Here is a 57,671-nt window from a genome sequence, read left to right on the forward strand (position 1 = left end):
AGAAGGTGCTCGAAGAGATCGAGGAAATCACCAACCCCAAGGTCAAGGCCGGCAAGAAGGCGCTGAGCCAGGACCAGACCCAGCTCAAGGCCAGCATGCTGGCCGTGCTGGACGTGGTGCGCGACGAATCCAGCAAGGACGCGCCGGTGCGCCTGGTCTTCGAGCCCAAGACCGGCAAGACGCCGCAGCAGGAGCTGATCACCGCACTGCTGGCCCACACCAGCCTGGAGACCTCGGCGCCCATCAACCTGACCATGGTGGGCCTGGACGGCCGGCCGGTGCAGAAGTCGCTGCGCCAGATGCTGGAGGAGTGGATCTCCTTCCGCCAGACCACCATCACCCGCCGCTCCCAGCACCGCCTGGGCAAGGTGCTGGACCGCATCCACATCCTCGAAGGGCGGCAGCTGGTGCTGCTCAACATCGACGAGGTGATCGCGATCATCCGCCAGGCCGAGGACCCCAAGGCGGCGCTGATCGCGCGCTTTGCATTGAGCGACCGCCAGGCCGAGGACATCCTGGAAATCCGCCTGCGCCAGCTGGCGCGGCTCGAAGCCCTCAAGATCGAGCAGGATCTCAAGGACCTGCGCGACAGCCAGGGCAAGCTCGAAGACATCCTGAACAACCCCGGCTCGCTGCGCCGCCTGATGGTCAAGGAGATCGAGGCCGACGCCAAGACCTTCGCCGATGCGCGCCGCACGCTGATCCAGGCCGAGAAGAAGGCCGTGGCCGAGGTCAAGGTGGTGGACGAGCCCGTGACCGTGGTGGTCTCGCAAAAGGGCTGGGTGCGTGCGCGCACCGGCCATGGCCATGAGGCCGCAAGCTTCGCCTTCAAGGCCGGCGACGGGCTGTACCGCACCTTCGAGTGCCGCACGGTCGACACCCTGCTGGCCTTTGGCAGCAATGGCCGCGTGTACTCGGTGCCGGTGTCGGTGCTGCCCGGTGCGCGCGGCGACGGCCAGCCCGTGACCACGCTGATCGAGCTCGAATCGGGCACGCAGCTGCTGCACTACTTCGCCGGGCCGGCCAGTGCCAGCCTGCTGCTGTCCAACTCGGGCGGCTATGGCTTCATCGCCTCGGTCGAGAACATGGTCTCGCGCCAGAAGGGCGGCAAGGCCTTCCTGTCGCTGGGCGAGGGCGAGACCGTCTGTCCGCCTTCGCACGCCGCCGGCAGCAGCGGCGGCCAGCCGTTGGCACCGGCCACACACGTGGCCTGCGCCTCGGTGGGCGGGCGCATCCTGACCTTCGAGATCACCGAACTCAAGACCATGGCCAATGGCGGGCGCGGCCTGATGCTGATCGACCTGGAGCCCAAGGACACGCTGGCCGGCGCCGCGGCCTACACGCGCAGCATCCGCATCGACGGCATCGGCCGCGGCGGCAAGGAGCGGGAGGAAACGCTGGAGATCCGCTCGCTCAACAACGCCCGGGCGGCGCGCGGGCGCAAGGGCAAGGCGGCGGACCTGGGCTTCAAGCCTTCGGCGGTGACGCGGGTGGAATAGTCCGGTATCGCCCGATACGGCCACATTTCCCTCCAAACCGCCTTTCGAGGCGGTTTTTTTGTTTTTGGCGCGGGACTACGCGGGTTGCTACGGATTGGATAAACGGCAAAAAAGAGAGCACCATGTGTAAACCCATGGTGGCATTTCACGCGGATGTCATGGTTTTCTGGCGCATCGGCCGGCCCACGCATCCTGTCAATCGGCACCAGGAATCACCAACCCGCCAGGAGACCCTGATGTTCCAGCGCATTCGGATTGCCCAGAAACTCTGGCTTGCTGTCATCTTCATCGTGGTCATGTTGGCCGGCGTGGTGGGCTTTTCGGCCTACCGCTCGGCCAAGGTGCAGGCCGAGGCCGACGCGGTGTCGCGCGAAATGCAGACCCGCGTGAACACCGCCATCCGCTGGGCGGGCCTGACCGAGACCAATGCCGCCCGTACGCAGGCCCTGATCGTGAGCAGCGATGCGGCGGTCGAGGCCGAATTCAAGGACGTGATCGCCGCCACCTCGGCCCAGATCACCGAGGTGCAGAAATCGCTCGAAGGCATGGCGCTGTCCGATGTGGACAAGGCCCAGATGGCCAAGATCGCCGACGCGCGCAAGACCATGATCGAGCTGCGCGGCAAGGCGCGTCAGCTCAAGGCCGATGGCAAGGCCGACGAGGCCGTGGCCCTGGTCAAGCAGACCTACAACCCGGCAGTGGCGGCCTACCTCACGACCCTGCGTGACTTCGTGGAGCTGCAGCAAAAGACCGCGCAAACCCGCCTGGCCGAGATGGGCGAATCGCGCATGCTCACCGTGAAGATCGCCGCCGTGGCGGTGGCGGTGCTGCTGGCGGCCATCATCGCCGGCGCCTACTACCTGATCGGCCACATCCAGCGCCCCTTGGCGCAGGCCAACGATCTTGCGGCCAAGATCGCCGCAGGGGATCTCAGCGAGCAGGGCTCTGTCACCCGTGGCGACGAGTTCGGCGACCTGCTGCGCTCGCAGTATGCGATGAGCGATTCGCTCGGGCGCATGGTGCACCAGGTGCGCCAGAGCACCGACAGCATCGCCATCGCCAGCGCCGAGATCGCCACCGGCAACCACGACCTCTCGGCCCGCACCGAGCAGACCTCGAGCAACCTGCAGCAGACGGCGGCCGCCATGGAGCAGTTCACCAGCACCATTGCCCAGAGCGCCAGCAGTGCCCGCCAGGCCAGCACGCTGGCGGCCAGCGCGACGGGCGTGGCCGAGCGCGGCGGCTCGGTGGTGACCCAGGTGGTGTCCACCATGGAAGACATCAACCACAGCAGCAAGAAGATCTCGGACATCATCGGCACCATCGATGGCATCGCCTTCCAGACCAACATCCTGGCCCTCAACGCGGCGGTGGAAGCCGCGCGTGCCGGCGAGCAGGGCCGCGGCTTTGCCGTGGTGGCCAGCGAGGTGCGCAGCCTGGCCCAGCGCAGCGCCGAGGCCGCCAAGGAGATCAAGGCGCTGATCAGCGCCTCGGTGGAAAAGGTCGAGGCCGGCAGCCGCCTGGTGGCCGACGCAGGCAGTACCATGACCGACATCGTGCGCTCGGTGCAGAGCGTGACCGACATGATCGGCGAGATCACTTCGGCCTCGTCCGAGCAGAGCGCCGGCATCTCCCAGGTCAACCAGGCCGTGGGCAACCTCGACCAGATGACCCAGCAGAACGCCGCGCTGGTGGAAGAGAGTGCCGCCGCCGCGCAAAGCCTGCGCGAGCAGGCCGAACACCTGGCGCAGGTGGTCTCGGTGTTCAAGGTCAATGGCGCCGCCTATGGCGGCGTGGCGCCACCGATGCGCGCGGCGCACACGCCCGCAGCCAGGCCGGCAGCGGCGGCCACCAAGACCGCCGCGCCCCGCATCACGCAGGCCGCCAGCAAGCCGGCCGCGAAACCTGCTGCGCCCGCCAAGGCTGCACCAATGCGTTCCCCGGCCCTGGCCCAGGGTGCCGAGGAGGACTGGGAGTCGTTCTGACGGTCAGGCGGCCGTTGAAACTGGCGCGCCGCAAGCCAGCGCTCCCGCGCAAGGGCCGCCCTGCCGCGAAGGCGGCGTAACCAGCGCTTGCGCTGAGCGTCCCCCTTCAGGGAGATGACGCGAAGCGGCTCAGGGGGTTACGCGAGTTCTGCGATGAGCTCGATTTCCACGCAGGCACCCATGGGGATCTGCGCCACGCCGAAGGCGCTGCGCGCATGCACGCCCTTGTCGCCGAACACCTGGCCGAACAGCTCGCTGGCGCCATTGGTCACCAGGTGCTGCTCGGTGAAGTCGCCGGTCGAGTTCACCAGGCTCATGACCTTGACGATGCGCTTGACGCGGTTCAGGTCGCCGCCGGTGGCCGCATGCAGCGTGCCCAGCAGGTCCACGGCCACGGCGCGCGCAGCGCTCTTGCCTTCTTCGGTGCTGATGTTGTGGCCGAACTGGGCCGCCCAGGGCTTGCCATCCTTGCGCGCGATGTGGCCGGAGAGGAACACCAGGTTGCCGGTCTGCACGTAGGGAACATAGGCGGCGGCGGGCACCGACACGGGGGGCAGGGTGATGTTCAGTTCGGAAAGCTTGTCGTAAACGCTCATGGTCGTTGTCCTCGGGTTGGGTGGTGAAGGGAGAAACTGGCTCCGGTCGGGCCAAAGCCGATGTGCCCATGAGTGTTACACACCCGCGCGCCCGGGCAGACCTTGAAGGCCTGATGCACCCGCGGTTTAGCATGCGGGGATGCCCGAGCCACTTGCCGCAGCCACCCTAGCCAGCTCCGCTGATGCTGCTCCAGCGGCGGGCCTGCGCGGCCGCCATGCCGCTCCCCTGTGGCGCGTGCCGGCGCTGCTGGTCGGCAGCCTCTGCGGCGCGGCCCTGCAACTGCAGCAGGCGGCGCTCTGGCATTGGCATGGTTATGCAGTGGTGCTGGCGTGCGCCGTGGTGGCCTGGGGGCTTTCGGGTCTGGCGCTGCATTCGGCGGCCTTGCCGGGCCGCTGGGCCTGCCGCCTGCTCGCGGCCTGCGCCGGTGCCGGGCTGCTGTTTGCCACCACCGGCCTGCGCGCCACGGTCTACCTGCAGGGCGCACTGGACCCGGCGCTGGAGGGGCAGAACATCCGCGTCATCGGCACCATTGCCGCCATGCCCCAGGTCAACGAGGCGGGCGTGCGCCTGCGCCTGCAGGTCGAGTCGGCCTGGTTGCCCGCCGCAGAACCGGGCCAGCCGAGCCAGGCCGTGCAGTTGCCCGAACGCATGGATGTTTCCTGGTACGGCGGCTTCTTCTTCGGCGCCACCAGCGCGACCACCACCGTGCGGCCGCTGGAGCCGCAGCGCCGGCCCCCGGCCCTGCATGCGGGCGAGCGCTGGGAAATGACCATCCGCCCGCGCGCGCCGCATGGCCTGAGCAACCCGCATGGCTTCGACTACGAACTCTGGACCTGGGAGCAGGGCGTGCAGGCCACCGGCACCGTGCGCACGGGCCCCAAGGACCAGGCACCGGTGCGCCTGGCCAGCACCTTGCGGTACCCGGTGGAGCAGGCACGCCAGTCGGTGCGCGATGCCATCCTGGCGCGCCTGGCCCCGGGCCTGGACCCCGACGACCCGGGCCGCGCGCGCATGGCCGGCGTGGTGGCGGCCCTGGTCACAGGCGACCAGCGCGCCATCGACCGCGCCGACTGGGATGTGTTCCGTGCCACGGGCGTGGCGCACCTGATGAGCATCTCAGGCCTGCACATCACCCTGTTCGCCTGGCTTGCCGCGCTGGCGGTGGGTGCCTTGTGGCGCCGCTCGCCGCGCCTTTGCCTGGCCGTGCCGGCGCCCACGGCGGCGCTGGTGGCCGGGGTGCTGCTGGCGGCGGCCTATGCCCTGTTCAGCGGCTGGGGCGTGCCCGCGCAACGCACGGTGACCATGCTGGCCACCGTGGCCCTGCTGCAGCTCTCGGGCCGGCGCTGGCCCTGGCCCCAGGTCTGGCTGCTGGCCTGCGCCGCCGTGGTCTGGGTGGACCCCTGGGCCCTGTACCAGGCGGGCTTCTGGCTCAGCTTCGTGGCGGTGGCGGTGCTGTTTGCCACCGATACGCGGGCCGTTGGCAGTGCGCCACCCCGGGGCCGGGCACGCGTGCTGGCGCTGCTGCGCGAGCAGTGGGTGGTCACGCTGGCGCTCACGCCGCTCTCCCTGCTGCTGTTCGGCCAGGTGTCGCTGGTGGGCTTTGTGGCCAATCTGGTGGCCATTCCCTGGGTCACGCTGGTGGTCACGCCGCTGGCGCTGGGTGGCGTGCTCTGTGTGCCGCTGTGGAACCTGGCGCTGTGGAGCCTGCAGCCGTTGGCCGCCCTGTTGCAGTGGCTGGCCACCTGGCCCATGGCCGTGCTCTACCTGCCCGTGGCGCCGCTGTGGGCCGGGGCCGCCGCCCTGGCCGGCGGGCTGCTGCTGGCGATGCGCCTGCCGTGGCGGCTGCGCCTGCTGGCCCTGCCGCTGGTGCTGCCGGTGCTGTGGTGGCAGCCTGGGCGGCCCGCGCCGGGGCAGTTCGAGCTGCTGGCCGCCGACATCGGCCAGGGCAATGCGGTGCTGGTGCGCACAGCCACCCACACCCTGCTGTACGACGCGGGCCCGCGCTTCAGCCTGGAAAGCGATGCCGGCCACCGTGTGCTCGTGCCGCTGCTGCGCGCCCTGGGCGAGCGGGTGGACGTGCTCATGCTCAGCCACCGCGATGCCGACCACACCGGTGGCGCCGCGGCCGTGCTGGCCCAGCAGCCGGGCGCGCGGCTCACCGGCTCCATCGAGGCCGGGCACGAGCTGCAGGCCCTGCGCCCGGCCACGCCCTGCCTGGCGGGCCAGCGCTGGGAATGGGATGGCGTGGCCTTCGAGGTGCTGCACCCGGCGCCCGGCGCCGGGGCGGTGGTGCGTGCCAACCATGCCAGCTGCGTGCTGCGCATCGTGGCGGCGGGGGAGCGGCCCGCGGTGGCGTTGCTGGCTGGCGATATCGAGACCGCGCAGGAGCAGGCCCTGGTAGCCGGTAAGGCACCGCTCAAGGCCGATGTGCTGCTGGTGCCCCACCATGGCAGCAAGACCTCTTCCACCGCCGGTTTCCTGGATGCCGTGGCGCCACGCACTGCTTTGGTGCAGGCCGGCTACCGCAACCGCTTCGGCCATCCGGCGCCCGATGTGCTCGCGCGCTACCAGGCGCGCGGCATCGCCGTGGTGGAGTCGGCGCGCTGCGGCGCGGCCACATGGTCCTCCGCGCAGCCCGAAGAGGTGGCCTGCGAACGCGATGCCAGCCGACGGTATTGGAGGCACGACATGGTGCCAGCTTTGCCACGCTGACGCAGCCAGCGGCCGATGGCGTACTGGCGCAGTCGGCTGATTTGCGGAAACTGGGCGCACAACTTGCTATCCTGCAAGCAGGAGGCCAGTTCATGCAGAAATTTGATGAGATGTACGCCATGCTGCCTTTCGATGGCAGCGACGTGCGAGAACACTACAAGCGCTACGCGCAATGGCTGTCCAGGCAGCCGGTGGACGTGATGCAGGCCCGCCGGGCCGAGGCGGAGATGATCTTCCGCCGCGTGGGCATCACCTTTGCCGTCTACGGCGCCAAGGACGAGGACGGCGCCGGCAACGAGCGGCTCATTCCCTTCGACCTGATACCGCGCATCATCCCCTCGCACGAGTGGGCCAGCATGCAGCAGGGCCTGGTGCAGCGGGTCACGGCGCTCAACCGCTTCATCCACGATGTCTACCACGGGCAGGACATCATCCGCGCCGGCATCGTTCCGTCCGACCTGGTGCTCAACAATGCCCAGTACCGGCCCGAGATGGCGGGCGTGCAGGTGCCGCAGAACATCTATGCGCACATTGCCGGCATCGACATCGTGCGCGCCCCCAACGCCCAGGGCGAAGGCGAGTACTACGTGCTCGAAGACAACCTGCGGGTGCCCAGCGGCGTGAGCTACATGCTCGAAAACCGCAAGATGATGATGCGGCTCTTTCCCGACCTGTTCAGCCTGCACAAGGTGGCGCCCGTGGCCCACTACCCGGACATGCTGCTCGAGACCCTGCGCGCCAGCGCCCCCGCCACGGCCGATGAGCCCACGGTGGTGGTGCTCACGCCCGGCATGCACAACAGCGCCTACTTCGAGCACGCCTTCCTGGCGCAGCAGATGGGCGTGGAGCTGGTCGAGGGCCAGGACCTGGTGGTCAAGGACCGCTTCGTTTACATGCGCACCACGCGCGGCCTGCAGCGCGTGGACGTGATCTACCGCCGCGTGGACGACGATTTTCTCGACCCGCAGGTGTTCCGCCGCACCTCCACACTGGGCTGCGCCGGCCTGATGGAGGCCTACCGCGCGGGCAACGTGGGCATCTGCAACGCCGTGGGCACGGGCGTGGCCGACGACAAGTCGGTCTACCCCTACGTGCCCGAGATGATCCGCTTCTACCTCGGCCAGGAGCCCATCCTGAAGAACGTGCCCACTTGGATGTGCCGCAAGCAGGACGACCTGCAGTACGTGCTGGACCACCTGTCCGAACTGGTGGTCAAGGAAGTGCACGGCGCGGGCGGCTACGGCATGCTCATCGGCCCGGCCGCCACCAAGGCCGAGATCGAGGACTTCCGCGGAGCGCTGCTGGCCAACCCGGCCGGCTACATCGCACAGCCCACGCTCAGCCTGTCGAGCTGCCCGACCTATGTGGACGCCGGCATCGCGCCGCGCCACATCGACCTGCGCCCCTTCGTTCTCAGCGGGCGCGACGTGCAGATGGTCGCCGGCGGCCTCACGCGCGTGGCCCTGCAGGAAGGCTCGCTGGTCGTCAATTCATCACAAGGCGGTGGCACCAAGGACACCTGGGTGCTCGGAGAAGGAGGGACCGCGTAATGCTCAGCCGCACAGCCGATCACCTGTTCTGGATGTCCAGGTACACCGAACGCGCGGAGAACACCGCACGCATGCTCAACGTGAGCTACGAGACCTCGTTGCTGCCCCAGTCCGCCGCCGTGGCGCAGGAGGGTTGGGAGGGCCTGCTGTCCATCAGCGAGCTGATCCCGGCCTACACCGCCAAGCACGGCGAAGTGACGCCCGAGCGCGTGCTGCACTTCATGGTGCGCGATGGCGAGAATCCCTCGTCCATCGTCTCCTGCCTGCGCGCTGCGCGCGAGAACGCGCGTGCCGTGCGCGGTGCCCTGACCACCGAGATCTGGGAAACGCAGAACCAGACCTGGCTGGAGCTGCAGCGCCTGCTCAAGGGCGACGCCTTCGAGCGCGACCCGGGCCAGTTCTTCGAGTGGGTCAAGTACCGCTCGCACCTGTCGCGTGGCGTCACGCTGGGCACCATGCTGCAGGACGAGGCCTTCCACTTCCTGCGCATGGGCACCTTCCTCGAACGCTCGGACAACACCGCGCGCCTCTTGGATGTGAAGTTCCACGCCGTGAAGAAAGACTTCTTCGGTCGCGCCAGCGAGCGCAACCAGGAGAACGACTTCTACCACTGGAGCGCCATCCTGCGCAGCGTCTCGGCCTTCGAGGTCTACCGCAAGGTCTACCGCGACGTGATCACCCCGGGCCGCGTGGCGGACCTGTTGATCCTGCGCCGCGACATGCCGCGCTCGCTGCATGCCAGCATGCGCGAGGTGGTGGACAACCTGGCCGTGCTCGCCAACGACCATTCGTCGGAAACCCAGCGCCGCGCCGGCCGCCTGCTGGCCGACCTGCAGTACGGCCGCATCGACGAGATCCTGTCGACCGGGCTGCACGCCTTCCTCACGCAGTTCCTGGACCGCGTGAACGACCTGGGTGGCGGCATCAGCCGCAACTTCCTGGTCGCGACGGGGGATTGAGGCAGCCCTGCCGGGTGGTTTCAGCCGCCCGGTTCCACAGGCGGCCCACCCCAGTGGGCCGCCACCACCGACTGCACCTGCGCCACGGCCGAGTCGCGCAGGGCGTCGGTGCGCCAGCCCAGTTCCACCGCATAGCGCGGCATGGCCACGGGGCAGGGCAGCACCACCAGTCCGGCCAGGCGCGCCATGGCATGCGCGGCATGCGCAGGCACCGTGGCGATGGCCTGCGTTCCCTTGAGCAGGTAGGGCAGGGCGGCGAAGTGCGTGGTCGAGGCCACCACGCGGCGCTTGTGGCCCAGGGCGGCCAGCACCTCGTCCACCACGCCGATGAAGCCGCCCGATGAAATGAGGACGTGGTCGCGCGCCACGTAGTGCTGCACCGTGAGCCTGGAGGGCGCCTTGCGCCGGCCCGCTGGCGCATCCGCCACGCAGGCATAGCCACCTTCGCCGAGTACCCGGTGGCTGAGCCAGCGCGTGGCAAAGCCGCCGGCCGTGATGGCCAGGTCGATCTCGCGCGCCATCAGCATCTCGGCCACGATCTGGCTGTGCGTCTGCCGGAACGCCAGGCGCAGCCCCGGCGCGTGCTGTGCCATCAACTGCACCAGCCACGGGCCCATGGCGATCTCGAAATCGTCCGACAGGCCCAGCACCACCGAGCGGCCCTGGTAGCGCGCCGCGATCGAGGTGCCCAGGGCCAGGGTTTCGCGGCATTTGTTCAGTGCCTCACCGATCACCGGCCGCAGCTCCTGCGCGCGCAGCGTGGGCGCCAGGCCGCGGCCGGTGCGCGTGAACAAGGGGTCGCCATAGACCTTGCGCAGCCGCCCCAGCGCCGCGCTCACGGCCGACTGGGTGAGCGACAGGCGCAGCGCGGCGCGCGTGGCACCCCCTTCTTCGTACAAGGCTTCAAAGACGCGCAGCCCGTTCAGGTCGAACCCGATATCAATGTCATTCATATCTTTCAGCAATGGAGCGGCGTTGATTCATCTTATCGGTGCGTCAACACTGGCGCATCTGCAATCAACGGAGTTCATCCATGGCAATTTCCACCGTCGCCGCCCTGCAAATCGGCTCCTCGCCCGAAGGCACGGCCCAGACCCTGGCCAACGTGCTCGCATTCGAAGGCGAAATCCAGGATTCGGGCGCGCGCCTGGTCGTCATGCCCGAGGCGCTGCTGGGCGGCTACCCCAAGGGCGAGATCTTCGGCACCCGCCTGGGCTACCGCCTGCCCGAGGGGCGCGAGGCCTTTGCGCGCTACCATGCCAGCGCCATCGACGTGCCCGGCCCCGAGACCGAGGCACTGGCAGGCCTTGCGCAGCGCACGGGCGCCATGCTGGTGCTGGGCGTGATCGAGCGCGCGGGCAGCACCCTGTATTGCACGGCGCTGTACTTCGATCCCGACAAGGGCCTGGTTGGCAAGCACCGCAAGCTCATGCCCACGGGCACCGAGCGCCTGATCTGGGGCCAGGGCGACGGCTCCACCCTGCCGGTGGTCGATTCGGCCGTTGGCCGCGTCGGCGGCGTGATCTGCTGGGAGAACCACATGCCCCTGCTGCGCACCGCCATGTATGCCCAGGGCGTGCAGATCTGGTGTGCGCCCACTGTGGACGAGCGCGACATCTGGCAATGCTCCATGCGCCACATCGCGCACGAGGGGCGCTGCTTCGTCATCAGCGCCTGCCAGGTGCAGCCCTCGCCGCGCGCCCTGGGCATCGAGGCACCGGGCTGGGATGCCGACCGCCCGCTGATCCGCGGCAACAGCGTGATCGTGGGGCCGCTGGGCGACGTGCTGGCCGGCCCGCTGCAGAACAGCACCGGCCTGCTCACCGCGCAGATCGACGTGGAGGAGCTGGTGCGTGCGCGCTACGACTTCGACGTGGTGGGCCACTATGCGCGGCCCGACATCTTCACCCTGCAGGTGGACCGGCGTGCGCGCCAGACGGTGGCTTTCAGCGACTAGGACGAATCCTGCTCCACCGCCTGCCGCACCAGCGCCAGTGCCCGGGGCAGCTCTTCCAGCGGCACCGAGCCCAGCGCCACGCGCAGGGCCTGGGGCACATGCGTGGTGGTGGCAAAGCCTTCCGCGGTGGAGACCGTGACGCCGCGCTGCAGCAAGGTGGCTGCAATGCGGTCGGCCCGTTGGTCATCGCCCAGCGGCAGCCAGACGAAGTAGGAGTGCGGGTGGCGCACCAGCGGCAATTCCCCGAGCACCTCGGTGACCAGGGCCTGGCGCTGCGCGGTGTCGGCGCGTTTTTCGGCTTCCAGCCGGGCCACGGTGCCGTCTTCGATCCAGGCGCAGGCGATGGCGGTGAGCATGCCGGCCGTGTTCCAGGAGGTTGCGCGGATGGCGCGCTCCAGGGGCGTGATCATCTCCGGCGCGGCCGCGACAAAGCCGAAGCGCAGGCCCGTGGCCACGTTCTTGGACAGGCTGGAGACATACACCGTGCGCTCGGGCGCCAGCGCGGCGATGGGTACCAAGGCATCGCCGGCCAGGTAGGCGTACGGGGCATCCTCGATCACCAGCAGATCGTGCTGGCGCGCGATCATGGCCAGGCGCCCGCGCGAGCGCGCCGGCATCACGCAGCCCAGCGGGTTGTGCAGCGTGGGCATGGTGTAGATGGCGCGAACCGGCCGGGCATGGCACAGGCGCTGCAGCGCGTCGAGGTCCGTGCCCTCGGGGCCCATGGGCACGGGCGCCAGGTCCAGTCGCAGGCGCTCGGCCAGCACGCGAAAGCCCGGGTAGGTGAGGGCGTCCACGGCCACGATGTCGCCGGGCTGGAGCAGGCCCAGCGCGGCCACCGCCATGCCGTGCTGGGCGCCATTGACGATGAGGACCTGTTCGCCCGGCACCTTCAGCAGCCGCGACTGCAGGTGCCGCGCCACGATGGCGCGCTCGTGCAGGCGCCCGCCGTAGGGCTGGTAGTGCAGCAGCGATTCCAGGTCGCCCGAGGCCGCAAGCTGGCGCAGGGCCTCGCGCAATTGCTCGGCCTGCCCGGGCACGCTGGGGTTGTTGAACGACAGGTCGATGGCGCTGGCCTGCGGCGCGGTGAGGTCCGCGCCCGGCCGCGGGTACGACGGGTCGCGCACGAAGGTGCCGCGCCCGGTTTCGCCCACCACCAGGCCGATGGCCTCCAGCTCGGCATACACACGGCTGGCCGTGCCCAGTGCCAGACCGTACTTCGCCGCCAGTGCGCGGTGCGTGGGCAGGCGGGTGGCGGGCCGCAGCCGGCCGGTGCGGATGTCGGCGGCCAGCGCATCGACCACGTGTTTGTACCGGACCAGGCCCATCGCAATCCCCGTGTATCTATGACAATTCTTTGATTGTACTAAGTGGCCTGCTTACGATGGCGCATCTTTCACCCCGTGAGCACACCATGCGCATTGCCCTGCTGGCCTTTGACGGCTTCAATGAACTCGACTCCCTGATCGCCCTGGGCATCCTCAACCGGGTCAAGCGCCCGGGCTGGGAGGTGGCCCTGGTTGGCCCCACTCCGCGCGTGCGCTCCATGAACGGCATCGTGGTCGAGCCGCACCAGGCGTCGCTGGATTGGGCGCGGGATGCCGATGCGGTGCTGGTGGGCAGTGGCATCAAGACCCGCGAGGTGGTGGAAGACGCCGCGCTGATGGCGCAGCTGCAGTTCGACCCTGCGCGGCAGTTGCTGGGTGCCCAGTGCTCGGGGGCCCTGGTCCTGGCCAAACTGGGGCTCTTGGACAACGTGCCCGCCTGCACGGACCTGACCACCAAGCCCTGGGTGCAGGCCGCCGGTGTCACCGTGCTGGACCAGCCGCTGTTTGCCCATGGCAATGTGGCCACGGCCGGGGGCTGCCTGTCCTCGTCCTACCTGGCCGGCTGGGTGATTGCCCGCCTGGCGGGGGTGGAGGAGGCGGCCACCGCCCTGCATTACTTCGCCCCGGTGGGCGAAAAGGACGACTATGTGGCCCGCGCCATGGGCCATATCGAACGCTACCTGCCTGTAGCCGAACCCGCCTGAGGCGGTTTCACTCCTGCGCGTTGCGTTTCTGGTCGCGCAGCATGAACAGGTACAGGCTCTCGACCTTCTCGCGTGCCCAGGGCGTCTTGCGCAGGAACTTGAGGCTCGATGCCACGCTCGGGTCGCTCTGGAAGCAGCGCACGGGAATGCGCTGGCCCAGTTCGTCCCAGCCGAAGTAGTCTGCCAGGGCCACCACCATGGTCTCCAGGGTCACGCCGTGCAGCGGGTTGCGCGGCTGGACCGGTTTGGCGGGCGCGGCTTCGGGTGGAGAGCCAGATTCGGGCTCGGGGGTATCGGGGGCGTCGCTCATCCCTCAAGCATACCTTGGGGCATGGCGCGAAACGGCCCAAAGGCAGTCAGATCGTCCGTTGCAGGTGCGAGTTGCGTTGCACCAGCTCGGCCGTCCAGTCCACGAAGGCGCGCACCTTGGCGCTCAGGTGGCGGTTGGGCGGGTAGACCACGTAGATGGGCAGCAGGGGCTGCGTCCATTCGGGCAGGATGCGCACCAGCGTGCCGCTCTCCAGGTGCCGCGTGGCCTGGAAGCTTGTGATCTGCGCGATTCCCAGGCCCGAGGTGGCGGCCGTCACATAGGCGTTGCTCTCGTTCACACTCACCTGGTAGGGGCCGGTGATGTCGATGGACTCCTCGCCCTTGCGGAACTCCAGCGGGTAGTGGCGCCCGCTCTGTGGCGAGAAGTAGACGACGATGGAGTGCTTTTCCTCGATCTCCAGCGGGGTGGCCGGCGTGCCGTGCTTCGCCAGGTACTCGGGCGAGGCCACGGTGATGAATTCGAGGTTGCCGATGCGCCGCGCCACCAGCGACTGGTCGGTCAACTCGCCCCCGCGGATCACGCAATCCACGTTGTCGCTGATCAGGTCCACCATGCGGTCGCTCACGCCCAGGTCCACCTGGATGTCGGGGAAGCGGGCGTGGAATTCCGCCAGGTTGGGCAGGATGAGCAGTTGTGCCATCGAGGTGCCCACGTCTACGCGCAGGCGTCCGCGCGGGTTGGAGCGGGCATTGGTCATGCTCGCCTCGATATCGTCCAGGTCGGTCAAGAGGCGGATGGTTCGCTCGTAGTAGGCAGCGCCGTCGGCCGTCACGGTCACGCGGCGCGTGGTGCGGTTGAGCAGCTTCACGCGCAGGCGCTCCTCCAGCGCCTGCACGTGCTTGGTGACCGTGGCCTTGGGCAGCGAAAGCGAATCCGCCGCCCTGGTGAACGTGCCGGCCTCCACCACCCGCACGAATATGCGCATGGCCTGTATCTGGTCCATGGGCTCTCCTTGTACTTTGTACTTGCACCCACCAGTGGGTGCAGGGTAATTCTCACACGCGGCCTGCGCGGGATTGTTGAGCTTTTGGAAACAGTGCAGTGGTGTTTGGCCTGTTTATCCGAAAGTCGCAAGGTACTACATTTCATCCATCGTCAATCCAATGGGTCCATGCCATGCAGCCCGATCGCTCGCCTTCCACATCGTCGCCTAGCCGTGCCGGAGCCTCCTCCAAGGCCCCTGGCGCCGCAGTGGGCGCCCCCCAGCGCACCGATGCCACCATTGAGGTGGCCAAGGGCGAAGAGGTGGCGGTACGCGTCTACGGCCGCAAGCTGCCCGGCAAGCCTTCGCCGCTGGTGGTGCATTTCCACGGTGGCGCCTTCACCACGGGCGACCTCGATACCGGCTGCACCGTGGCCGACCTGCTGGAGCGGGCCGGCGCCGTGGTGGTGTCGGTGGCCTACCCGTTGACCCCGTTTCCCCAGCCCGTGAACACCGGCTACGGTGTGCTGCAATGGGCCTTCCGCAACCGCGTCAAGCTCGGCGGGCAGGGCGCGCAGATCTACTTGGCGGGCGAGGAGGCCGGCGGCAACCTGGCGGCCGCAGTCTCGGTGATGGCACGCGACCAGTCGCATCCGCCGCTGGCCGGGCAGATTTTGCTGTCGCCCATGCTCGACCCCTGCGTGGGCACGGCCTCGGTGCGCGAAGCCACGGGCGATGCCACCGGCTGCAAATGGACCGAAGGCTGGCGCAATTTCCTGCGCTGCCCGCGCGATGCCGAACACCCCTATGCCGTGCCCGCCACTGCACACCGCCTGGCGGGCCTGCCCTCCACCCTGGTGATGGTGGGCGATACCGACCCCATGCACGACGAGGCGCTGGCCTATGCCGCGCGCCTCGAATCCGCCGGCCTGCTGGTGCGGCGCCATGTGTTCCCCAAAGCCGGAGAGATGCCCGAAGCCCTGGAGGCCGGGCAGCGCGAATGCCCCTGCGCCGAAGGCGCGCTGGTGCAGATCCGGCAGTTTTTCGAGGACACCCGATGTCCGGCCCCCACCTGAGACCCCAGGGTTTGTAGGACGTGGTTGACCTCAACGTAAGTTGAGGTTCGATACTCCCGCCACCCCACTTACCGAGCCAGGCGCTCACCCTGCAAATTTCCGGCCATTGGCGCCGGAGGGGGAATGCTTTGCCCATGACTGGCCAGGAGCCGGTGCGAGTGCCGCCCGAGAGCGGTACGGACCGGCTGTTGCCCGCGTTTTTTTGACGATCTGTTTTTGCCCATTTCAACGACACGGAGGACTAGCCTATGAACACCATCCATCTGCAGGCCGCTGCACCCGGGAGCACTGCCACTGCCGACACCACCGCCGCCTTGCGCAGCCGGTGTTGACCTTGCCACCGTGTCAGTGCCCAGACTTCGTCCGCTTCCATTCCATCCGATATTGAAAACCGCTGCGGGACCTGTTCCACGAGAACGGCCCCGCCACAGAAAGTGACCATGAACTTCCATCTTCCTTTCCCCAAGCGCCCCCTGGGCCTCGCCACCCTGGCCACGGCCGCCGCTGCCGTCGCGGCCTCCGCCGTGCTGGTGTTCCAGTCGCCCTCGGCCCAGGCCACCGCCGGTGCGGCGCAGCCCCAGGCCGTGCCCGTTTCCGTGGCCGCCGTGCTGCAGCAGGACATTTCCCTGTGGGACGAGTTCTCGGGCCGGCTCGAAGCCGTGCAGCGCGTGGACATCCGCGCCCGCGTCTCCGGTGCCGTGCAGTCGGTGCATTTCCGCGAAGGCTCGCTGGTCAAGCAAGGCGACCTGCTGATCACCGTGGACCCAGCGCCCTATGCCGCCGAAGTGGACCGCGCCGAGGCGCAGGTCGCCGCCGCGCAGGCCCGCGTGTCCTACACCCGCAGTGAGCTGGAGCGCGCCACGCGCCTGCTGCAGGAAAGCGCCATCGCCCAGCGCGAGCACGACGAACGCCAGAACGCCCAGCGCGAGGCCGATGCCAACCTGCGTGCCGCCCAGGCCGCGCTGCAGACTGCGCGCCTGAACCTCGGCTACACCCAGGTGCGTGCCCCCGTGGCCGGCCGCGTGGGCCGCATCGAGGTCACCCAGGGCAACCTGGTGGCTTCGGGCCCCGGCGCTCCGGTGCTGACCACGCTGGTCTCGGTAAGCCCGATCTACGCCAGCTTCGATACCGACGAGCAGGTGGTGGTGAAGGCCTTGCAGGACCTCAAGTCCGGCACCAGCGCCCGCACCCTGATCGAGCGCATCCCCGTGCAGATGGGCACCGGCACCTCGGGCGGCACGCCGCACGTGGGCAAGCTGCAGCTCATCGACAACCAGGTCGATGCGAAAAGCGGCACGGTGCGCGTGCGCGCCGTGTTCGACAACGAAGGTGGCGACCTCATCCCCGGCCAGTTCGCGCGCGTCCGCATGGGCCAGGCGCGCAGCTCGCAGGCCATCCTGATCAACGAGCGCGCCGTGGGCACGGACCAGAACAAGAAGTTCGTGCTGGTGGTGGGCGAAGGCAACAAGGCCGAGTACCGCGAGGTCACGCTGGGCGCGCCCATCGAAGGCCTGCGCGTGGTCACCTCGGGCCTGAAGGCCGGCGAGACCATCATCGTCAACGGCCTGCAGCGCGTGCGCCCCGGCGCCGTGGTTGCACCGCAGTCCGTCCCCATGACCGCCAAGGCCGAGATCCCTGCCGCCGAGCGCAAGGAAGCCCGCGCCGCCAAGTCGCCTGCCGCGTAAGGGCAGTGAGCGCCCGCTGAAAGAACACCAGCCATGAATCTATCCCGCTTCTTCATCGACCGCCCCATCTTCGCCGGGGTGCTGTCGGTGCTCATCTTCCTCGGGGGGCTGATCGCATTGCGCAGCCTGCCGATCTCCGAATACCCCGAAGTGGCCCCGCCATCCGTGGTGGTGCGCGCCCAGTACCCGGGCGCCAACCCCAAGGTCATCGCCGAAACCGTCGCCACGCCGCTGGAGGAATCCATCAACGGCGTGGAAGGCATGCTCTACATGGGCAGCCAGGCCACGACCGACGGCGTGATGACGCTGACCGTGACCTTCGCCCTGGGCACCGACCCGGACAAGGCGCAGCAACTGGTGCAGAACCGCGTCTCGCAGGCCGAGCCACGCCTGCCCGAGGAAGTGCGCCGCCTGGGCGTCACCACGGTCAAGAGCGCGCCCGACCTGACCATGGTCGTGCACATGGTCTCGCCCAATGGCCGCTACGACATCGACTACCTGCGCAACTACGCCGTGCTCAACGTCAAGGACCGCCTCGCGCGCATCCAGGGCGTGGGCCAGGTGCAGATCTTCGGCGGTGGCGACTATTCCATGCGCGTCTGGCTCGATCCGCAGAAGGTCGCGCAGCGCGGCCTCTCGGCCAGCGACGTGGTGGCCGCCATCCGCGGCCAGAACGTGCAGGCCGCCGCCGGCGTGGTGGGCGCATCGCCCGGCCTGCCCGGCGTGGACCTGCAGCTGTCCATCAACGCCCAGGGCCGCCTGCAGACCGAGGACGACTTCGGCGACATCATCGTCAAGACCGGCACCGACGGCGCGGTGACGCGCCTGCGCGACATCGCCCGCCTGGAGCTGGGCGCGGCCGACTACTCGCTGCGCTCGCTGCTCAACAACGACCCGGCCGTGGGCATGGGCGTGTTCCAGGCGCCGGGCTCCAACGCCCTGGACATCTCGGCCAACGTGCGCAAGACCATGGAAGAACTGCAGAAGAACATGCCCGAGGGCGTGGAATTCCGCATCGCCTACGACCCGACGCAGTTCGTGCGGGCCTCCATCAAGTCGGTGATCCAGACCCTGCTCGAAGCCATCGCCCTGGTGGTGATCGTGGTGATCCTGTTCCTGCAGACCTGGCGCGCCTCCATCATCCCGCTGCTGGCGGTGCCGGTGTCGGTGGTGGGGACGTTTGCCGTGCTGCACCTGCTGGGCTTTTCGATCAACGCGCTGAGCCTGTTCGGCCTGGTGCTGGCCATCGGCATCGTGGTGGACGACGCCATCGTGGTGGTGGAGAACGTGGAGCGCAACATCGAGGCCGGCCTGACCCCGCGCGAGGCCACCTACCGCGCCATGCGCGAAGTCTCCGGCCCCATCATCGCCATCGCGCTGGTGCTGGTGGCCGTGTTCGTGCCACTGGCCTTCATCAGCGGGCTCACGGGCCAGTTCTACCGCCAGTTCGCGGTCACCATCGCCATCTCCACGGTGATCTCGGCCATCAACTCGCTGACCCTGTCGCCCGCGCTCAGCGCACTGCTGCTCAAGGGCCACCATGAGCCCAAGGACGCGCTCACGCGCGGCATGGACAAGGTGCTGGGCGGCGTGTTCCGAGGATTCAACCGCCTGTTCCACCGCGGCTCCGAGGCCTACAGCGGCGGCGTCAAGCGCGTCATCGGCCGCAAGGCGGTGATGCTGGCGATCTACCTGGCCCTGGTGGGCGCGACCTTCGGCCTGTTCAAGATCATTCCCGGCGGCTTCGTGCCGGCGCAGGACAAGCAGTACCTGATCGGCTTCGCGCAGCTGCCCGACGGTGCCACGCTGGACCGCACCGAGGACGTGATCCGCCGCATGGGCGACATCATGAAGAAGAACCCCAACGTGGAAGACGCCATCGCCTTCCCCGGCCTGTCGATCAACGGCTTCACCAACAGCTCCAACTCGGGCATCGTCTTCGCCACGCTCAAGCCCTTTGCCGAGCGCACCCGTGCCGACCAGAGCGGCGGCGCCGTGGCGGGCCAGCTGAACCAGTCCTTCGGCGAGATCCAGGAAGCCTTCATCGCCATGTTCCCGCCGCCACCGGTGGCGGGCCTGGGCACCACGGGTGGCTTCAAGCTGCAGATCGAAGACCGCGCATCGCTGGGCTACGAGGCCATGGACGGCGCCGTGAAGGCCTTCATGGCCAAGGCCTACCAGACGCCCGAGCTGGCCGGTCTGTTCACGAGCTGGCAGGTCAACGTGCCGCAGCTGTACGCGAACATCGACCGCACCAAGGCGCGCCAGCTCGGTGTGCCGGTGACGGATATCTTCGAGACGCTGCAGATCTACCTGGGCAGCCTGTACGCCAACGACTTCAACCAGTTCGGCCGCACCTACAGCGTGCGTGTGCAGGCCGATGCCGCCTACCGCGCCCGCAGCGATGACGTGGGCCTGCTCAAGGTGCGCTCCACTTCGGGTGAGATGGTGCCGCTGTCGGCGCTGATGAAGCTCGAGCCGAGCTTCGGCCCCGAGCGTGCCATGCGCTACAACGGCTTCCTGGCCGCTGACGTGAACGGCCAGCCCGGCCCCGGCTTCTCGTCGGGCCAGGCGCAGGACGCCATCGAGCGCATCGCCGCCGAGACGCTGCCCAAGGGCATCAGCTTCGAGTGGACCGAGCTGACCTACCAGGAAATCCTGGCCGGCAACTCCGCCGTGCTGGTGTTCCCCATCGCCATCCTGCTGGTGTTCCTGGTGCTGGCCGCGCAGTACGAAAGCCTGACCCTGCCGATCGCCATCATCCTGATCGTGCCCATGGGCCTGCTGGCGGCGATGACGGGCGTCTGGCTCAGCAAGGGCGACAACAACGTCTTCACGCAGATCGGGCTCATCGTGCTGGTGGGGCTGTCGGCGAAGAACGCCATCCTGATCGTGGAGTTCGCCCGCGAGCTGGAGTTTGCCGGCCGCACCCCCGTGCAGGCCGCCATCGAGGCCAGCCGCCTGCGGCTGCGCCCCATCCTGATGACCTCGCTGGCCTTCGTGATGGGTGTGCTGCCCCTGGTGCTGTCCACCGGTGCCGGCGCCGAGATGCGCAGCGCCATGGGCGTGGCGGTGTTCGCCGGGATGATCGGGGTGACGGCCTTCGGCCTGTTCCTCACGCCGGTGTTCTACGTCGTGCTGCGCCGCCTGGCCGGCAACCGCCCCCTGGCCAACCACGGCAGCCACACGGCGCCGCTGACCGATGCCCCCGGCCCTGGCGCCGTGGCCCACCCCATCCTGGCTGCTCCGCGCGGCCATGACGAATGAATGAGCGCAAAGGAGTCTTTGCCATGAATGCGACTACGATGTTTTCAGACCCTTCCCTGACCGCGCGGCGCGCGGCGCGCCTGGCGCCGCTGGTGGCCGCCCTGGTGCTGGCCGGCTGCATGGGCACGCCCATCGCGCCGCAGCCCGAGCATGCCGGCGTGGCCGTGCCCGCCAGCTTCAGCGTGGCCGACGGCGCCCCCGCATGGACCACCGCCGCCCCCGCCGAGGCACAGCCGCGCGGCGAGTGGTGGCTGGGCTTCCAGGACCCGGTGCTCAGCGGCCTGGTCGAGCGTGCCGCCAGCGGCAATACCACGGTGCAGGAGGCAGCGGCCCGCCTGGCCGAGGCGCGCTCGCTGCTGCGCTCGGCCGATGCCGCGCGTGCACCCCAGGTCGGCGCCTCGGCCGGCGCCACGCGCCAGGCCGGCGCTGGCACCACGGGCAGCACCGAGGCCTCCACGCTGACCAGCGTGGGCCTCAACATCTCCTACGAGCTCGACCTGTTCGGCCGCCTGTCCAAGGCCAGCGATGCCGCCCGCCTCGATGCCCAGGCGCGCGAGGCGCTGCTGCAGAGCACGCGCCTGCTGGTCCAGGCCGACGTGGCGCAGACCTACCTGCAGCTGCGCTCGGTGCAGGCCGAGCAGGTGCTGGTGCGCGAAAGCCTGGCTGCCTACCGCGACACGCTGCGCCTGACGCAGCGGCGCTTCCAGGCCGGCGATGTGGCCGAGCTCGACGTGGCGCGCGTGCAGACCGAGGTCGCGGCCACCGAATCCGAGGCCCTGGCCCTGGAGCGCCAGCAGGCCCTGCTGTCCAATGCCCTGGCGGTGCTGGTGGGCGACGTGGCCACCGGCTTTGCCGTGGCACCGGGCACCGGCGATGCCGCGCTGCCCGTGATCCCGGCCGGCGTGCCCGGCACGGTGCTGGCGCGCCGGCCCGACGTGTCGGCCGCCCAGGCCTCGGTGCTGGCAGCCCAGGCGCGCGTGGGCGTGGCCGAGGCGGCCTGGTTCCCGGCCATCACCCTCACAGGCAATGCCGGCCAGGCCTCGCCCGAACTGGGCGACCTGTTCAAGTGGTCGGCCCGCTCCTGGGGCATCGGCGCGCTGCTGTCGCTGCCGATCTTCGACGGCGGCCAGCGCAAGGCCCAGGAAGAGGGTGCCCGCGCCCGGCTGGAGGCCGCCATGGCGGCGCACCGCGGCCAGGTGCTCACGGCCTTCCGCGAGGTCGAGGACCAGTTGAGCGCGCTGCGCCTGCTGGCCGGCCAGGCCGAGGCCCAGGGCCGCGCCGTGCAGTCGGCCGTGCGCGCCACCCAGCTGTCGGATTCGCGCTACCGCAACGGCCTGGTGAGCCAGCTCGAACTGCTGGACGCACGCCGCAGCGAGCTGCGCAACCGCCGCCAGGCACTGCAGGTGCGCACCTCCCAGTACACCGCCACCGTAGGCCTGATCCGCGCGCTGGGCGGCGGCTGGGGTGACGGCAAGGTCGCCCTGGCGCAGGTGCCCGCACGCTGAGCGAGGGCGGCTCGGCAGGGGTTTTGCCGCCCCTGCAAGCCAGCCTGTTGCAAGGGGCCTATAGTGCCGGGTGTCGCCATTCGACCGGTGGGTCGGTGAAATGGCTGCCATCCCATTCTTCCCCTTGCATGCAGGAGACTTCGCAATGAGCTACCCCGATACCCGCCTCTTCATCGCCGGCCAGTGGCAGGACGCCGCCGATGGCAAGACCATCGCCGTGCACAACCCCGCCACGGGCAAGGAAATCGGCCGCGTGGCCCATGCCGGCAAGGCCGACCTGGACCGTGCCCTTGAAGCCGCGCAGAAGGGCTTCGAGGCCTGGCGCGACATCCCGGCCGTGGACCGCGCCAAGACCATGCGCCGCGCCGCCGCGCTGATGCGCGAGCGCGCTGATGCCATCGCCGCCATCATGGTGCAGGAGCAGGGCAAGCCCCTGCCCGAAGCCAAGGTGGAGACCATGGCCTCGGCCGACATCATCGAATGGTTCGCCGACGAATCCCTGCGCGTCTACGGCCGCATCGTGCCCTCGCGCAACCTCAAGGCCCAGCAACTGGTCATCAAGGACCCCGTGGGCCCCGTGGCGGCCTTCACGCCCTGGAACTTCCCCATCAACCAGGTGGTGCGCAAGCTCGCAGCCGCGCTGTCGGCCGGCTGTTCCATCCTGGTCAAGGCACCCGAGGAAACCCCGGCCAGCCCGGCCGAGCTGATCCGCGCGTTCGCGGATGCCGGCGTACCTGAAGGCACCGTGGGCCTGGTCTATGGCGACCCCGCCGAGATCTCCAACTACCTGATTCCGCACCCCATCATCCGCAAGGTCACCTTCACCGGCTCCACGCCCGTGGGCAAGCAACTGGCCGCCCTGGCCGGCAAGCACATGAAGCGCGTGACCATGGAACTGGGCGGCCATGCCCCGGTGATCGTCGCCGAGGACGCCGACGTGGCCCTGGCCATCAAGGCCGCCGGTGGCGCCAAGTTCCGCAATGCCGGCCAGGTCTGCATCTCGCCCACCCGCTTCCTGGTGCACGAGAGCATCCGCGCCGAGTTCGTGGCTGCGCTCACGGGCCATGCCCAGGGCCTGAAGGTCGGCGACGGCCTGGTGCAGGGCACGCAGATGGGCCCGCTGGCCAACCCGCGCCGCATCACCGCCATGGCCGACCTGCTGGCCGACGCCGTGCAGCAGGGCGCGCAACTGGCCGCTGGTGGCGAGCGCATCGGCAGCGAAGGCAACTTCTTCCAGCCCACCGTGCTCAACGACGTGCCGCTGTCGGCCCGCATCTTCAACGAAGAGCCCTTCGGCCCCGTGGCCGCCGTGCGCGGTTTCGAGAAGATCGAGGACGCCATTGCCGAAGCCAACCGCCTGCCCTTTGGCCTGGCCGGTTATGCCTTCACGCGTTCGCTCAAGAACGCGCACCTGCTGTCCCAGCGCCTGGAAGTGGGCATGCTGTGGATCAACCAGGCTGCCGCTCCGGCCGCTGAGTTGCCCTTCGGCGGCCTCAAGGATTCGGGCTACGGCTCCGAAGGCGGCAGTGAAGCCGTCGAGGCGCATCTGAACACGCGCCTGGTCTCGATCATGAACGTGTGATGGACGCATGGCCCGCGATGCAGGCCCCGGCGGGCCTCGCGGGCCATGTTCCACCGGTATGGCTTGACATGGCTTTATCAAATATATAGCATGATATATATCAAAGGAAATTCATGTTGCACGATACCGTTAAGGAACTCGGATTCCTCACCCTGGGCACGCGCTTTCGGCGCATCGGGGAGTCGCTGCAGGCGCAGACCCAGGCGCTCATGGCCCAGCATGGCATCGACCTGCCGGCCGCCCATTTCCCGCTGCTCGCCGCGCTGGACCGGCATGGCCCGCTGGGCGTGGGTGAGCTGAGCGCGGCAGTCGGGGTCAGCCAGCCCGTGGTCACCCGCTCGCTGCACGGGCTGGAGGCCAGCGGCCTGGTGGAATCCCGTTCGCTTGAGTCCGACCGGCGTATCCGCAAGGTGCAGCTCAGCGCTGCAGGGCAGGCCCTGGTCGAGCGTGCCCGGCGGGAAGTCTGGCCGGTGATCGAAGCCTCGGTGGCCCAGATCTGCGCACCGCTGCAGGGACCGCTGCTCGACCAGCTCGCGGCCCTGGAGCAGGGCCTCGCACACACCTCGCTGCTGCAGCGCGCAGCAGCCACCCTCGCGGCACAGCCCGCACGCTCCTCCGAAAAGGCACCCCGATGAACGACAACAACCCCCTTGACCGCCCCGTCTGGGCTGCGCTGCTGCATGCGCCGCAACTCGCCGAAGGCGGAGAGCTCGCCAGGCGGTACCGGCGCGATGTGAACCTGTTCGCCTCGGCCCGCGACGATGAGGGTGCCAGCCTGGCGGCACTGGCCGATCTGGTGGCGCCGGGAGAGTCCATCTTCATGGCGCAGGTGGCACCGGTACAGGTGCCGCCCGGCCTGCAGCTCGTGCGCAGCGCCCAGGGCGTGCAGATGCTGGCCATGGGGCCCGTGGCGCCTGTGGACGGTGCCGAGGCGGTGGTGGAGCTCGGCGATGCGGATGCACCCGAGATGCTGGCCCTGGCCCGGCTCACGGAGCCCGGCCCTTTTCTCGAACGCACCCACACCATGGGCCGCTTCCTCGGGGTGCGCATCGATGGGCGCCTGGCCGCCATGGCCGGCGAGCGCATGCGCTTTGCAGGGGGTACGGAGGTGAGCGGGGTCTGCACCCACCCGGACTTTCGCGGCCGGGGCCTGGCGCGCCGGCTGTCGTCGGTGGTGGCGCATGCCATCCAGCAGCGCGGCGACCAGGCCTTCCTGCATGCCTGGGCCAGCAACCATGCGGCCATCGCGCTCTATGAAACCCTGGGCTTCGAGACCCGCACCGAAATCCAGGTGGCCGTGCTGGCGCGGCCTTCGTAAGAAAGAAAAAGCCCCGGCACGCTGGTGCGTGCCGGGGCTTGGATCATGGCGCCAGGCGCCATGGGAGCACTCAGTGTTTCTCGGGTGCTGGGGGCAGTGGAGGCGAAACCGCGCCCTCGGCCTGCACAAAGCTCAGCGTGGTCACGTAGCTGGCTTCGCCGTACTTCTCGCCCTGGGCTTCGCCGGGGGTCTTGTCGGTGTGGTGCACTTCGGCCACGTACTGGCCCTTCCAGGGGGTCAGGAACTCCACGGTGCCGTCATCAGCGGACTGGGCTTCACGGCTCCAGCCGGCGGGCGAGACCAGTTGCACCTTGGCCTTGGGCAGCGGCTTGCCGTTGAACACGACCTTGAGCTGGCCGGGCTTGCCCGTGGGCACCAGGTCCAGCGCCTGGCCGGGCGCCACGGGCTGGGCGAGGCTGGCGACCCAGCGCGCCGAGGGCTGCCAGTACATGGCGGGCAGGTTGCGCTTGCTGCGGTCGATCAGCGGGTAGGTGGCGGCGGCGAACAGCGTGTCGGCGTTGCCGGTCACGGTGTAGGCGAAGGCGTCCTTGGTGAGCTTGCCTTCGACCTTCTGGCTGGCGGTGCCGGCGCGCTGCTCGAGCACGGGCACACCCTTGAACTTGTCCAGCGCACCGGGCGAGGTCTCGCGCAGGTTGTCGTTGAACTCGCCGAAGTGCAGGCGGGCCTGGCCGCCGGCGTTTTCGAGCCACACCTGGTGGGCGTTGGCGGTGGTGGCGGCTGCGGCCACCAGGGCGAAAGCGGCAGCGGTGCGAAGGGTCAGGGTCATGGTGAGATGCCTTTGGAGTGAGAGAGAAAGTAAACGAGAACGAGTGCGATTATCGTTGCAGTTCACAAGTCCACTTGTGCGGACAGGGAGACGGTGCGCGGGCGCCCCAGGTAGGTGCCGTTGAGCCAGTACTGTTTGTCGGTGAGATTGGCCACCGACAGGCGCCAGACCACGGGCTTGCCCGACACCTTGGCAACATGGCGCAACCCGGCATCGAGCAGCGTGTAGGCGGGCAGTTGCTGGGTGTTGAGGGCATCGCGCTGCTGCCTGCCGGTGTAGAGCACACCGCCCGTGAGCGCCAGACCGGGCACGGCGGCGATGTCGTACTCGGCGTAGAGCTTGGCCTGGACTTCGGCGACGTTGGCCGGGGTCTTGCCCTGCAGCGCCGGGGTGGCCGTCTGCCTGGTCACCTGGGCGTCCAGCAGCGTGACGCCGCCCCACAGCGTGAGCCCGGGCAGGGCACGGCCGCTGGCGGTGAATTCAAGCCCCTTGTGCACCTGGCGACCGTCCTGCACGTACACCGGTGCGGCGGGGTGGGTGGTGGTGTCGGTGTACTGCAGGCCCTTGTCGATCTGGAACAGCGCGCCGGTCAACAGCATGTTGCCGAGTTCGGCCTTGACGCCCACCTCGGCCTGCTTGGACAGCAGTGGCGGCAGGACGGCGCCCGCATTGACCACGGCACGTCCGCCCGCGGTCAGCGGCGCGGTGCCGCCTTTTTCCAGGCTCTCCATGTAGTTGGCATAGAGGGTGATGTGCTCTGCCGGCTTGAACAGCACGGCCAGCGAGGGCGTGGTGCGGCTGTCGCCGTAGCGGGCCGTGGTGGCGCCGGCGGCGTTGTAGCTGGTGTCCGTGATGCTGGCGTGGGTGAGGCCGACCAGGGCCGACCACTGCGCGTTGAACTCCACATGGTCGCCCAGCACCCAGTTGCCGTAGCGCGAGCGCTGGGCGATGTACTTGGGGCCCGCGATGGTGAAGGCCGGGGCGGTGAGCGCCGTGGGCGCGGCGATGTCCATGGGGGCGGAGGTCAGCGTGGCCCAGCCGCCGGCCGAGCTCAGGAACGGGGTGCGCTCGTCATGGTCGCCGTACCAGCCCGCGGTGATCTTGTGGCGCAGGCTGCCGGTCTGCAGCTTGCCGTCCACCAGCGCAAAGCCGCCCAGCGCCTTGACGTCGGGGTAGTCCCAGGCGCTGGCCTGCACGCGGTAGCGGCCGGGGGCTCCGGTGACGAAGAGGTTGTTGGCCGCGATGAGGTCGATGTCGCTCTTGCGCTGCGTGAGGCCGGTGCGCACGGTCAGCGCCTCGCTGGCGCGCCAGGTCACGCGTGCGCCCCACTGGGTCTGCGTGGTGTCGGTGCGCGTGAAGGGCTGGCCGTAGCTGCGGTGCAGGTCGGGTGCTGCGGGAAATGCGGCCCCCGGGTCCACGTCCCAGAAGGGTTCGCTGCCCTTCATGTGGTAGATGCTGCGGGAGGCATCGAACTGCAGCTGCAGGCGGTCACTGAGGTTCCAGTCCAGTGCGCCGCTGACCAGTCCACGCCGCAGGGACTGGCCGTCGAGCCGCAGGTCGCCGTCCTGCGCCACCGCGTTGAGGCGGTAGGCCAGGCGGCCGTCCGCGTCCAGCGCCCCGCCGAAGTCGCCGTGCACCCGCAGGTTGCTGCCCTCGGTGATGCCTGCGGTCACGCGCGCCAGCGGCTGGTAGACGGGGCGCTTGAGCACGTAGTTGATGGTGCCGCCCACATTTCCGCTGCCATGGAGAAAGCCCGACAGACCGGTCAGCACCTCGATGCGCTCCTTGTCCTCCAGGTCCGTGTTCACATAGGTGGTGGTGCTGGGAACGCCGTCGATGCGCTTGGTCGACCCGACGCTGAAGCCGCGCATGGCCACGCTGGTGAAAAAGCGCGACTGCGGACCCTGCAGCTGCACCACGGGGTTGTAGCGGAAGGCGTCGTCGGGCTTGCTGGCCTGCAGGTTCTGCAGCAGCTCGCCGGTGGTCACGTGGACCGAGAACGGCGTGTCCAGCAGGGGCAGGTCGGCCAAAGGGCCGAGCTGGCGCACCTGGGCCGGGCGGTAGCCCTGCGCAGCAGCGCCATCGCGTTCGCTGGCGGCTTCCTGGATCTTGACTTCGGGCAGGGTTTGCTGGGCCTGGGCCGTGGCGGCCAGGCCGAGCAGCGCGGCCATCACGGGTGTCAGTGTGCGGGGCATGGCAGTGTCATCTCTTGGAAAGGCAGGTAGGTAGGCCACCTGCCGTGGATCGCAAAAAAATTGGCTGCCTGGGCGAGCACGGTCGCTCGCGCGGTGGCTGGAAAATCCGCAGGCCATCGGGTGGCGCGGGCCGCCCGATGGCCGGAGGCTGGCGTCAGAAGTCGACGCTGGCGCTCAGGGTGAAGGCGCGCGGCGCACCCACCACCAGGTAGCCCGAGCCGGGGTAGCCGCCCACCGAAGCCCAGTGGTTCTTGTTGGTCGCGTTGTCGATGCGGGCGCGCAGCGTGACGAGCTTGCCACCCACCTCGGTCAGGTAGCGGGCGCCCAGGTCCAGGCGGTTCCAGCCGGCCACGCGCAGGGTGTTGGTGGCGTTGGCGTAGCTCGAACCGGTGTGCACAAGGCGGCCATCGAGGGCCAGGCCGCGCACACCGGGCACGTCCCATTCCAGGCCCAGGTTGGCCTGCAGCTTGGGCACGCCGATCACGCGCTGGCCATCGGTGAGTGCCGAGCCGGTGCGCTGCTGTGTGGCATCCAGCCACGTGGCGCCGCCGAGCACGCGCAGGCCGCTCATGGCCTCGCCCTGCACGGCCAGTTCCAGGCCCTGGTGGCGGTCCTTGCCGCTGCCACTGAAGATGTTCGCTGCATCGATGACCGAGCGCGGCTTGTCGGTGGAGAACAGCGCCACGCTGCCGCCCACGCGGCCGCCGTCGTACTTCACGCCGATTTCCTTCTGCTTGGACACATAGGGTGCCAGCATGGTGCCGCGGTTGGCCGCCGTGGCGGGCGCGGTGTCGCCCTGGCTCAGGCCCTCCGCATAGTTGGCGTACACCGACAGGCTCTTGTCGATCTTGTACAGGGCACCCACCACGGGGCTGGTGCGGTCCTGTTCATAACGCGAGGTCTGGGCGCCGGTGCCATAGGCGAAGTTGGCGATGTCGAACTTCTGGTGGCGCACGCCCAGCGTGACCAGCAGGCGGTTGTCCAGCATCGACAGCGTATCGCCCAGCGCCACGCTGCTCATGCGGGTGCGGCCCGTGGTCAGCGGGTTGTCCATCACGCCGCCCTTGCCCGCATTGGCGCTGAAGGCCGGAAAGGCCGAGAACACGGGGTTGTAGAGGTTCGTGGACTGCGTGTTGCCGGAGTCGAAGACATAGGCGTTCTTCTTGTCCAGGCTGAACGTGGAGGCTGCGAGCACCCACTCATGGCCGATGCTGCCGGTCTGCAGCTTGCCGCGCAGGCCCAGTTCGCCGGTGTTCACGTTGTCCTTGCGGGCGTTGTCGAAGCGGTAGGTGGTGCCCGCGCCCGTGCTGCCGTTGGACACCGAGAGGTTGGCCAGCGAGTTCAGCTCCTTGCCGCTGCGGGCGCCGGCGGCGGCCCAGGCCGTGATGTTCTGGTTGATGTCCCACTCGCCGCGCAGCGTGCCGAAGGTGTCGCGCTCGTTGGAGAAGGACCAGGGCTGCGCGAAGTTGCTGTTGCCGTCCGGTGCGGTGGGCACCACGGTCACGGCGCCGCCCAGCGTCACGTTGGTGCGCGTGCGCTTGAGCTTGTGGTCCTGCCAGCCGATGTCGCCCGACAGGCGCACGTCGCGGCTGCGCCAGTCCAGGCCCACGGCGGCCAGGCCGAGCCTGGCCTTCTCGTCGTCGATGGCCGTGCCGCCATGGTGCGAGGCCACGTTGACGCGGATGCCGGTGTTGCCATCGGGCCCGAAGCGGCGCGCGATGTCGGCCGAAACGTCGGTATGGCCGCCGCTGCCGACGCCGAAGCCCACGCGGCTCAGCGGCTCGTTGGGCGCACGCTTGGGCAGCAGGTTGATGGCGCCGCCCAGGCCGCCCCCGCTGGGGTTGGCGCCGTTCAGGAAGGACGATGCGCCGCGCAGCACTTCCACGCGCTCGAACAGCTCGGTGGCGATGTACTGGCGTGGCAGCAGGCCGTACAGGCCGTTGTAGGCCGTGTCGTCCGAGCCGAGGATGAAGCCGCGGATGAAGTACGACTCCTGGAAGTTGCCGAAGCCGCGCGCCACGCGCACCGTGGGGTCGTTCTGCAGCACGTCACCCACGCTGCGGGCGTGGCGGTCCTGGATCAGCTCGTTGGTGTAGCTGATGGTGGAAAACGGCGTCTCCATCGCATCGCGCGTGCCCAGGATGCCCACGCGGCCGCCGCGTGCCACCTGGCCACCGGGATAGGCGGGTGACAGGCCTTGCGCCGATGCGTCGGCGCTGGCATTCACGGTGACGGTGGAGAGCGTCTTGTCGCTGCCGGTGGCGGCGGTCTGCGCGATGGCGGCCGGCAGGGCGAAGGTGCACAGCAGGGCAGCGGCCAGGGCTGCTGGCGTGTGCGCCAGCACAGGGGGGCGATGGGTAGGGTGCATGGTGGTCAGAAAAAGTAAATGTCAGAAAGGGTTGGCGGGGTCGTCGCTGGGGTTCGGATCGGCAGGGGCTGCGGCCGGTGCGGGCCGCCAGGCGAACCAGGCCATCACGGCCACGGGCACGCCCAGCCCGATCCAGGACCACCAGTCGCCCCAGGTGTCCGAGACCAGGGCGGTGGCCAGGCCGGTGGCCGTGAGCAGCCCGAGCACGATGGGCCAGCCCCACAGGGTGCGAAAGGGCGTGGGTGCATTCCTGCTCATGCGGCGCGCTCCGGGTTGGCGGCCAGGGAGGCCGTGGCACTGGCGGACAGGCCGGCGGGGGCTGCGGGCGCGGTGGCCGCGGCGGGTGCCTTGCGGCGCAGCCACAGGTACAGGCCGCTGCCCAGCACGATGATGGTGGCGATGTCCAGCAGCGCCCAGAGAATCTTCATGGGCATGCCCCCGTAGTCGCCGAAGTGCAGCGGCTGCGAGACCAGCAGCGCCGTGAGGTACCACGGCAGCTGCGGCGCGGCCGTGATCTGGCCGCTGTGGGCATCGACCAAAATGGGCTGCAGCAGGCGCGAGGTCAGCGGCTCGGCACCGCGCACGAAGACGGTGTTGTGGTGCGGGCTGGAGAACGAGGTACCCGGGAAGGCGATGAACGACAGCTTGGTGCCCGGCGCATGCGCGCGGGCCACGTCCACCGCCTGCTGCAGCGGGCCGCGCTGGTCCATGGGGATCACGGGCTTGCCCTTGTAGGGCGCGAGCAGCGTGGACAACTGGTCGTACTGCCAGTACTTGATCATCAGGTCGGCCCAGGTGTTGATCATGCCGGTGGCGCCCACCACCAGCGCCCACACCAGGGTCACGATGCCCAGCAGGTTGTGCAGGTCCAGCCACTTCACGCGCGTGGAGCGGTCGCGCCGCACGTCGCCAAAGCGCAGCTTGCGCATGAAGGGCGCGTACAGCACCACACCGGTGACGATGGCCACCAGCAGCAGCAGGCCCATGAAGCCCAGGAAAAGCTTGCCTGGCAGGCCGGCGAACAGGTCCACGTGCAGGCGGAACATGAGGTTCATGAAGCCCTGGTTGGTGGGAATATCGGACAGCACCTTGGCCGTGCGCGCATCGACCGCCACGGACTTGAAGTCCTCGGTAGGGTCGGGCGTGTGCGTGAGCGTGACGAACCAGACCTTGTCGTCGTCCTCGGCCTGCGAGACGAACTGCACCATGCGCTCGGGGTGAACGGCCTTGGCGGCGGCGATCACCGTGTCCAGGCTGGCGCGCGGCGTGCCGTCGGGCATGGCCGGCGCCTCGACCTCGGTGCCCAGCAGGTGGCCGATTTCGTGGTGGAAGATCAGCGGCAGGCCGGTAAGGCACAGCAGCAGCATGAAGATGGTGCAGACGAGGCTGGACCACTTGTGGGTCCAGGACCAGCGGCGAAGGGCGGCAGGTGACAGCATGGCGTGGGCTTTGCGGGTCAGCACCCAGGGCGTCCGGCCTGGCTTCCCGGGCGTGTGCGCGGGCCGCGGTCGCCAGGCGACCGGAGCAGGGCACGCAACGGGAGGGGACAGGAGGGCAGCAAGCCGGACACCTTGGAAAAAGAAGAGGGAAGAGGGCGATGGCAGAAGCCCCTGCGGCGCCGGGGCCGAAGGGGCTTCACGCCAGCGATTTTACGTTGCAACTAAGAATGATTTGCTTTTGCGTTGTTTCCGTGGTGTTGTTTTGGTGTCTCAAACCGGGTTCAGCATCTGGGTTCAGTACCGGGCCTTGAGCGCCAGCGTCACGCGGCGCGGCTCGCCGTAGAAGTTCTGGCGGGAAGTGCCCGAGACCTTCTCGTAGTAGGTCTTGTCGAACAGGTTGTCCACGCTGAGGTTCAGGGCCAGTTGGTCGTTGATCTGGTAGCCCACCTGCGCGCTGGCCAGCACGTAGTCGCCCGAGGTGATGCGCAGCGTGCCGCTCTGGGCAAAGAACTCGCTGCGGTAGGACAGGCCGCCGCCGATGCTGAAGCCACGCAATGCGGGCGAGGTGAAGGCATAGCGCGTGAAGACGTTCACGCTGTGGCGCGGGGTGACGGGGCTGAACACCTGGCCCAGCTGGGCCGCGGGTGCGCGCAGGTAGAGCGTGTCGTTGTAGGCATAGCCGGCCATCACGTCCCAGCCGGGCTGCACCTGGCCGCTGACCTCGGCCTCGAAACCCTGCGAACGCACCTTGCCGCCCGCATAGAAGGCGCCAGCCAATCGGGAGTCGGCGATGGCCCGGTCTTCGTCGATGATGCGGAAGATGGCCGCATGCGCCTGCAGGCGCTTGTCCAGGAACTCGCCCTTCAGGCCCAGTTCCACCTGCTTGCCGGTGCGGGGGTCGAGCAATTGCTTGTTGATGTCGAGCTGGCTCTGCACCACGAAGGTCTCGGAATAGCCCGCGTAGGCCGTGTACTGCGGGTGGAAGTCGTACAGCACCGCCACCGAAGGGATGAACTGGCGGCCCGGGTCGGCCACGCTCGTGGCCGCACCCGTGCTGGTGCTGCGCGTCACCGCATCGGCCCAGCTCAGGCGCCCGCCGGCCAGGACCTTGACGGAGTCGGCCACGCTGACCTGTGCCTGGCCGTACAGCGCGTTCTCGGTGCGCGTGGTGATGGCCGAGTAGCCTGGCAGCACAAGCGCCGGGTAGGGCGCGCCGTAGTTGGGCGTGAGCAGGTTGGCCTGCACAGGCGTGCCGTACGCGAAGTTGTTTTCGTAGCTCTTGTTCTCGCTGCGGCTGGCGCCCACCAGCAGGCGGTGCGTGCGGCCGGCCACGTCCACCGGCAGGCTGGCGAACAGGTCGTAGTTGCGCGTCTTCACATGGGTCAGGCCGTCGACCATTTCCATGGTGAAGTTGCCATTGGGGCTGAGCGCGCTGTTGGCGCGGGCGGCACTGTAGAAGGCCGTGCGGTCCACATCGCGGGCCGACAGGCGCACCGTGCCGCCTCCGGCGAGGCGGTGTTCCAGTTCGGCGAAGAGGTCGGTGGTTTCCAGGTCCTGGCGGTTGGAGGCCAGGCCCGAGAAGGAGCTGCGCGGCAGGCTGGCCAGGCGGCCATCGGCATAGGTGGGCAGGCCCTGGTCGATGGAGGAGCGCACGCGCTGCTGCGCGCCGCCGATGGACAGCGTGGTGGACGGGGCGATGTCCCACTCCAGCGTGCCATAGCCCAGGCGCTTGTTGTTGAACAGGGTGGCGACATGGCTGTCGCGGTCTTCGGCCACCGCCACAGCGCGGGCGCGCACGGTGCCTGCGGCGTTGAGCGCACTGCCCACGTCCACCTCGCCGCGGCGCAGGCCGAAGGAACCCACGGACGCATCGGCGTTGAGCATCAGCTTGCCCGGTGCGCGCTTGCGCACCAGGTTCACGGTGCCTCCCGGCTCGCTGCCGCCCTGCAGCATGCCGGCAGGGCCGCGCAGCACCTCGATGCGGTCGTACATGGCGGCGTCCAGTGTGCTGTAGTTGCCCTGCGGGATGGGCACACCGTCGAGCTGGATGGAGCCCAGATCGAAGCCGCGCGACTGGAAGGTGTTGTAGTTGCCGGCGCCGTCGAAGCGCGTCACGGTGATGCCGGTGCTGAACTTGACGGCGTCTTCCACCTTGGTCACGTTGCGGTCATCGAGCTGCTGGCGCGTGATGACGCTGATGGACTGCGGGATCTCGCGCGGTGCCTGGTCCATCTTGCCCACGCTGATCTGGCGCGCGGTGTACTGGCCTGTGCCTTCGGTGGTGTCACTGCTGTTGGTCACCTTCACCTCGGGCAGGGCGGCGTCCTGTGCGTGGGCCGCACCCGCTGCCAGGCAGCTGCAGGCGGCCAGCAGGGCCAGGGTGCTCAAGGGGAAACGGGGCGGGGGGAGGATCGAAGAGGGGTGCATGGTGTGAACGAGGGGAGGGAGGGATGGAAATGGGGCGGGGCGCAGACGGGACCGCAACCAAGGCAAGTACAGGGCAGGCATGCTCACCACCCTGCGGCCCAGGCGGCGAGGCCAGCGGCCAGCGCCACGCCCGCCAACCGGGGCGCGTGGCGTGGCTGCCAGGTCATCACGGCCGTGACGGCCACGGCGGCGACCGACAAGGCGATGGTCCAGGCCGTCACCCCGAGCGAGGCCGGCGTGCCCCCATGGGGCCGCGCGGCCAGCCACAGCGAGAGGGCCAGCAGCAGCCAGCCCGCGCGGCGCCATTGCGCCAGGCGTGGGGCGGCGGCTTCGCGGCCCAGGGCGTCTTCGTGGTGGCGGTCCATGCCCAGGGCGATGGCGGACCAGGCGGCAAAGCAGAGAAAAAAGGCGGACATGGCGATGGCTCCTTCAGGCCTGGGCGGCGGGCCGGGCATCGGGTGCCGGCATCGCCGAGGCAGCGGCGGACCTGCGCGGTGCCTTGCCCGGCAGCGGCCGGCCCGGGCGCAGGCGCCAGGCCAGCCAGCCCAGCAGCACGCCGGTGGCCAGGAACGTGAGGTCCAGGCCTGCCCACAGCCAGTCGCCCGCGGGCAGGCTCACACCGAGGTGGGTGGACGTGGTCAGGGCATTGAGCACCGGCAGCGAGGCCCAGGCCGCGCCGGCCAGGGCCAGTACCAGCGACCAGCCGCGGCGGTTGGGGAACAGCACGCCCCACAGCAAGGCCACGCCCCAGGCGCCGAAGAAGTAGGACAGCTCGGCATCGGGCCGCTCAGGCGCATCGAGCGGGATCAGCCGGTTGGAGGCCATGTACACCGCGCAGGCCAGCGGCAGGCCGGCGAGCGAGGCGATGTTCAGGCTGGCCACCAGGCGCTGGCCAAATGGCAGGCGCACTTTGTCATCGGCAGCCGCGCCCTTGCGCTGGCCCTGCGCGGCACGCTTGACGGACCACAGCACCATGCCGGTGGCGATCATCATGCTGCCCAGGAGGCCAAAGCCCACCAGCGCCCAGCGCATGCCCGGGCCGGCGAAGCGGCCCAGGTGCAGGCCGTAGAGCACGCCATAGGTCACGGCGGCGGGCGTGGTGGCATCGGTCTGCTCCAGCACCTTGCCGGTGACCCCATCGAAGAGCATGCGCTCGGGCCGGTACTGCAGGCGGTCGCCCTCATGGCGCGTGACTTCGACCACCGGCGTGCCCTGCGCATCGCGCCGGGCCTGGATGCCGCCGATGCGCCCGCCATTCCATTGGGTGCGTGCCGTCTCCAGGATGGGGCCGAGCGCCAGCGTGGGCAGGGGCTCGACCTTGTCGCCGGGGTTGCGGCGCACGCGGCGCTCGGGCTTTTCGCCCTGCAGGTCGGCAAAATAGGTCTGCGAGTCCACGCCCTTGGGGCCCTGGTAGGCCACGGCGATGCCGGCGGGCATGTACAGGGTGTGGAAGATCATGAGCCCGCTGAAGGTGATCATCAGGTAGAAGGGCAGCACCAGCACACCGGTGACGTTGTGCGCATCGAGCCAGGCGCGCTGCCCGCCCTTGGCCGGGCGGAAGGTGAAGAAGTCCTTGAAGATGCGCCGGTGCGTGACCACGCCCGTGAGCAGGGCGATGAACATCAGCATGGTGGCCACGCCCACCACCCAGCGGCCCTCGATGGTCCAGCGGCCCTTCTGCGCCGTGCGCAGCTCGAAATGGAAGCGGTAGAAGAACTCGCCGCCCATGGTCTTGCGCGCATCCACGGTCTCGCCGGTCTGCGGGTTCATGAGCAGGGTCTCGAAGCGGCCGTTGCCCGTGTCGCGCCACAGCAGGGTGACGGCGTTCTGGCGCTCGTCGGGCATGCGCATGATCCATTGCGTCACGTCGGGTTGCTTCTGGTTCATGGCCGCGATGGCGCGCTCGGCCACGTCGCGCGTGGGCGGGGGCATGCCGTGCAGCTCGGGCCGCATCCACAGGTTGAGCTCGGTCTTGAAGAAGGACAGCGTGCCCGTGAGGAAGATCGCGAACAGCAGCCAGCCCAGGATGAGCCCGGCCCAGGTGTGCAGCCAGGACATGGCCTGGCGAAAGCCTTCGCCCGCCTGTTCGCGCGCGGCGCGGGTGGCAGAGTTGGTGTTGGTGGTCATGGCAGCTTCTCCAGCCAGCGCGGCGCCATGGCGCAGGCGCCCAGTGCGAGCGCGGGCAGCAGGGTGCCGCCCCAGGCGCCCCAGGCCGTGCGCGCGTAGAAGGCCCAGCCAGCAGCGCCGGCGTAGACCAGCCAGGCCAGCATGGTGGCGGTGAGCACGGCCTCCACGCGCGGCATGGCCAGTGCCAGGGCAAGCGACAGGGCGGCCGTGAAGGCTGCGGCCAGCGCATAGCCGCCGGCGGTGGCCGCCAGGGCGCGCGAGGTGATGGCCAGGCGGTAGCGCCAGGCCGGCTGGGTGGCTTTCATGGGCCGGAGCTCCCGAGGCTCAGAACGTTCCGCGCAGCGTGAACGAGGCGGTGCGCGGGTCGGCCCAGTGCACGCCGTTGTAGAAGCCCACGCGGTTGTAGTAGTGCTTGTTGAGCAGGTTGTTGACGTTCACGCTCGCGGTGAGGTGCTCGTTGATGCGGTAGCTGGCCATCAGGCTACCGATGACCACGGCACCCTGGTCGATGCGCGACGTCACGGTGACGGGGGCTCCGGTCGCGGTAAGCGCGCCCGTGGGCCGCTGCGCGGCGTTCCAGAAGTTGCTTTGCCAGTTGATGCCGCCGCCCACGGTCCAGCGCTGGCCGTCGCCGAACCTGTAGGTGGTGAACAGGCGCAGCAGATTGCGCGGGATCACGGTGTTGGTGGCCACGCCCAGGGCCGTGCGCGAACGGGTGTGGCTGTAGCCGGCCGACAGGTTCCACTGGCGCGTGATCTGGCCCGAAGCCTCGAACTCCACGCCATCGACCTTGTTGCCCTTGCCCGTGGCGCGGTAGGCCTGCACGCCGCCGGGCAGCGAGTTGGGGGCCACCGAGTCGTCGATCTCGGCCACGTTGTCCTTGGTGCTCTTGAAGATGGCGGCCGAGACGTTCATGCGCTTGTCGAATAGCTCGCCCTTGATGCCGGCCTCGATGCTCTTGCCCACTACGGGGTCGAGGATGGCGTTGCCCTTGTCGCGGTAGTTCTGCGGCTGGAAGATGTCGGTGTAGGCGCCGTAGGCGGTCCACTCGGGCGTGAGCTCGTACAGCACGCCGGCATACGGGGTGTAGATGCCATCGTTGCGGTAGCCCGAGGTGGAGCTGAGCGCACCGGTGGCGGCGTAGTTGTTGGTGCGGGTCTCGTACTCGCCGTAGCGCAGGCCCAGGATCACCTTGAGCGGGTCGGTGATGTGCAGGCGCGTGGCCGCGTAGGCGGCCTTTTGCTCGATCACGCCGATGCTGGTGGGTACGGCCTCGATCGTGGTCGGGAAGATCGGCACGTTGCCGGTCCAGGTGCGCCAGTCGGGGATCTGGCTGTAGCTGGCCGGCATGGCACCCAGGGTCACGCGCAGGCTGTCCGTGGTGCGCCTGTTCTGGCCCCAGCCGAAGACGACATCGTGGCGCCGGCCGAAGGCATCGATTTTGCCTTCCATGTTGAGGTCGACCACGTTCATGGTCTCGTCGGAGGGAAAGCGGCCGTAGGCCACCGTGATGCCGCTGCCGTCGGGCCGCGGGTTGCCGCCGTAGCCGAAGTACAGGTGCCCGTCCTGCACGCGCGCACTGTGCGTGAACGCCGCGCGCAGGCGCCAGTCGGCGTTGAAGCGGTGGTCCAGCGTGGCCGTGGTCTTCTTCTCGACGATGTTCCACGAGGCCCAGGGCGTGGACAGGTTCAGGTCGTAGGGCAGGTTGGCCACGGAGCCATCGGCGTTCCAGTACAGCACGGTGCCCCAGGTGGCGCCGCGCGGGTCGGACTTCTGACGCTCGTAGCCCAGCGACACGGTGGTGTTGGAGCCCACATCGGCCTCGACGATGCCGTAGAGGGCATCGAGCTTCTGTTCGTAGAAGGGGCGGAACGAGTCGGACTGCTGCTGCGCGGCGACGAAGCGCCCGCGGATCTTGCCGTCGAAGGCCAGCGGCCCGGCAAGGTCGATCTCGCCGCGGCGCAGGCCGTAGCTGCCCAGGCGCACGGCAGCGCTGCCCTGGAACTGTGTCGTGGGGCGCTTGCGCACCTGGTTGATGGTGGCCGAGGGGTCGCCTGCACCCACGGTCAGGCCGGCGGCGCCGCGCAGCACCTCGATGCGGTCGTAGACCACGTTGTCGCCATTGGTCTTGAGCGAGCCGCCAAAGGTGTTCAGCATGCCATCGACCTGGAAGTTGGTGATGTTGTAGCCGCGTGCGCTGTAGCCGATGCGCTCGCTGTCGGTGTAGCTCACGTACACGCCGGTGGTGGCCTGCATGGTCTCGGACAGGGTCTGCAGGCCCTGCTCCTCCATGCGCTCGCGCGTGATGACGGACAGGGACTGCGGTGTTTCGCGTGGCGTGAGGCCGAGCCTGGTGGCGCTGGAGAGGGGTGCGCGGGTGGTATAGGAGCCCGTGCCTTCAGTGGTGGCGTCGTGGCCATCGGTCACCGTGACTTCCTTGAGCACGGCGGGTGCCGGTGCAGTCTGGGCGTGGGCCATGCCCGCACAGGCCAGCAACGCGGCAGCGGCAAGGGGCGTCAGAGAGGAGGGGCGGCGGCGGTGCATGTCGGTCGGTCAATCCTGGTCGTCGTTGTGGGCCGTTGCTGCTGGCGGGGCCGGGGCGGGGGCGCCATGACGGAGACGCGCAGCCAACGGATGGAAAGCCGCGCGCAGGCGCGGCACGGGGTGCACATGGGTGCCCCGAAAATCAGGTTGGCTGGCAGGGAAGGCAGACGTGCAGGCCCTGGCATGTGCAGGGGCACGGTCGGAGGGCTGCTGGCTGGAGCCTCCGATCTTACTTTTAATTGAGAACGTTTCTCATTGTTGTTGCTGAAATGTGTGCGTTTGCAACAACAGTACGGGCTTGTCGCGCAGTGGCGGGGCGGCGCCGGAAATGAAAAACGGGCCCGAGGGCCCGTGGGAAAAGTGTGGGGTGGTTCTTGTTGTCGCGCTGCTGGTCAGTCTTCTTCTTGTCGAGCCTGCTCTTCTCGTCTTCGTGGGGCGACTCGTTGAATGGGGTGGTGTCTCAGTCTTCTTCGCTCATCTGCGACTGCAGGTAATTCTGCAGGCCGATCTTGGCGATCAGCTCGATCTGGGTTTCCAGGAAGTCGATGTGCTCTTCGGTGTCGTCCAGGATCTTCTGCAGGATGTCGCGTGAGACATAGTCGCGCACGGTTTCGCAGTGGGCGATGCCGGCCTTGATGGTGGCCTGCGCGCCCTTCTCGGAGCTCAGGTCGCAGGCCAGGATCTCCGGCACGTCCTCGCCGACCTGGAGCTTGGCCATGTCCTGCAGGTTGGGCAGGCCGTCGAGCATGAAGATGCGGTCCATGAGCACGTCGGCATGCTTCATCTCGCCGATCGATTCCTTGTATTCCTTCTTCGCCAGCCTGTCGAAGCCCCAGTGCTTGAGCATGCGGTAGTGCAGGAAGTACTGGTTGATGGCGGTGAGCTCGTTCTTGAGCTGGGCCTGCAGATGGCCGATGACCTGTGCGTCGCCTTGCATGGGGAGACTCCTTGTTATGTTATGTCGCCGACGATTGTCGTAAGGCGAGGGGCCGCTTGCAAGGCAAGCCCCCGTATTTGCGCATTGGCTGCGTGTGATGCTGAGTTGTGTTCGCGTTTGTTCCCGCCGACGTTGGGGCCATCGGGGTCCGCCGGGATTTTCGCCGTAGCTTCACAGAACCGGTCCACAGTGCTGCATGGGGTAAAGGCCGGCCGGAAACAGCCGCTTTCAACCCGGAACCCGATGCGAGCGCGGAATTTTGTATAGTCACAGGCAATTGATTCAATCAAATCAATTAATTGGATTGATGGCCTTCCAGGGCCTAAACTTCATTCCGTAGTCAGTTCAACCCACCCTTTAAGGAAACAGCAATGTCCCTGATCAACACGCAAGTTCAACCCTTCAAGACCACCGCTTTCGTCAACCGCAACGGCAAGGGCGAGTTCATCGACCTGACCGAAGCCGACCTGAAGGGCAAGTGGTCCGTGCTGATCTTCATGCCTGCAGCGTTCACCTTCAACTGCCCCACCGAAATCGAAGACGCTGCGGACAACTACCCCGAGTTCCAGAAGGCCGGCACCGAGGTCTACATCGTCACGACCGACACGCATTTCTCGCACAAGGTCTGGCACGAAACCTCGCCCGCCGTGGGCAAGGCCAAGTTCCCCCTGGTCGGCGACCCGACGCACCAGCTGACCAACGCCTTTGGCGTGCACATCCCTGAAGAAGGCCTGGCACTGCGCGGCACCTTCGTGATCAACCCCGACGGCATCATCAAGACGGCCGAAGTGCATTCCAACGAAATCGCCCGCGACGTCAAGGAAACCGTGCGCAAGCTCAAGGCGGCCCAGTACACCGCCGCCCACCCCGGCGAAGTCTGCCCCGCCAAGTGGAACGACGGCGCCAAGACCCTGGCCCCTTCGCTGGACCTGGTTGGCAAGATCTGATCGGCTGATTGCATCGGCAGAGCGGCCTTGGGGCCGCTCCCCAGCCGGACAGCGTCATGGCGCGCGTGCGCCATGCCGTCCGGCTTTTTTTCGCCCATTTTTTTACGCTCTGTTGCGGACCCGGGCTTGCCACAAGCAGCCCTGGCCCCCACCCTATAAGCCAGAACTCGAAAGGACACCACCATGCTCGACGACCAACTCAAGACCCAGCTTGCCGCCTACCTGGAGCGCGTGACGCAGCCGTTCGAACTGGTGGCCTCCCTGGACGACAGCCAGACCTCGCGCGAGATGCTGGAACTGTTGACCACCATCCAGTCGCTGCGCGCCGACAAGATCAGCCTGCGCACCGATGGCAACGACGCCCGCAAGCCCTCGTTCAGCCTGCAGCGCGTGGGCAGCACGAACTCGCTGCGCTTTGCCGGCCTGCCCCTGGGCCATGAATTCACCTCGCTGGTGCTGGCCCTGCTGTGGACCGGCGGCCACCCGCCCAAGGTCGAACCCGAGGTGATCGAGCAGATCGCCGCACTGGATGGCGATTTCAGCTTCGACGTCTACATGAGCCTGACCTGCCACAACTGCCCGGACGTGGTGCAGGCGCTGTCGCTCATGTCCATCATCAACCCCAAGATCAAGACCACCGTGGTCGAAGGCGGCGCCTTCCAGCAGGAAGTGGCCGACCGCGAGATCATGGCCGTGCCCATGGTGTTCATGAACGGCCAGGTCTTCGCCTCGGGCCGCATGTCGGTCGAAGAGATCGTGGCCAAGCTCGACACCGGTGCCGCCGCCCGCGACGCCGCCAAGCTCTCGGCCAAGGCACCGTATGACGTGCTCATCGTCGGCGGTGGCCCTGCTGGCGCCGCAGCCGCCGTGTACGCCGCCCGCAAGGGCATCCGCACCGGCGTGGCGGCCGAGCGCTTCGGCGGCCAGGTCAACGACACGCTGGCCATCGAGAACTACATCTCGGTGCTGGAGACCGACGGCCCCAAGTTCGCCGCCGCACTCGAAGCCCACACCCGCGCCTACGACGTGGACATCATGAACCTGCAGCGTGCCGACAAGCTGATCCCCGCCAGCGAGCCCGGTGGCCTGGTCCGCGTGCAGCTGGCCAACGGTGCCACCTTGCAATCCAAGACGGTGATCCTGTCCACCGGTGCGCGCTGGCGCAACGTCAACGTGCCCGGCGAAGCCGAGTACAAGAACAAGGGCGTGGCCTACTGCCCGCACTGCGATGGCCCGCTGTTCAAGGGCAAGCGCGTGTCGGTCATCGGCGGCGGCAACTCGGGTGTGGAGGCCGCCATCGATCTGGCCGGCCTGGTGGCCCACGTCACGCTGATCGAGTTCGCCGACCAGCTCAAGGCCGATGCGGTGCTGGTCAACAAGCTCAAGAGCCTGCCCAACGTGAGCATCCACACCAATGCGCAGACCACCGAGATCACCGGTGCCGATGGCAAGGTCAATGGCCTCAGGTACAAGGACCGCGCGACGGGCGAGGAGCACCTGGTGGCGCTTGAAGGCGTGTTCGTGCAGATCGGCCTGGTGCCCAACACCGAATGGCTCAAGGGCACGGTGGAACTGTCCAAGTTCGGCGAGATCATCGTCGACTCGCATGGCCGCACCAACCTGCCGGGTGTGTTCGCTGCCGGCGACTGCACCACGGTGCCGTTCAAGCAGATCGTGATCGCCGCCGGCGATGGCTCCAAGGCCGCGCTCAGTGCCTTCGACCACCTGATCCGCATGCCGGTGCTGGCCAAGGCCACGGCCGAAGCGGTGCCGGAGGCGGTAGAGGCCTGACGCATCGGCCGTGCCGGAGCACCTCCAGCCGTTGATTGAACGGGAGCCTTCGGGCTCCCGTTTGCTTTTGTCCTGGCCCTCGATGGCGGGTACGATCCCAGTCCGCACTGTCAATGTGTATTGATAATTATTCTCATATAATTCACGCTTAGCCAGCCACTGCCAGCCCATTTGAGGGGCACCCAGGCGTCCGAAGCCAGCTCTGTTCCAACCCCTGATTCAGAGAGAAGGTTTCCCCGTGGCGCACCCGACCGACAAGTTCCCCCGTTTCGCACTCCGTCCGCTGGCCTTGCTGGCCGCGCTGGCGTGTGCCTCGTTCACCGGCGCCCAGGCACAGACTGCGGGCCAGCCCGCGCAGATCGTGGCCGCAGGCCCCGCACTCAAGGAAGTGGTGATCAGCGGCTCGCGCAGCGAGCAGAACCCCGACGAACTGCCGATGAGCATCGACGTGATCAACGCGCGTGCGCTCGAAGAGGGCCAGGTGCGCGACATCCGCGATGCCGTGCGCGAGCTGCCCAACGTGTCGGTCACGCGCTCGCCGGCGCGCTTCTCGCTGGCCAGCGGCTCCACCGGCCGGGAGCAGAACGCGGGCTTCAACATCCGTGGCCTGGACGGCAACCGCGTGCTGATGATGGTGGACGGCGTGCGCCTGCCGCGCAGCTACGTGTTCAGCGCCAATGCCTTCGGCCGCGACTACCTGGACATGGGCCTGCTGCAGCGCATCGAGGTGGTGCGCGGCGCCACCTCGGCGCTGTACGGCTCGGACGGCATGGCCGGCCTGGTGAATTTCATCACCGTGGACCCCGAGAACTTCCTCAAGGACGGCAAGACGCTGGGCGGCCAGGTGAGCGCCGGCTACGACGGCGACGACCACGGCAAGCGCCTGGGTGCCACGGTGGCCGGCCGCGCCAACGACACGGTGCAGTGGCTGGTTGCCGGCAGCGTGAACCGCTCGCGCGAGCTCGGCAACATGGGCACCAACGATGCGGCCAATGCCGACCGCACCCTGCCCAACCCGCAGAAGGACCGTGGCGGCGCGCTCATGGGCAAGGTGGTGCTCACGCCCGGTGCAGGCCAGCGCCACGCCTTCACGGTGGAGCATGTGGACAAGACCTCCGACTACGAGTTGCTCACCGCGCGCTCCAAGCCGCCGCTGGCCGCCACCTCCGCGCTGTCGTCCAACTCCTCCACCGACATGCGGCGCACCCGCGCCACCTGGGAGGGTAACTGGCGCCTGAACGCCGGCTTTGCCGACGACCTGAAGGCCACCCTGAGCTACCAGGACGCGCATTCGCGCGAATACGCCTTCGAGGACCGCAACACCGCGGCCGACCGCGTGCGCGACGTGACCTATGACGAGCGCAGCTGGCAGGCCAATCTGCAGGGCAGCAAGGTGCTGCGCGGCAGCGGCAGCCTGGTGCAGAAGATCACCTACGGCCTGGACTACTCGGCCGCCAAGGTCACCAACCTGCAGGACGGCGTGACCCCGCCCGTGGGCGAGACCTTCCCGCTCAAGCGCTTCCCCGACACCAAGGAGACCAGCGCCGCGCTGTATGTGCAGGACGAAATCGTGAGCGGCCCCTTCAGCGTGACGCCCGGCGTGCGCTTCGACAGCTTCCGCATCAAGGCCGACCAGACCGGTTTTGGTGCCCAGGCGGTCTCGCTCTCGGGCAATGCCACCTCGCCCAAGCTCGGCGTGCTGTACCGCGCCAACGATGCCTGGAGCATGTTCGGCAACTACGCCGCGGGTTTTCGCGCGCCCAACGCCGGCCAGGTCAACGCTTTCTTCGAGAACCCGGTCAGCAACTACAAGACGGTGCCCAACGGCAACCTCAAGCCCGAGAAGAGCCAGAACTTCGAGCTCGGCGTGCGCGGCCGCATGGACATGCTGTCCATCGAGGCGGCGGCCTTTACCGGCCGCTACAAGGACTTCATCGAGGACCTGCGCCAGGTGGGCGGCACGGGCGCGCCGGGCAACCCGCTGGTGTTCCAGTCGGTCAACATCGGCCGCGTCAAGCTCAATGGCTTCGAGGTCAAGGGCGACGTGCGCTGGGGCCATGTGGCCGGCGGCCAACTGAGCACGCCCTTCGCCTACGGCCAGACGCGTGGCCGCGACACGGCCACCGGCAAGCCCGTCAACACCGTGGACCCCTCGCGCCTGACGACCGGCCTGCGCTACGACACCAGCGCATGGATGGCCCGCCTGGACCTGACGCACGCCGCCGCCAAGAAGGCCGAGGACGTGACCCCGGCCACGGGCAGCACGCAGTTCCTCACGCCCTCGTACACGGTGCTGGACCTGTCGGGCCAGTGGCGCATCCGCAAGGACCTGCGCCTGAACGCCGGCATCTACAACCTGACCGACAAGAAGCACTGGCGCTGGGCCGACGTGCGCGGCCTGGCCGCCAACGCCAGCTTCATCGACGCCTACAGCCAGCCAGGCCGCAATGTGCGCGTCTCGCTGGTCGCGGACTTCTGACCGGCATTTCTTTCGAAACCCATCCATCGCGGCCTTCCTGCCAAGGAGACAGACATGAGCCATGCACCCGATACGCCCGCCTCCAGCGCCCATTGCGACGAGGAGTACAGCCTGCCCTGCGCCGAGGCACTGCTGGCCGGTACCCTGGCGCTGATGACGGGCTATGTGCAGGCCTGCTGCGACAGCCACCGCGATGCCATGGGCCGCAAGATCACCGCCAACCTGCAGATGCTGGCCGACGCCGAAGGCTTCACGCCGCACTTTCGCACCGTGGTCTGGAGCCTGCAGGGCCGCTGGGCCCAGCAGAGCGCCGGGCAGGGGTGCGATGCCGCCAGCGCCGCCCTGTCGGCCGCCGAGCAGCGCCGCGCGCTGTGGATCCCCACCCCCGAAACCGTCCAATGAGCATGACCTCTTCCTCCTTCACCCCCGACCCCAACGGCATGCGGCTTCAGACGGCCCCTGCCATCCGCGAGCAGTTCGCCGCCATGCGCGCCTCCGGCAGGCGCGCCAAGGATGCCGCCGAAGCCCTGGGCCTGTCCGAAGGTGCAGCCATTGCTGCCCATGCGGGCGAGCATGAATACCCGCTCAAGGCCGTGCCGCTGCAGGGCTCGTGGCTGCAGCTGCTGCAGGCGCTGGAGGCCTGCGGCCCGCTGATGGCGCTCACGCGCAACGAAGGCGTGGTGCACGAGAAGACCGGCGTCTACACCAACATCTCGGCCACGGGGCCGGTGGGCCTGGCGCTCGGCGAGGACATCGACCTGCGCCTGTTCTTCGCGCAGTGGCACGCAGGCTTTGCCGTGACCGAAGCCGCCGCCGACCCGTCACGCGCGCCCATGCGCAGCCTGCAGTTCTTCAACGCCCACGGGCGTGCGGTGCACAAGGTGTTCACGCGAGACGCAACCGACCTGGCCGCGTTCGATGCCGTGGCGCAGCGCTTTGCTCTGCCCAGCGCGGGCTATGTGTTCGGCGCGCCGCCGCAGGCCGAGGTGCCGCGGCCCGATGCCGAGATCGACATTGCCGGCCTGCGCGAAGGCTGGGCCGCGATGCAGGACACGCACGAGTTCTTCGGCCTGACCAAGAAGTTCGTTGTGGAGCGCCAGCAGAGCTTTCGCCTGGTGGAAGGGCAGTTTGCGTGGCGCCTGGCGAAGGAATCGGTCACCGCCGTGCTGCAGCAGGCCGCTGCGGGCGGCCTGCCCATCATGGTCTTCGTTGGCAGCGGCGGCTGCATCCAGATCCACACCGGCCCGGTGAACAACATCAAACCACTGGATACGCCCGGCGGTGCGCAGTGGATCAATGTGCTCGACCCCGGCTTCAACCTGCACCTGCGCACCGACTTGGTGGCCAGCGTGTGGCTGGTGGAAAAACCCACCGCCGACGGTGTGGTGACCTCGGTCGAGGCCTTCGACCCCGCGGGCGAGCTGATGGCCATGTTCTTCGGCGCACGCAAGCCCGGCCAGGCCGAGCTGCAGGGCTGGCGCGACCTGGCGGCCCGCCTGCCGCGGCTGCAGGAGCTGGCCCATGCTGCGTGAGACCGCATTGATCCATCGCCGCCAGGTGCTGCTGGGTGCCGCAGCGCTGCCTGCCGTCTTCACCGTGGGCCAGGCCCATGCAGCGGGCGCCGCGCGCATCGTCTCGCTGGGTGGCGCGCTGACCGAGGTGGTCTACCTGCTGGGTGCGCAGGCGCAACTGGTGGGCACCGACACCACCAGCCTATTCCCCGAGGCCGCGCTCAAAACCGCCAAGGTCGGCTACATGCGCCAGCTTTCGGCCGAGGGGCTGCTGTCCCTCAAGCCCGATGCCGTGGTGGGCACCACCGAGGCAGGGCCGCCCGTGGTGCTGGACCAGGTGCGCAGCGCCGGTGTGCGCGTGGAACTGGTCAAGGCCGACCACACCTGGGACGAGGTGCAGCGCAAGGTGGCCACCGTGGGCCGCGTGGCGGGCCGCGAACGCGAGGCCGCCGCCCTGCAGGCCGACCTCGACGCCCAGTGGGCGGCGGTGCAAATGAGCGTGGCCGCGGCGGCTGCGCGGCGCCCGCGCGCGATCTTCATCCTGTCGCACAGCGGCAGCCCCATGGTGGCCGGCACCGGCACCGCGGCCGATGCGCTGATCCGCTTTGCCGGCGGTACCAACGCCATCAACCAGTTCGCGGGCTACCGGCCGCTCACTGCCGAGGCCATGGCCAGTGCCGCGCCCGAGGTGCTGCTCAACAGCACCCAGGGCATCGAGGCACTGGGCGGTGAGGCCGCGTTCTGGCAGCGGCCGGAGCTGGCCCTTACCCCGGCCTTCCGCCGCAAGGCCCTGGTGACCATGGAAGCCAGCCAGTTGCTGGGCTTTGGCCCGCGCCTGCCTGGCACGGTGCGGGAGATCCAGGCGCGCCTGCAGGCGATCACCGCGTGAGCGGGGCAGCCGCCGCCATGCAGCCCATTCCACGGCGCGCGCCCGGGCGCCTGTCCCCGCGCGCCGCGCTGGCGCTGGGCCTCGCCCTGGTGCTGCTGGCCTTCGTCTGGGGCAGCACGCAGGGCGCTTATGCCATCACCACCGGCCAGCTGTGGCAGGTGCTGATGCAGGCCGTGGGCGCCGTGCCTGCGCCCGAGGATGCGCCCGAGTACCTGGTCTTCGTCAACATCCGCCTGCCGCGCCTCTTGATGGGCTTGGCTGCCGGGGCCGGCCTGGGTCTGGCCGGCGCGCTGATGCAGGGGCTGTTCCGCAACCCGCTGGCCGACCCCGGCCTGATCGGCGTGAGCAGCGGTGCGGCGCTGGCCGCGGCGCTCACCATCGTGCTGGGCAGCTACTTCCTTCCCGACATGCCGCGCACGCTGGGCAGCTGGTCGCTGGTGACCATGGCCTTCGGCGGTGGACTGGTGGTCACGGCGCTGATCTACGGGCTGGCGCAGGCCGATGGCGGCACGCGCATGGGGCTCATGCTGCTGGCCGGTGTGGCGGTCAATGCGCTGGCGCTGGCAGGCCTGGGCTACCTCAATTTCATCTCCACCGACGAGCAGTTGCGCAACATCCAGATGTGGCTGCTGGGCAGCCTGGGCGGCGCGCGCTGGAGCGCCGTGGCGCTGGTGGGCGGCGTGGTGGCGGTGGCCTGCAGCCTGGGCCTGGCGCTGGCCCGGCCGCTCAATGCGATTGCCCTGGGCGAGGCGCAGGCCGCGCTCTTGGGCGTGCCGGTGGAGCGCACCAAGCGCCTGACCGTGCTGGTGACCGCGCTGGCGGTAGGTGCCGTGACCGCGGCCACCGGCATCATCGGTTTCATCGGCCTGGTGGCGCCGCACTGGGTGCGCCTGGTGGCCGGGCCCGACCACCGCGTGGTGCTGCCCTGCTCGGCCCTGCTGGGCGCCACGCTGGTGCTGGTGGCCGATGTGGTGGCGCGCACCATCGTCAAGCCGGCGGAGCTGCCGCTGGGCGTGCTCACCGCCTTCATCGGCGTGCCGCTGTTTTTGGCCATGCTGCGCCAGTTCCGGGGCAAGGTGTGAGTGCGAACCCGCTCCCTTCCGGCGATCCGCTGGTGTGCGATCAGTTGGGTGTCGGCCTGCCGGGCCGGCCCTTGCTGGCCACCGTGCATGCGCAGCTGCAGCCCGGCCGTTTCACGGCCATCCTCGGGCCCAACGGGGCGGGCAAGTCCACGCTGCTGTCCATGCTCTCGGGCCAGCGCGCGCCACGCTCGGGCAGCGTGGGCCTGGGTGGGCGGGTTCTGGGGCGCATTTCCGCGCCGGAACTGGCGCGCCTGCGCGCAGTGCTGCCGCAGGAGACGGCCGTGGCCTTCGACTTCACGGTGCAGGAGGTGGTGGAGATGGGCCGCCTTCCCCACCGCCAGGCGCCCAGCCGGCACGAGGCGCGCATTGCCCAAGACGCCATGCAGGCCACGGGCGTGGCCCACCTGGCTACGCGCGGTGTCAACACCCTCTCGGGCGGCGAGCGCGCACGTGCCCACTTGGCCCGGGCCCTGGCGCAGATCTGGGAGCCCCGGCCCGATGGCGCCACGCGCTGGCTGCTGCTCGACGAGCCGACTGCCGCGCTGGACCTGGCGCACCAGCACCAGGCCATGGCCCTGGTGCGCCGCTGGGCGGTGGAGCAGGGCATCGGCGTGGTGGCCGTGCTGCACGACCTGAACCTGGCACTGCGCTATGCGCACGATGTGGTGCTCATGGGCGCGGGTCGCTGCGATGTGGGGCCCACGGCGCAGACGCTGGATGCCGCGGCGATTGCGCGCGTCTGGGGTGTGCAATGCTCCGAGGTGCGCGCCAGCGACGGCGTGGCGCAGTTCCTGGTGGCTGCGGGATGATGCGCAGATGACGATTCGGTCATCTCTCCATGCCATACCCTTGGGCGCCTGGGGACATGGCCCCTGGCGCATGCTGCGCCGCGCCATCTTGTCACTAGAATGCGCGCACACCATGCGCCGCCTGCTGCTCGTCTTCCTGCTGCTGTTCATGCCGCTCCAGTCCATCTGGGCCGCGGCATCGCCGTACTGCGGGCACGAAGCGGCGCCGCAGGCATCGCATTTCGGCCACCATGTGCACGAGCACCAGGCCGATGGCGCGCATGCTGCGCCCTCCCAGGCGAACGAGACACCGGACCACAAGGCCCTCGCCACTTCCGGCACGGCCGACATGGACTGCCACGCCTGCCACGGCGTGGGCAGCGGCATGGCGCTGAGCGCCAGCGCACAGGCCATTGTGGTGTCGGTAGGCCGTCCTGCGCCCCAGATGGCTCCCGCCTGGGTCCTCCCCCCTCTATCCCGACCCGAACGCCCCAACTGGTCCGTCCTCGCCTGAGCGGCGAGGCGGGTTGAGGGCGGCCCCTTCCTGACGATTGCACGCTGCCCTGTGGGCAGCAGCGGAGCGCGCGCACAGGTGCGTGCGTGCCGGGCGTCGTGCCTTGCCGATTTCAACCCGTGGCCCCTGGCCACTGCAGAGGAATCGGATGCAACGAACGAGAAAATCACACACGCCACGGCTGGGCATCGCCGCCGTGGCCCTGGGGTGGGCATTGGCCGGCAGTGCCGCGCTGGCCCAGCAAGCCGCACCACCGCTGACGCTCAAGGCCCTGTTCGAGCGCGCCTGGGAGCGCCAGCCCGAGGCCCAGTCGGCCGCGCTGCGGCGCGAGTCGGCGCAGGCCGCGCGCAGCGGTGCCAACGCCTGGACGGCCGAGCCCGCCGCGCTGGAGCTGTCGCGCAAGAGCGACCGCCCCGGCAGCAACCAGGGCAGCCGCGAGTACGAGGTGGGCGTGGCCCTGCCGCTGTGGCTGCCCGGCGAGCGCACACGCAAGCAGGCCTTGGGCGATGCCGAGATCCAGGCCGTGGAAAGCCGCCGCCTGGCCGCGCAACTGCAATTGGCCGGCACCGTGCGCGAGGCCTGGTGGGCCCTGCAGCGCGCGCAGGCTGAACTGGGCCTGGCCCAGGACCGGCTGCAGAGTGCGCAGCAGCTGGCAGCCGATGTGGCGCGGCGCTTCAAGGCCGGCGACATGTCGCGCGCCGACCAGACCCAGGCCGAGGGGGCCGTGGCCCAGGCCGAGGCTCTGGTGGCGGAAGCCACGGGCGCACGCGACGCCGCACAGGCCGCGTTGGCGGTATGGGGCGGTGCCGTGGTCCAGGCCGATGGCGCCGAGCCTGAAGCGCTGCCTGCTGCCGGCCTGCCCGCTGAGCACCCCGCCGTGGCCGACTGGCAAGGCCAGGCGGAAGTAGCGCGCCGCGCCGCAGATCTGGCGGCTGTGCAGACCCGCGCCAACCCGGAGCTGACCGTGGCCGCCACGCGGGCGCGCGAGCAATCGGGCGAGCGCTATGCGCAAAGCTTCACGCTGGGCGTGCGCATCCCCCTGGGCGGTGGCGAACGCGCGCATGCCAAGGAGGCCGCCGCGCGCGCCGATGCGCTGGACGCCGAGGCCCGCGCCCGCGTGGAGCAGGACCGCCTGGCCGCCGACGTGGCCGCTGCCGCTGCCCGCGTGAAGGCCGCCCAGGCCCAGCGCGCAGCCATGGAGCGCCATGCGGCCCTGGCGCGTTATACGCGCGGCTTTGTCGACAAGGCCTTCCGCCTGGGCGAGGCCGACTGGCCCACGCGCCTGCGTGTGGAGCTCGACGCCGTGCAGGCCGAACGGCAGCTCGCGCGTGCCCGCATCGACGCGGCCGCCGCCATCTCCACCCTGCGCCAGGCCATGGGCCTGCTGCCGCAGTGAGTGCCCCTCATTCCCTTCTTCTGGACCACCATGCAATCCCTTTCCCTGATTCCCACCCTGGGCCTGGCCCTGGTGCTGGGCCTTGTGCCCCCGGCCGTGCTGGCCGACGCCGACCATGACCACGGCGAAGCGCCCGCTGCCGCTGCAGGCCCTGCGCTGCCGCGCTTTGCCGCCACCTCCGACCTGTTCGAACTGGTCGGCGTGCTCGATGGGCAAAAGCTCGCGCTCTACCTCGACCATGCGGGCGACAACAGCCCCGTGAAGGATTCGCAGATCGAACTCGACATCGCCGGCACGCGCGTGCCCGTGACCCGCGTGGCCGACGGCGAATTCCAGGCCGCCCTGGCCGCTCCGCTGGCCGAGGGCGTGAGCCCCATCACGGCCACCGTGGTGGCCGGCAGCGAGACCGACCTGCTGGCCGGCGAGATCGATGTGCATGCCGCCGCGCATGCCCATGCCGAGCCATCGGGCCTGATGCGCCGCCCCGCGGTGCTGGCCGGCGGCATTGCCGCTGCGTTGGGTGCCCTGGCCCTTGTGTGGGGCCTGCGCCGTGGCCGCACCGTCCGCGTGGGAGGTGCAGCATGAAGTGCACCCTGATTGCCGCCTTGCTGGCGGCAGCAGCCCTGTGGGCCCCGCTCTCCGCGACCGCAGGAGAAGGCCATGACCATGGCGATGCACCACCCGCCGCCGACGGCAACGGCCCCAAGCGCCAGCCCGATGGCAGTGTCTTTTTGCCCAAGCCCGCACAGCGCCAATTGGGCGTGCGCACGCTGGTGGCGGCCGAGGGCCGGCACCCCAAGGCATTCGAGCTGGCCGGCACGGTGGTCATGGACCCCAATGCCGGTGGCAAGGTGCAGGCCGCGCTGGCCGGCCGGCTGGAGGCGGGGCCCAAGGGCCTGCCCGGCGTGGGCCAGGCGGTGCGCAAGGGCGAGGTGCTGGCCTATGTGGTGCCCACGGCGGGCGCCATCGAACGCTCCAACCAGCTGGCCCAGCAGGCCGAGCTGCGCGCATCGCGCGACCTGGCCGCACGCCGCGTTGCGCGCCTCAAGGAACTGGCCGACACCGTGCCGCGCAAGGAGATCGAGGCGGCCGAGAGCGAGCTGCAGAGCTTTACCCAACGCCTGGGCGCGGTGGGCGCGGGCCTGGCAACGCGCGATGCGCTGGTGGCCCCGGTCTCTGGCGTGATCGCCTCGGCCAATGCGGTGGCGGGCCAGGTGGTCGATGCGCGCGAACTGGTGTTCGAGGTGGTGGACCCCTCGCGCTTGCGCGTGGAGGCCCTGGCCTACGACACGGCGCAGGCCCACAGCGTGGCCGGAGCCGCGCTGGCCGTGGGCGGGCAGCGCGTGCCGCTGCGCTTCCTCGGCGCGGCGCGCAGCCTGCGCGAGCAGGCGCTGCCGCTGCAGTTTGCCGGCGATGCGGCGGTGCTGGGCACCCTGGCCCTGGGCCAGCCGGTGCGCGTCTTCGTGCAGTCCACCGAACAGGCTGCGGGCGTGCAGGTGCCCGTGGCTTCGCTGCTGCGCAATCCCGCCAACCAGACCATCGTCTGGGTCAAGGAGTCGCCCGAGCGCTTTGCGCCGCGCGTGGTCACCTATGTGCCGCTCGACGGCACCTCGGTGGCCGTGACCTCGGGCCTCAAGGCCGGCGACCGTGTGGCCACGCAGGGCGCCACGCTGATCAACCAGGTCCGCTGAGGGAGCCGCACGATGTTCAAGTGGCTACTCGAAAGCAGCCTGGCCAACCGGCTGCTGGTGCTCATGGCGGCGGGTGTGCTCATGGCCTATGGCGCCTTCACGCTCTCGCGCACCCCGGTGGATGTGTTCCCCGATCTCAACAAGCCCACGGTCACGCTCATGACCGAGGCCGGCGGCATGGCCGCCGAAGAGGTGGAGCAGCTCATCACCTTCCCGCTGGAGACGACGATGAACGGCCTGCCCGGCGTGGAGAGCGTGCGCTCCACCTCCAGCGCCGGCCTGTCCTTCATCTACGTCACCTTCGACTGGAGCACGGACATCTTCCGCGCCCGGCAGATGGTGTCCGAGCGCCTGTCGTCCATGGAGGAGGGGCTGCCCGTGGGCGTGACGCCGCGCATGGGTCCCATCAGCTCCATCATGGGTGAGATCATGCAGGTGGCGATCCCCATCGACGTGCAGCGCACCACGCCCATGGCCGTGCGCGAGTACGCCGACTGGGTGCTGCGCCCGCGCCTGCTGGCCATTGCCGGCGTGGCGCAGGTGATCCCCATCGGCGGCGAGGTGCGCCAGTTCCAGGTGCAGCCGCAGACGGCGCGCATGGCCGAGCTGGGGATTACGCACGACCAGCTCACGGGCGCGCTCAAGGGCTTCTCCAGCAACACCTCGGGTGGCTTCCTGGAGCTCAACGGGCGCGAGTACCTGATCCGCCACCTGGGCCGCACCTCGCGCCTGGAAGACCTGCAGAACCTGGCCCTCACCGCGAAGAACGGCCAGCCCGTGCTGCTGCGCCAGGTGGCCGAGGTGACCTTCGCCGCCGCGCTCAAGCGCGGCGATGCGGGTTTCGAGGGCAAGCCGGCCGTGATCCTGGGCATCCAGAAGCAGCCCACGGCCGACACCATCGCGCTCACGCGCAGCATCGAGGCGGCGCTGGTGGACCTCAAGGCCTCGCTGCCCGCGGGCATGGAGGCGCCGCGCGTCACCTTCCGCCAGGCCAGCTTCATCGAGGCCTCGGTCACTACCCTGCAGGGCAAGCTCATGGGTGCCTCGGTGTTCGTGGCGGTGATCTTGTTCGTGTTCCTCGGCACGCTCAGGCCCACGGTGATCGCGCTCACCGCCATCCCGGTGTCGATCTTCATCACGGCGCTGGTGTTCAAGTACTTCGGCCTGTCCATCAACACCATGACCCTGGGCGGCCTGGCGATTGCCATCGGCGGCCTGGTGGACGATGCGGTGGTGGACGTGGAGAACGTGCTGCGCCGCCTGAAGATGGACCGCGCCAAACACCCCAACCACCGCCTGCACCCGCTGGAGGTGGTCAAGCTCGCGTCGATGGAGGTGCGCTCGGGCATCCTCTACGCCACGGCCATCATCGTGCTGGTGTTCCTGCCGCTGTTCGCGCTGCCGGGCATCGAGGGGCGGCTGTTCGTGCCCCTGGGCATCGCCTTCATCGTCTCCACGCTGGCCTCGCTGCTGGTGTCGGTCACGGTCACGCCGGTGCTGGCCTTTTACCTGCTGCCGCGCATGAAGAACCTGGACCACGGCGACACGCGCGTAGTGGCCTGGCTCAAGGCGCGTTACCGCGGCGGATTGATGGGCGTGCTGGCGCGCCCGCGCATGGCCATGGCCGTGAGCGCCGTGGCGGTGGTGCTGTCGGTGGCGGCGGTGCCGTTCTTTCCGACCACCTTTCTGCCGCCGTTCAACGAGGGCACCTTGCTCATCGGCATGCGCCTGAACCCGGGCGTGACCCTGGCCGAATCGACCGCCCTGGCCAGCCAGGCCGAGGTGCTGGTGCGCCAGGTGCCCGAGGTCACGCACGTGGGCCGGCGCAGCGGCCGCGCCGAGCTCGACGAGCATGCCGAGGGTGTGCACGTGAGCGAGCTCGACGTGGGCCTGCTGCCCGCTGCGGAGCTCAAGCGCAGCATGGCCGAGGTGCAGGCCGACATCCGCAGCCGGCTGGCGCAGATGCCGGCGGCCATCGCCATTGGCCAGCCGATCTCGCACCGCATCGACCACATGCTCTCGGGCGTGCGCTCGCAGATCGCGATCAAGCTCTTCGGCGAAGACCTCGATACCCTGCGCGGCCAGGCCGATGCGCTGCGCGCGCGCCTGGCCAGCATCGACGGCCTGGCCGACCTGGAGGTGGAAAAGCAGGTGCTGGCACCGCAGATCACCGTGCGCGTGGACCATGCCGCTGCGGCGCAGTACGGCGTGCCGGCGGCGCAGGTGCTGGCCACGCTGCAGGGTCTGGTGGAGGGCGAGAAGGTCACGCAGATCGTGGAGGGCAGCCGCCGCTTTGCGCTGGTGGTGCGCCTGCCCGAGAGCGCGCGCTCACTTGAAGGCCTGGCGCAGATCATGATCGAGACCCCGCGCGGGCGCGTGCCGCTGTCGCGCCTGGCCAGCATCGAGGACGGCGACGGCCCCAACCAGATCAGCCGCGACGACGGCAAGCGGCGCATCGTGCTCTCGGCCAATGCGCAGGGCCGGGCGCTGTCCGACGTGGTGGCCGACATCCGCAAGGTGGTGGGCGAGACGCGCCTGCCCGAGGGCTACTTCATCACCCTGGGCGGCCAGTTCCAGGCGCAGGAGGAAGCGAGCCGCCTGGTGGGCCTGCTGGCCATCGTCTCGCTGGTGCTGATGTTCGTGGTGCTGTACACGCGCTACCGCTCGGCCACGCTGTCGGCGCTCATCATGGCCAACATCCCGCTGGCGCTGGTGGGCGCCGTGCTGGGGCTGTGGATCTCGGGCCAGCCGCTGTCGGTGGCGGCGCTGATCGGCTTCATCACGCTGGCGGGCATCTCGGTGCGCAACGGCATCTTGAAGGTGAGCCACTACCTGAACCTGATGCGCGTGGAAGGCGAGAACTTCGATACCGCGATGATCGTGCGCGGCTCGCTGGAGCGGCTCTCCCCCGTGCTCATGACCGCCCTGGTCACCGCCTTCGCGCTGGCACCGCTGCTGCTGGAGGCCGAGCGCCCGGGCACCGAGATCCTGCACCCGGTGGCCGTGGTGATCTTCTCGGGCCTGATCAGCTCGACCCTGCTCGACACCTTCCTGACCCCGGCCCTGTTCTGGCTGTTCGGCCGGCGCGACGCCGAGCGCCTGCTCGACGACCGCAATGCCGAGGCCTTCTGATTTTTCCTCTGTTCCCCTCCACCCCTGAAAGGACAACCATGACAAGCAAATTCCTTCTGGCCGCGCTGGCGCTGGCCGTTTCGAGCACTGCCTTTGCCGCTGGTGACCACAGCCACGGCGACGACCACAAGCCGCAGCACGGCGGCATCGTGGCTGGCACCCACGACATGGACTATGAGCTCGTGGCCAGGCCCGATGTGATCACCCTGCACCTGCGCGACCACGGCAAGCCGGCCAGCGCGCAGGGCGTGGGCGCCAAGCTCACGCTGCTCAACGGCACGGAGAAATCCGAAGCCGTGCTGGTGCCCGCCGGCGACGGCAAGCTCGAAGCCAAGGGCAGCTTCAAGGTGGCGGCCGGCACCAAGGTCGTGGCCCTGGTGACCCTGCCGGGCAAGAAGCCGGCGAATGTGCGCTTTGCGTTGAAGTAAGCGCAAACGGGAGGGGTGTGGAATGCGTCACGCAAGTGGCGCGGTCTTGCGGTGGCATGGGCGGCGTGCGGCACACGCATCGCCTACCATGCGCCCATGCCTGCCTCCACCGATTTTGATTTTTCCGCGCTGGCCGAGGGCATCGCCCAGGCCAGCCGCGCGGCCCTGGCCGAGATCTCCGAACGCTGCGGCCCCGGCGACCCCGTTTGCGCCTTCACGCTCTACACCGACGACGGTGCGATGACGGTGTGCCCGGCCATGGTGACCGAATCGCAGGTGCGCGAACTCACCACCCGCAACCCGGACGAGGCCGATTACTACCGCTACAGCTCTGCGGAATGGCCGCTGGAGGGCGAGGGTGCCAACGCTGCCTTCAACGCCCTGTGCACCCGCGTGGCCGACCATGTGCTGGCGCTGCCGGACGAAGGTGGCGATGCCGCCTTCAATGCGTTCCGCGCGCAACTCCTCGAAACCATGCTCCTGGTGCTGGAGCGGCTGCGCCGCGAAGACCCGGCCTTCGCGCGTGAATCACTGATGCTGCAGGTAGCGGTGTCGGACGGCGACGAGCCCGCCGAGGTCCTCAACCAATGGGTGGCGCGCTTGAATCCGCCCGACCTGGCTGCCGGGTTCAAGGCCTGGACGGATACCTGGGCCTAGTATTCCAGACGCTCGGGGCGTATTTCCTGCAGGATGGTCGTCGCGATCTCCTCGATCGACTTGGTGGTGGTCGACAGCCAGCGGATGCCGGAGCGGCGCATCATGGCCTCGGCCTCGGCCACCTCGTTGCGGCAGTTGACCAGGTCGGCGTACTTGGAGTTGGGCCGGCGCTCGTTGCGGATCTCTGACAGGCGTTCGGGCTGGATGGTCAGTCCGAAGATCTTCTTGCGGTGCGGCTCCAGCGCGGGCGGCAGCACGCGGCGCTCGAAATCCTCGGGGATCAGCGGGTAGTTGGCCGCCTTCATGCCGTATTGCATGGCCAGGTACAGGCTGGTGGGGGTCTTGCCGCTGCGGCTCACCCCTACCAGGATCACGTCGGCGCCGGCCAGGTCGCGGTTGCTCTGGCCGTCGTCGTGCGCCAGGCTGAAGTTGATGGCCTCGATGCGGTCCGTGTACTCCTTGCTGCGGCTCACGTCGGAGAAGCGGCCCACGCGGTGGTGCGACTTGATGCCCAGTTCATCCTCCAGGGGGTGCACGAAGGTGCCGAACATGTCCAGCAGCATGC

General features: G+C 69.0%; 46 protein-coding genes (2 of these 46 running past the window's edge). 29 read left to right on the forward strand and 17 right to left on the reverse strand.

The annotated features are described in order from the left end of the window. Nucleotides 1-1,499: the 3' portion of a DNA topoisomerase IV subunit A gene (gene parC / locus AC07X5_RS24890; RefSeq protein ID WP_494772293.1), read on the forward strand. 859 nt of this gene lie to the left of the window's left edge; only the last 1,499 of its 2,358 coding nucleotides appear in the window; its start codon lies off the left edge, out of view; the stop codon is at nt 1,497-1,499. Between the two features lie 236 nt (nt 1,500-1,735). Beyond that, entirely contained in the window at nt 1,736-3,484 is a 1,749-nt protein-coding gene (locus AC07X5_RS24895) for a methyl-accepting chemotaxis protein (RefSeq protein ID WP_494772294.1), read from the forward strand. 137 nt (nt 3,485-3,621) lie between these two features. Here the strand turns inward: AC07X5_RS24895 and AC07X5_RS24900 are convergent, their stop codons facing one another. Then, entirely contained in the window at nt 3,622-4,080 is a 459-nt protein-coding gene (locus tag AC07X5_RS24900) for a RidA family protein (RefSeq protein WP_494772295.1), read from the reverse strand. 139 nt (nt 4,081-4,219) lie between these two features. On the opposite strand from AC07X5_RS24900, the gene AC07X5_RS24905 reads away from it, so the two are divergent. From AC07X5_RS24905 to AC07X5_RS24915, 3 genes are all read left to right on the forward strand, one after another. Beyond that, nucleotides 4,220-6,793, forward strand: coding sequence for a DNA internalization-related competence protein ComEC/Rec2 (locus AC07X5_RS24905; protein ID WP_494772296.1), 2,574 nt, complete (start codon nt 4,220-4,222; stop codon nt 6,791-6,793). Nucleotides 6,794-6,885: 92 nt separating this feature from the next. Continuing rightward, entirely contained in the window at nt 6,886-8,343 is a 1,458-nt protein-coding gene (locus AC07X5_RS24910; RefSeq protein ID WP_409960676.1) for a circularly permuted type 2 ATP-grasp protein, read from the forward strand. Then, entirely contained in the window at nt 8,343-9,302 is a 960-nt protein-coding gene (locus AC07X5_RS24915) for an alpha-E domain-containing protein (RefSeq protein ID WP_409960677.1), read from the forward strand. The genes AC07X5_RS24910 and AC07X5_RS24915 overlap by 1 nt, the downstream gene beginning before the upstream one ends. A 20-nt stretch (nt 9,303-9,322) precedes the next feature. On the opposite strand, the gene AC07X5_RS24920 is transcribed toward AC07X5_RS24915, so the two are convergent. Then, complete coding sequence (locus tag AC07X5_RS24920; protein ID WP_494772297.1) at nt 9,323-10,255, reverse strand: LysR family transcriptional regulator; 933 nt, start codon at nt 10,253-10,255, stop codon at nt 9,323-9,325. A gap of 80 nt (nt 10,256-10,335) precedes the next feature. On the opposite strand from AC07X5_RS24920, the gene AC07X5_RS24925 reads away from it, so the two are divergent. Beyond that, on the forward strand, nt 10,336-11,259 hold the full coding sequence (locus AC07X5_RS24925) for a carbon-nitrogen hydrolase family protein (protein ID WP_494772298.1): 924 nt from the start codon (nt 10,336-10,338) through the stop codon (nt 11,257-11,259). On the opposite strand, the gene AC07X5_RS24930 is transcribed toward AC07X5_RS24925, so the two are convergent. After that, on the reverse strand, nt 11,256-12,587 hold the full coding sequence (locus tag AC07X5_RS24930; RefSeq protein ID WP_409960680.1) for an aminotransferase-like domain-containing protein: 1,332 nt from the start codon (nt 12,585-12,587) through the stop codon (nt 11,256-11,258). The genes AC07X5_RS24925 and AC07X5_RS24930 overlap by 4 nt on opposite strands. Before the next feature lie 86 nt (nt 12,588-12,673). Here AC07X5_RS24930 and AC07X5_RS24935 point away from each other — a divergent pair, with 86 nt between their 5' ends. Next, the gene (locus tag AC07X5_RS24935) at nt 12,674-13,291 is read left to right on the forward strand and encodes a DJ-1/PfpI family protein (protein ID WP_494772299.1); all 618 of its coding nucleotides are present in this window, start codon (nt 12,674-12,676) and stop codon (nt 13,289-13,291) included. Nucleotides 13,292-13,298: 7 nt separating this feature from the next. Here the strand turns inward: AC07X5_RS24935 and AC07X5_RS24940 are convergent, their stop codons facing one another. Then, on the reverse strand, nt 13,299-13,601 hold the full coding sequence (locus tag AC07X5_RS24940; protein WP_494772300.1) for a VF530 family protein: 303 nt from the start codon (nt 13,599-13,601) through the stop codon (nt 13,299-13,301). A gap of 46 nt (nt 13,602-13,647) precedes the next feature. Continuing rightward, nucleotides 13,648-14,565, reverse strand: coding sequence for a LysR family transcriptional regulator (locus tag AC07X5_RS24945; protein ID WP_494772301.1), 918 nt, complete (start codon nt 14,563-14,565; stop codon nt 13,648-13,650). Nucleotides 14,566-14,738: 173 nt separating this feature from the next. Between AC07X5_RS24945 and AC07X5_RS24950 the strand changes: the two genes are divergently transcribed. The 7 genes from AC07X5_RS24950 (at nt 14,739) to AC07X5_RS24980 (ending at nt 24,977) form a co-directional block, all read left to right on the forward strand. After that, nucleotides 14,739-15,620 (forward strand): alpha/beta hydrolase, encoded by an 882-nt coding sequence (locus AC07X5_RS24950; RefSeq protein ID WP_494772302.1) that lies wholly within the window; start codon nt 14,739-14,741, stop codon nt 15,618-15,620. A 440-nt stretch (nt 15,621-16,060) separates the two neighbouring features. Beyond that, nucleotides 16,061-17,305, forward strand: a complete 1,245-nt coding sequence (locus tag AC07X5_RS24955) for an efflux RND transporter periplasmic adaptor subunit (protein WP_494772303.1) — start codon at nt 16,061-16,063, stop codon at nt 17,303-17,305. A 33-nt stretch (nt 17,306-17,338) separates the two neighbouring features. Beyond that, nucleotides 17,339-20,572, forward strand: a complete 3,234-nt coding sequence (locus tag AC07X5_RS24960; RefSeq protein WP_494772304.1) for an efflux RND transporter permease subunit — start codon at nt 17,339-17,341, stop codon at nt 20,570-20,572. A 23-nt stretch (nt 20,573-20,595) separates the two neighbouring features. Beyond that, entirely contained in the window at nt 20,596-22,077 is a 1,482-nt protein-coding gene (locus tag AC07X5_RS24965; RefSeq protein ID WP_494772305.1) for an efflux transporter outer membrane subunit, read from the forward strand. A 145-nt stretch (nt 22,078-22,222) separates the two neighbouring features. Further along, entirely contained in the window at nt 22,223-23,659 is a 1,437-nt protein-coding gene (locus AC07X5_RS24970; RefSeq protein WP_494772306.1) for an NAD-dependent succinate-semialdehyde dehydrogenase, read from the forward strand. 113 nt (nt 23,660-23,772) lie between these two features. After that, the gene (locus tag AC07X5_RS24975) at nt 23,773-24,294 is read left to right on the forward strand and encodes a MarR family winged helix-turn-helix transcriptional regulator (RefSeq protein ID WP_494772307.1); all 522 of its coding nucleotides are present in this window, start codon (nt 23,773-23,775) and stop codon (nt 24,292-24,294) included. Continuing rightward, nucleotides 24,291-24,977 (forward strand): GNAT family N-acetyltransferase, encoded by a 687-nt coding sequence (locus tag AC07X5_RS24980; RefSeq protein ID WP_494772308.1) that lies wholly within the window; start codon nt 24,291-24,293, stop codon nt 24,975-24,977. Before AC07X5_RS24975 ends, AC07X5_RS24980 begins: the two co-directional genes overlap by 4 nt. 70 nt (nt 24,978-25,047) lie before the next feature. On the opposite strand, the gene AC07X5_RS24985 is transcribed toward AC07X5_RS24980, so the two are convergent. From AC07X5_RS24985 to bfr, 11 genes are all read right to left on the reverse strand, one after another. Beyond that, complete coding sequence (locus AC07X5_RS24985; RefSeq protein ID WP_409958220.1) at nt 25,048-25,764, reverse strand: TonB-dependent receptor; 717 nt, start codon at nt 25,762-25,764, stop codon at nt 25,048-25,050. Nucleotides 25,765-25,826: 62 nt separating this feature from the next. Continuing rightward, on the reverse strand, nt 25,827-27,959 hold the full coding sequence (locus AC07X5_RS24990) for a TonB-dependent receptor (RefSeq protein ID WP_494772309.1): 2,133 nt from the start codon (nt 27,957-27,959) through the stop codon (nt 25,827-25,829). 154 nt (nt 27,960-28,113) lie between these two features. After that, on the reverse strand, nt 28,114-30,327 hold the full coding sequence (locus AC07X5_RS24995) for a TonB-dependent receptor (RefSeq protein WP_494772310.1): 2,214 nt from the start codon (nt 30,325-30,327) through the stop codon (nt 28,114-28,116). A 21-nt stretch (nt 30,328-30,348) separates the two neighbouring features. Then, a complete protein-coding gene (locus AC07X5_RS25000) occupies nt 30,349-30,585 on the reverse strand; it encodes a hypothetical protein (protein ID WP_409959731.1) in 237 nt (78 codons plus the stop codon). Further along, on the reverse strand, nt 30,582-31,766 hold the full coding sequence (locus AC07X5_RS25005) for a PepSY-associated TM helix domain-containing protein (RefSeq protein WP_494772311.1): 1,185 nt from the start codon (nt 31,764-31,766) through the stop codon (nt 30,582-30,584). Before AC07X5_RS25005 ends, AC07X5_RS25000 begins: the two co-directional genes overlap by 4 nt. A 294-nt stretch (nt 31,767-32,060) precedes the next feature. After that, nucleotides 32,061-34,154, reverse strand: coding sequence for a TonB-dependent siderophore receptor (locus AC07X5_RS25010; RefSeq protein ID WP_494772312.1), 2,094 nt, complete (start codon nt 34,152-34,154; stop codon nt 32,061-32,063). Between the two features lie 122 nt (nt 34,155-34,276). Further along, on the reverse strand, nt 34,277-34,609 hold the full coding sequence (locus AC07X5_RS25015) for a DUF3325 domain-containing protein (protein ID WP_494772313.1): 333 nt from the start codon (nt 34,607-34,609) through the stop codon (nt 34,277-34,279). Between the two features lie 13 nt (nt 34,610-34,622). Further along, on the reverse strand, nt 34,623-36,320 hold the full coding sequence (locus AC07X5_RS25020) for a PepSY-associated TM helix domain-containing protein (RefSeq protein ID WP_494772314.1): 1,698 nt from the start codon (nt 36,318-36,320) through the stop codon (nt 34,623-34,625). Further along, nucleotides 36,317-36,625: a DUF3649 domain-containing protein gene (locus tag AC07X5_RS25025; RefSeq protein WP_494772315.1), complete on the reverse strand. Its 309-nt coding sequence runs from the start codon at nt 36,623-36,625 to the stop codon at nt 36,317-36,319. The genes AC07X5_RS25020 and AC07X5_RS25025 overlap by 4 nt, the downstream gene beginning before the upstream one ends. Before the next feature lie 19 nt (nt 36,626-36,644). Continuing rightward, nucleotides 36,645-38,864 carry a TonB-dependent siderophore receptor gene (locus AC07X5_RS25030; protein ID WP_494772316.1) on the reverse strand — a complete coding sequence of 740 codons (2,220 nt, stop codon included), beginning with the start codon at nt 38,862-38,864 and terminating at the stop codon, nt 36,645-36,647. Nucleotides 38,865-39,324: 460 nt separating this feature from the next. Continuing rightward, a complete protein-coding gene (bfr, locus tag AC07X5_RS25035; protein ID WP_494772317.1) occupies nt 39,325-39,801 on the reverse strand; it encodes a bacterioferritin in 477 nt (158 codons plus the stop codon). A gap of 371 nt (nt 39,802-40,172) precedes the next feature. Here bfr and ahpC point away from each other — a divergent pair, with 371 nt between their 5' ends. The 15 genes from ahpC (at nt 40,173) to AC07X5_RS25110 (ending at nt 57,106) form a co-directional block, all read left to right on the forward strand. Further along, the gene (gene ahpC / locus AC07X5_RS25040) at nt 40,173-40,748 is read left to right on the forward strand and encodes an alkyl hydroperoxide reductase subunit C (protein ID WP_007854684.1); all 576 of its coding nucleotides are present in this window, start codon (nt 40,173-40,175) and stop codon (nt 40,746-40,748) included. A gap of 183 nt (nt 40,749-40,931) precedes the next feature. Next, the gene (gene ahpF, locus AC07X5_RS25045) at nt 40,932-42,539 is read left to right on the forward strand and encodes an alkyl hydroperoxide reductase subunit F (protein ID WP_494772318.1); all 1,608 of its coding nucleotides are present in this window, start codon (nt 40,932-40,934) and stop codon (nt 42,537-42,539) included. A gap of 238 nt (nt 42,540-42,777) precedes the next feature. Further along, complete coding sequence (locus AC07X5_RS25050; protein WP_494772319.1) at nt 42,778-45,018, forward strand: TonB-dependent hemoglobin/transferrin/lactoferrin family receptor; 2,241 nt, start codon at nt 42,778-42,780, stop codon at nt 45,016-45,018. 54 nt (nt 45,019-45,072) lie between these two features. Further along, entirely contained in the window at nt 45,073-45,420 is a 348-nt protein-coding gene (locus AC07X5_RS25055; RefSeq protein WP_409959712.1) for a hypothetical protein, read from the forward strand. A 2-nt stretch (nt 45,421-45,422) separates the two neighbouring features. Further along, entirely contained in the window at nt 45,423-46,550 is a 1,128-nt protein-coding gene (locus AC07X5_RS25060; RefSeq protein WP_494772320.1) for a hemin-degrading factor, read from the forward strand. Further along, complete coding sequence (locus AC07X5_RS25065; RefSeq protein WP_494772321.1) at nt 46,540-47,418, forward strand: heme/hemin ABC transporter substrate-binding protein; 879 nt, start codon at nt 46,540-46,542, stop codon at nt 47,416-47,418. The genes AC07X5_RS25060 and AC07X5_RS25065 overlap by 11 nt, the downstream gene beginning before the upstream one ends. After that, nucleotides 47,415-48,500: a FecCD family ABC transporter permease gene (locus tag AC07X5_RS25070; protein ID WP_494772322.1), complete on the forward strand. Its 1,086-nt coding sequence runs from the start codon at nt 47,415-47,417 to the stop codon at nt 48,498-48,500. Before AC07X5_RS25065 ends, AC07X5_RS25070 begins: the two co-directional genes overlap by 4 nt. Next, nucleotides 48,497-49,309: a heme ABC transporter ATP-binding protein gene (locus AC07X5_RS25075; RefSeq protein ID WP_494772323.1), complete on the forward strand. Its 813-nt coding sequence runs from the start codon at nt 48,497-48,499 to the stop codon at nt 49,307-49,309. Before AC07X5_RS25070 ends, AC07X5_RS25075 begins: the two co-directional genes overlap by 4 nt. 112 nt (nt 49,310-49,421) lie before the next feature. Then, nucleotides 49,422-49,802 carry a hypothetical protein gene (locus tag AC07X5_RS25080; RefSeq protein ID WP_409955953.1) on the forward strand — a complete coding sequence of 127 codons (381 nt, stop codon included), beginning with the start codon at nt 49,422-49,424 and terminating at the stop codon, nt 49,800-49,802. A gap of 148 nt (nt 49,803-49,950) precedes the next feature. Continuing rightward, complete coding sequence (locus tag AC07X5_RS25085; RefSeq protein ID WP_494772324.1) at nt 49,951-51,198, forward strand: TolC family protein; 1,248 nt, start codon at nt 49,951-49,953, stop codon at nt 51,196-51,198. 30 nt (nt 51,199-51,228) lie between these two features. Then, a complete protein-coding gene (locus tag AC07X5_RS25090) occupies nt 51,229-51,783 on the forward strand; it encodes a hypothetical protein (protein ID WP_494772325.1) in 555 nt (184 codons plus the stop codon). Continuing rightward, entirely contained in the window at nt 51,780-52,889 is a 1,110-nt protein-coding gene (locus tag AC07X5_RS25095) for an efflux RND transporter periplasmic adaptor subunit (RefSeq protein ID WP_494772326.1), read from the forward strand. Before AC07X5_RS25090 ends, AC07X5_RS25095 begins: the two co-directional genes overlap by 4 nt. Before the next feature lie 12 nt (nt 52,890-52,901). After that, entirely contained in the window at nt 52,902-56,021 is a 3,120-nt protein-coding gene (locus AC07X5_RS25100; protein ID WP_494772327.1) for an efflux RND transporter permease subunit, read from the forward strand. 38 nt (nt 56,022-56,059) lie between these two features. Next, nucleotides 56,060-56,449 (forward strand): hypothetical protein, encoded by a 390-nt coding sequence (locus AC07X5_RS25105; protein ID WP_409955948.1) that lies wholly within the window; start codon nt 56,060-56,062, stop codon nt 56,447-56,449. A gap of 96 nt (nt 56,450-56,545) precedes the next feature. Then, nucleotides 56,546-57,106 carry a DUF4303 domain-containing protein gene (locus AC07X5_RS25110; protein ID WP_494772328.1) on the forward strand — a complete coding sequence of 187 codons (561 nt, stop codon included), beginning with the start codon at nt 56,546-56,548 and terminating at the stop codon, nt 57,104-57,106. On the opposite strand, the gene ppsR is transcribed toward AC07X5_RS25110, so the two are convergent. Continuing rightward, nucleotides 57,103-57,671, reverse strand: the 3' portion of a protein-coding gene (gene ppsR, locus AC07X5_RS25115) for a posphoenolpyruvate synthetase regulatory kinase/phosphorylase PpsR (RefSeq protein ID WP_494772329.1). It continues 253 nt past the right edge of the window; 569 of the gene's 822 nt are visible here — the last part of the coding sequence; its start codon lies beyond the right edge, outside the window; its stop codon occupies nt 57,103-57,105. The genes AC07X5_RS25110 and ppsR overlap by 4 nt on opposite strands.

Source organism: Acidovorax sp. GW458-11-26-14-TSB4 (genome assembly GCF_059423865.1).

Coding starts and splice junctions, on each gene's coding strand:
- AC07X5_RS24895 (WP_494772294.1), top strand. CDS start 1,736: ATGTTCCAGCGCATTCGGATTGCCCAGAAACTCTGGCTTGCTGTCATC.
- AC07X5_RS24900 (WP_494772295.1), bottom strand. CDS start 4,080: ATGAGCGTTTACGACAAGCTTTCCGAACTGAACATCACCCTGCCCCCC.
- AC07X5_RS24905 (WP_494772296.1), top strand. CDS start 4,220: ATGCCCGAGCCACTTGCCGCAGCCACCCTAGCCAGCTCCGCTGATGCT.
- AC07X5_RS24910 (WP_409960676.1), top strand. CDS start 6,886: ATGCAGAAATTTGATGAGATGTACGCCATGCTGCCTTTCGATGGCAGC.
- AC07X5_RS24915 (WP_409960677.1), top strand. CDS start 8,343: ATGCTCAGCCGCACAGCCGATCACCTGTTCTGGATGTCCAGGTACACC.
- AC07X5_RS24920 (WP_494772297.1), bottom strand. CDS start 10,255: ATGAATGACATTGATATCGGGTTCGACCTGAACGGGCTGCGCGTCTTT.
- AC07X5_RS24925 (WP_494772298.1), top strand. CDS start 10,336: ATGGCAATTTCCACCGTCGCCGCCCTGCAAATCGGCTCCTCGCCCGAA.
- AC07X5_RS24930 (WP_409960680.1), bottom strand. CDS start 12,587: ATGGGCCTGGTCCGGTACAAACACGTGGTCGATGCGCTGGCCGCCGAC.
- AC07X5_RS24935 (WP_494772299.1), top strand. CDS start 12,674: ATGCGCATTGCCCTGCTGGCCTTTGACGGCTTCAATGAACTCGACTCC.
- AC07X5_RS24940 (WP_494772300.1), bottom strand. CDS start 13,601: ATGAGCGACGCCCCCGATACCCCCGAGCCCGAATCTGGCTCTCCACCC.
- AC07X5_RS24945 (WP_494772301.1), bottom strand. CDS start 14,565: ATGGACCAGATACAGGCCATGCGCATATTCGTGCGGGTGGTGGAGGCC.
- AC07X5_RS24950 (WP_494772302.1), top strand. CDS start 14,739: ATGCAGCCCGATCGCTCGCCTTCCACATCGTCGCCTAGCCGTGCCGGA.
- AC07X5_RS24955 (WP_494772303.1), top strand. CDS start 16,061: ATGAACTTCCATCTTCCTTTCCCCAAGCGCCCCCTGGGCCTCGCCACC.
- AC07X5_RS24960 (WP_494772304.1), top strand. CDS start 17,339: ATGAATCTATCCCGCTTCTTCATCGACCGCCCCATCTTCGCCGGGGTG.
- AC07X5_RS24965 (WP_494772305.1), top strand. CDS start 20,596: ATGAATGCGACTACGATGTTTTCAGACCCTTCCCTGACCGCGCGGCGC.
- AC07X5_RS24970 (WP_494772306.1), top strand. CDS start 22,223: ATGAGCTACCCCGATACCCGCCTCTTCATCGCCGGCCAGTGGCAGGAC.
- AC07X5_RS24975 (WP_494772307.1), top strand. CDS start 23,773: ATGTTGCACGATACCGTTAAGGAACTCGGATTCCTCACCCTGGGCACG.
- AC07X5_RS24980 (WP_494772308.1), top strand. CDS start 24,291: ATGAACGACAACAACCCCCTTGACCGCCCCGTCTGGGCTGCGCTGCTG.
- AC07X5_RS24985 (WP_409958220.1), bottom strand. CDS start 25,764: ATGACCCTGACCCTTCGCACCGCTGCCGCTTTCGCCCTGGTGGCCGCA.
- AC07X5_RS24990 (WP_494772309.1), bottom strand. CDS start 27,959: ATGCCCCGCACACTGACACCCGTGATGGCCGCGCTGCTCGGCCTGGCC.
- AC07X5_RS24995 (WP_494772310.1), bottom strand. CDS start 30,327: ATGCACCCTACCCATCGCCCCCCTGTGCTGGCGCACACGCCAGCAGCC.
- AC07X5_RS25000 (WP_409959731.1), bottom strand. CDS start 30,585: ATGAGCAGGAATGCACCCACGCCCTTTCGCACCCTGTGGGGCTGGCCC.
- AC07X5_RS25005 (WP_494772311.1), bottom strand. CDS start 31,766: ATGCTGTCACCTGCCGCCCTTCGCCGCTGGTCCTGGACCCACAAGTGG.
- AC07X5_RS25015 (WP_494772313.1), bottom strand. CDS start 34,609: ATGTCCGCCTTTTTTCTCTGCTTTGCCGCCTGGTCCGCCATCGCCCTG.
- AC07X5_RS25020 (WP_494772314.1), bottom strand. CDS start 36,320: ATGACCACCAACACCAACTCTGCCACCCGCGCCGCGCGCGAACAGGCG.
- AC07X5_RS25025 (WP_494772315.1), bottom strand. CDS start 36,625: ATGAAAGCCACCCAGCCGGCCTGGCGCTACCGCCTGGCCATCACCTCG.
- AC07X5_RS25030 (WP_494772316.1), bottom strand. CDS start 38,864: ATGCACCGCCGCCGCCCCTCCTCTCTGACGCCCCTTGCCGCTGCCGCG.
- bfr (WP_494772317.1), bottom strand. CDS start 39,801: ATGCAAGGCGACGCACAGGTCATCGGCCATCTGCAGGCCCAGCTCAAG.
- ahpC (WP_007854684.1), top strand. CDS start 40,173: ATGTCCCTGATCAACACGCAAGTTCAACCCTTCAAGACCACCGCTTTC.
- ahpF (WP_494772318.1), top strand. CDS start 40,932: ATGCTCGACGACCAACTCAAGACCCAGCTTGCCGCCTACCTGGAGCGC.
- AC07X5_RS25055 (WP_409959712.1), top strand. CDS start 45,073: ATGAGCCATGCACCCGATACGCCCGCCTCCAGCGCCCATTGCGACGAG.
- AC07X5_RS25060 (WP_494772320.1), top strand. CDS start 45,423: ATGACCTCTTCCTCCTTCACCCCCGACCCCAACGGCATGCGGCTTCAG.
- AC07X5_RS25065 (WP_494772321.1), top strand. CDS start 46,540: ATGCTGCGTGAGACCGCATTGATCCATCGCCGCCAGGTGCTGCTGGGT.
- AC07X5_RS25080 (WP_409955953.1), top strand. CDS start 49,422: ATGCGCCGCCTGCTGCTCGTCTTCCTGCTGCTGTTCATGCCGCTCCAG.
- AC07X5_RS25085 (WP_494772324.1), top strand. CDS start 49,951: ATGCAACGAACGAGAAAATCACACACGCCACGGCTGGGCATCGCCGCC.
- AC07X5_RS25090 (WP_494772325.1), top strand. CDS start 51,229: ATGCAATCCCTTTCCCTGATTCCCACCCTGGGCCTGGCCCTGGTGCTG.
- AC07X5_RS25095 (WP_494772326.1), top strand. CDS start 51,780: ATGAAGTGCACCCTGATTGCCGCCTTGCTGGCGGCAGCAGCCCTGTGG.
- AC07X5_RS25100 (WP_494772327.1), top strand. CDS start 52,902: ATGTTCAAGTGGCTACTCGAAAGCAGCCTGGCCAACCGGCTGCTGGTG.
- AC07X5_RS25105 (WP_409955948.1), top strand. CDS start 56,060: ATGACAAGCAAATTCCTTCTGGCCGCGCTGGCGCTGGCCGTTTCGAGC.
- AC07X5_RS25110 (WP_494772328.1), top strand. CDS start 56,546: ATGCCTGCCTCCACCGATTTTGATTTTTCCGCGCTGGCCGAGGGCATC.